The sequence below is a fragment of the Desulfallas thermosapovorans DSM 6562 genome (assembly GCF_008124625.1).
Lineage (GTDB): Bacteria > Bacillota > Desulfotomaculia > Desulfotomaculales > Desulfallaceae > Sporotomaculum > Sporotomaculum thermosapovorans.
In genome coordinates this window covers 57,672-115,342 of the sequence record NZ_VNHM01000003.1, presented here as the reverse complement: position 1 = coordinate 115,342, position 57,671 = coordinate 57,672, and the positions used below count along the sequence as shown (strand labels likewise).

Sequence of the window (57,671 nt, the reverse complement as noted above, 5' to 3'; positions counted from 1 at the left end):
TTAAAACAGGGCTGAAATTTATTCCCCGAGTCAAATATTATATACTAACACCTTTTTCGGTGGTAAAATTAAATTGCGGAAAAATTTAAACCACTGCGTCTTGATAACAACCGTCATGTAGTTTTCAAAAAAGCGCAGCCAGGCCAAAGTGGTCAATGTTTTTCGAGAAGGGAATGTGAAATTTTTGCGCCGGGCCAACAGGATTATCAATGACCCCAGGTATAAAGAATGTATCCAGCGTAACGCTGCGTGCGAGCAAACAAGACGTTTTTGCCGGCATGACCTGCAGCATATGCTGGATGTGGCCCGTATCACCTATATACTGGTGCTGGAGGAGTGTACATCCGGCTCCGGGACGGTGCCCGGTGGGCATAAGGACATATATTTATTGGAAAGGTTAACTGGTAATGAATTGGGAACTGCACAACCGGCTACCGGTGTGGCGGACCTGCTGGGACAAGCCAGGGAAATAATTTATGCTGCAGGCCTCTTGCATGATATGGCCCGCTGGGTGGAATACGAAACCGGCGAAGACCACGCCGTTGCCGGAGCCCGGATGGCCCTTGAAGTGCTGGGCCGTGCGGCATTTAATCCCGCTGAACGAAAAATAATAACCACTGCCATCCGGGAACACCGTTCCGGTGGTCCCGGAGCCAGCCCGCTGGGACAACTTATCTGCCGGGCCGATGACCTGGCTCGCCCCTGCAGCCGCTGTGCGGCCCGGGATGACTGCTACAAGATTGATCGTATGGAAACCGCCGGTATGCTTATTTATTAAAGACGGGCTACCTGTCATAATACCATTGGCTGCTTGCCGCGGGTTAAACCCTTCATACACAATTGCGTGGTGTAAAACCAAATGTTCATCCGGACATCTTGCATCCATCCAAAGGGGGGATATAAACTGTACTTTAATATGCATAACCTGGTGACCATGAGCCGGAAAGGGCTACTTGAAGAGTTCAACAAAATCGGTACCGACCCGGCCGGCGGCGCGGTGATGGCGCCCAAGGCACTGCACCGGCTGGTAAAAATATATGACTTGACACCCAGGCAGGCCAATATAATTAAACAGGAAATGCTGGGCAAGGGCGGTGATGCGGCCGTAGCCCGGGGAGTGGTGGACGCCTCGGTGGAAAAGACCGATGTGCTGCTGATGGGCACTGAAAAACAGTACCGGGCGCTGATTAAAAAATTGCGCATGCAGCCCTTTAAACTGGCCGACCTGGCCGGTGAGCTGGAAGAACTCTTGAAGAACCTGGGGAGGCGTCCTCCCCGGGAGCTTGACTGCCGGGGTAAAAAGCTGCCCCTGGGGGAACGGACGCTGGTGATGGGTATTTTAAATGTTACCCCTGATTCCTTCTCGGACGGTGGCAGGTATAATAACGTTGAGGCTGCTGTTGCCCGCGCCCACCGCATGGTGGAGGAAGGGGCGGATATCATAGACCTGGGGGGTGAATCCACCAGACCCGGCCATAAACCGGTAAGCGTGGAAGAAGAACTGGAGCGGGTGATACCCGTGCTGGAGATACTGGTGCGGGAAATCGACGTGCCCATCAGTATAGATACCACCAAGGCTCCGGTGGCCCAGCGTGCCCTGGAGGTGGGGGCCCACATGATCAACGACCAGTGGTCGCTGCGGGCCGACCCGGACATGGCCTCGGTGGTGGCCCGGTACCGGGTGCCCCTGGTGATGATGCACAACCAGCACCACACGGTGTACCGCGACTTGATTGGTGATATGGTGCAGTTTTTCCGGGAGAGCATCGCCATGGCGGAAGAGGCCGGTATCCCTCGGGAAAACATAATCATTGACCCGGGTATCGGGTTGGGTAAGGATTTTGAACAAAACCTGGAGCTAATGCGCCGCCTGCGGGAGCTGGGCTGTTTGGGGCTACCGGTGCTGCTGGGTACTTCCCGCAAATCCATGATCGGCAAAGTGCTGGACCTTCCCGCCGACCAGCGGGTGGAGGGCACTGCCGCCACCGTGGCCCTGGGCATTGCCCACGGGGCCGATATCGTCCGGGTGCACGACGTCAAGGAAATGGTTCGGGTGGCCCGCATGACCGATGCCATGGTCCGGCGGTAGGACACGGGGACGTTTCGCCTGTCTTAGGACTCGAGGATGTTTCCCTTGTCTTAACCTACGGTCCATTGCGCGCTTTGGGGACACTGGAACTGTTCCCGTGGCCGGCGCTAATCTTTACGGGTTTGTTCGGCAAGTAAGCTTTGGTGGTGCCAGGTGTCGGGTACAAGAAACAATGGAAGGCGATAGCATACATGGATAAAATAATAATGAGCAGTATGACCTTTTACGGGTACCACGGTGTATTGCCCCAGGAACGGGAACTGGGGCAACAGTTCGTGGTGGACCTGGAACTGCAATTGGATTTGCGCGGGCCGGGAAAGACCGATGACCCCGGTCAAACGGTGGATTATGCCGGCGTATACGAAACGGTGCGCCGGGTGGTAACCGGTACGCCCTGTAAACTTATAGAAGCGGTGGCCGAGCAAATTGCCGGCGCGGTGCTGCGGCAATTTGCCGTGCAGCAGGTGCTGGTACGGGTTAAAAAACCCGCCGCCCCGGTGCCGGGGCAGTTTGGTTATATGGCCGTGGAAATTGTTCGCTCTCAAGCTAAGGCGGTGGCCGGGCAGTGAGTGGACAGTATGGTAGGAAAACATTGCCGGGTAAACAGACAGTGCAGTGCTACATTGGCCTGGGCTCCAATATGGGGGACAGCCGGGCCACCATTGCCGAGGCGCTGGAGCGCTTAAGCGAATTGCCGGGTGTGGTGGTGGAAGCCGTAGCCCCCCTTTATCGTACCGCCCCGGTGGGCTATGCAGACCAGGACTACTTTTTAAATACGGTGGCCAGGGTCAATACCACTTTGACTCCCCGGCAGCTTCTGGCCGGCCTGCAGCAAATTGAGAACGACCTGGGCCGGGTGCGGGTGATTCGCTGGGGTCCCCGCACCATTGACCTGGATATTTTGCTTTATGGCCAGCAAACCATTAACGAACCCGATCTGCAGGTGCCCCATCCCCGGATGGGCCAGCGCGCCTTTGTTATGGTACCCCTGGCCGACTTAAACCCGGAAATTGCGGTTGACGGGGAAAGGGCGCGGGTACTGGCCAGGCGCCTGGCCGGGGAACAGGAGATTACCAGGCTGGATTAAACCGGTTTAAACATGACCCCGGACTTGGTCCGGCAATGGAAAAAGTATATCACTAAGATAAAAACCCCCGCCGGGGTCACCGGCGGGGGTTTTTATCCCCGGTGCAGCTACAGTGTATTCCCCGATTGAAGGACTGTTGCCCTATGACGGTTATTTGGATTGTGTTGCAGTGCCGGGCGTTTCACCGGTGTCATAGGGTGAGTAGCATGGTTTGTGCGGGTGGGTTTCACCCGGAGCGGCTTTGACGTAACCTTCGATCATGTGGTCATGGCCTAAGTTGAAACTGGTGCGGAATGAAGCAAAATGGGTGTGCTGGCCGCACGGCAGCATTACGGCCGGGCCGGAACAGGCATTATAAACATGATAATGGCCCCGGTCATAGGTTGTTTGACCAATAATCTGGTGATAATGGCTGGAACCATCCGGTATAGGTGGCCCGGTTACCCCCGGGTGGATGTGACAGTGACCCTCGTTGCAACTGGTCAGGCCGGTATGCTCATGGACATGCATCCGGGCCATATCGTCTGTAAACTGGTAGCCCTGGGTTTTATTTTCCGACATCGGTATACCCCCTGTTTAGTAGTTATCTTATAATATGACATTAATGGGAATATGTTACCGTTTTTGGATGTTATAACCATTGAGCGGGGTGTGGATTGCTTGAACCTCTGTTGTATAGCGCTGGCAAAATAGCAAAAAATATATAGCATAACAATTCAGGGGGGATAAAATATCATGCACCATAAGGTTAGGATTCATTACGACAATAAAAACGGGTTTTTGGAACCGGTGATGTGGGTATGGGTAAGTGACGGGGCTACCCTGGAAAGGGAAGTGGAACCCAGCGGCACGGATGATTTCGGTGTTTATTTCGACCTGTCCTATAACCGCAGCAGTTTTCACTTTATATTCAAAGATGGTAAAGGTGAGGACGTGCCCTGGGAAGAGGAAAAATTCAACCGGTCATTTCACGCCCATCTGGGGCGCGAAATCTGGTCCATGGCGAACAGGCACAATATCTATAATGTTCGCCCGGCGGAGCCCGTGGGTAATATCAAAGATTATTATCGACGGATCAGCCACCTGGTGCCCCGGGGAAATTTTTACCTCCCCGATACCGATGTTTCCGGTCTTGGTGTGACCTCCATGCTGGGAGCGAATTTATTAACCGACGGCACGGTAAATTTCGGCTTCTTCCACCCCTATGCCGCCCGGGTTTACCTGGTGGGAAATTTTAATGACTGGCAGTGCCCGGGACACCCCACGCCCCGGCCTGATAAATTCATTGCCATGGAGCTTTATAACGGTTATTACTACCAGCCCAACATCTGGCTGGCCAGGATAAACCCCGAAACAGACTCCCCCATCGAGTATAAATTCTATATCCAGGGCGGTACTGTCGAAAATGAACGATATGTAACCGACCCCTACACCAGGTTGTTCAGCGATGATTATAAATATCGCAATGCCGTGGTGGTGGACCCGACCAAATTCGAGTGGACCGATGGAGACTGGAAAACTCCGGATATCAAGGATTTGATCCTTTATGAATTAAATATTTACGGCTTTACCGATAACGACCCCGAAATACCCGAAGATATCCAGGGCACCTTCAAAGGGGTTACCAAGCGTATCAAGGACGGTTATTTTAATAAACTGGGCGTAACCGCCCTGGCGTTAATGCCCACGGCGGAAGTACCCGTGAAGCGGGGGCTGGGTTACGAGCCCTGCACCTTTATGGCCGTGGAAAAGGACTTCGGCACCCCGGATGACTTCCGGGAAATGGTCAATGAAGCCCACCGGCACGGCCTGGCTGTGATAATGGACCAGGTGTTCAACCATACCTCCAACGATTTCAACCCTCTATGGAACCTCATTGACGACGGCTCCGGCGACGGCGGTTTTTATTTTGCGGGCAAGACCATGTGGGGTAATAAAGTGGCCACGGGAAAAGACGAAGTGGATAACATGCTTATTGATTCCTGCAAATTGTTTATCAAGGAATACCATATTGACGGTTTCCGGTTTGACGCTACCCACAGTTACTTTTTAAACCATAAACTACTTCACCGGCTGGCCCATGAAATCAAAGACAAGGGTTTTAAACCCGATTGTATTATGATTGCCGAGAATTTGCCCAATGAAAAGGACCTGAATATTGAAGGCTACAACGGTTATGCCCAGTGGTCCAACCTTTTTCACGACAAAGTAAAGGCCCTGCTGCGGGAAGGGGTATTCGAAGGGGTGGGCAATGGTACGGATCACCTGGGCAGCATGATTTATTTCAGTAAAGACAGGTTTGCCGCCCATACCAACAATGTGATCAATTACTGCGAGAGCCATGACGAGAACAGCGTGCAATATGAAGTGGCCACAGGCGGGAAGCATTTACAGGAACCCAAAATTAAAGAAAGAAAGGCCCGCCTGGGGTTGATGACCACCATGGTGGCACTGGGGCAGCCCATGATCTATATGGGCCAGGAATACGGTGTGGAAAGGGAAAGAAACCGGATCAAGGTAAGCTGGAGTAAATATGCCGGTGACAACAATAGCTTTTACCGGTGGGCCCGGGCGCTGATCAACCTGCGCAAGAGATATGAAGCACTGAGGATCAGCGGGTATAACCCCATCGAAGAGGGTAAATTCAGCTGGCTGGTGGGTCCCTGGATGGATAGCAACAGGGGCGGCCATAAAAGGGTGGTGGGTTGGAAGGTAAAGAACGACAAGGACCCGGCGGAGCAAATACTGGTTATGCTTAATTTTGAAGGCCACGATGTTCCCTTGCATGTGCCCTTTGGCCCGGGCCGGTGGGTCAAACTGGGTGACATCGATCATATCAATGACCTGCCGCCTTACGGCAACAAGGACCCCCGGGACCCGGACAGTATCATAATTGACGACAACGGGCAGGCACAGCATTTTGTGCTGCCCCCTTATAGCGGGTTTATTTATAAATACCAGCCGGCCTGACCAAAGCGGCCCGCTTTGGGCCATGAAACGAGTAAACGATAGAAACAAGTTAAAAGTAAAATTAATACAATTGGATAAAAACCTGCAGAGGTGACCAAATGAAAAATGTATATGTAATACTGGCCTTTCATGCCCATGAACTGCTGTGGGATCTGCCGGAAACCCTGTTGACTTACCTGGACGAGAAAAACCCCATGAAGGAATCCTTTCTGGATGAAAACTACCTGAAAAAAAGGAAAAAAGAAGGGCGGGATATTTACTCCCTGTGCAGTAAACTGGGGGACACCCTCGATGCGCCAATGTGCGTGGAATATACCAACGAGCTTTTGGTACAGGTCAAAGACGTCATGCCCGGGTCATTTGCTAACTTAAAGGAGGATTACGGACGGGGCAGGCTGCACCCAATATACGGCCATGCCCATCATGCCCATAACGCACTGCTGCGCCCCGAAGAAATCACCCAGGAAATTGTCTGGAACCGGCAATACCTGCATAACTGTATGCAGGTGCCTTACCCCAAGTATAACGGGCTATTTCCGCCGGAGGATTCCCTGGTGTACGACAAGATGGAAGCCATAGCAAAGGCCAATATCGATTATGTTATATTCCCCCACCTGGATGAAAACAAGACCTGGTTTGAAATGGCAGGTGAAGGGGATTACATTTACCGGCCCTTTATAATCCGCACCGCCCGGAAGAATATTATTGCACTGCCCCGCAACTTCCCCATTTCCCAGGAGATTTGGCGGCCCATTACCAAAATGAAAAGGGATGAGGTAAAATCCCAGGGATACATGCTGGGGGATTTCCCGGTATTTGACAACGAGTACCTGCACGGGGAGCGGGAGGAATACCCCATCGACATGGACACCGGGGTGGGCATTTATAAAGAAGTGCTGCGCCGGGAACTGGAAAGGGCGCCCGAGGGTGGTTTGCTACTGTATGTCCAGGATTTGGAATTGATGGATTTTGGCGATATTGCCCTGGAGATAATGGAAAAGGCCTGGCGGCAAATAATAGCCGAGTCCGGCGACAAGTACAAAGTGCATTTTGTAACCCCCGACCGCTATATTGATGAGGTGCTGGCCCGGGAAGGATTGGACAAGCTTCCGGAAATCAAGTTTAACGAGATATCCTGGGCGCCGGAGATAAGGCTGGTGCTGCGGGCGGATGGTCATTACCCGCCCCTGGGGGCAAGCGGCGCCGGCGGTTATGACACTCGTAAAACCGGGAATTACGACCACCCGCTGGTTTTCTGGGAGAACGGTAAATACTACTGCGGTATATTTGATACTTTGCTGGACAACTTTGGCATATCTACAAATATCCCGGCTAACGTGGAGCAGTTGGGCGAAACCCGGTACGACCTGGCCCGGCAAAGCCTGGACAGCCAGGCGGTACTTTACTTGCGGTTGATGAAAAGAGCCTGTAACTGGGGTTGGCGGCCGACGGAGGGCAGGCAAAAGCGGCCCTGCCTGCTGGGGTATTTACTGGCGGGTATTTTACTGGATAAACTGCAGCAATCTCCATCTTATATAAATTTAAGCCGGCAATATAAAGAGATTGCTTCCCGCAACTTTGTGGGACTTTGTGAAACCCTGAAAGTGTTTATCGATAACCGCCTTAACTACCTGCGCTATGGTTTGGACCAATACGCCAGGGAAAAGGGGAAGGACTTGCAGGCAGTCTACGCCTTATTCGACCCGGTTGAACAATGGAAGGAGATGGCCCTGGACAGAGCCCGGCAGATGTTTGTTGTTAACCGGCGGGGGGCGGCGGGATTGGAGGATTTCCTAAAACTGCTGCGGGAGTATTCCCAGGGTGTATACATGGCCACGGATTATATCCAGGCCATCTGGTCCAAGAGCCCGGACACCGAATACCTGGTGGATAAAATGTACCATTACCTGTATAAAATTTACCCGCCCCTGTTTCCGGCCATGCTGGATAAAATCGATGCCATGGATGAACAGGATGTGGAAGATTACTTTTTGCGCCGTGAAAAGCCCCGCGGGGAAACAACGGGGGTGCCCTTTAAGCTGAACCGGCAAGGGGATCAACAGGAGCTTTATATGCAATAAATACAAAACGTTGCTAAAAAGCCGGGCTGGTCACCCGGCTTTTTTGTGCATTCTATCTTAAAAAATTTCTTGAAGGGTTCGTACAAAGTCCATTTTAAATTTAGCGCCGGTTTGGCTTTCTTTCAACACCCGTTACCAAAGTTAATTCACCGGACAAATTCTTTAATTTGATACTGTTCCCGGTATTGTTCCCGCGCTTTCCCAGATGACCACCTGTCCCGGGCGTAAAACACCTTCCTTTGTCTCGTTTTCCCCACCGTAGGAAGGGCACAGGGAATTAATAATCTCCCGGCCCGGCACATCCTGAATAACAACATCGCCGGTTCCCAGGTTAAACATGCCCGTTAGCTTTATATTCCGGTTCCACCGGGTTATTTTGACCACCCGGCTGTTATCGTCCACCTCCACCTGCAAGTTGTTTTTGTCCAGGTTTTTTAACACCGGATGGGAAGTGCGCAGGGCAATTAAATCCCTGTAAAAGTTAAAAAGCTTTTGCTGCTGCTTTTCCCAACGATTATTGGGGGTTAATTTTGATTTATAAAAGGACCGGGGATCCTGGGGATCGGGCACATTTTCCCAGGTAAAACCGGCAAATTCCTTTTTTCTACCCCGGGATACAGCCCTTTGCAAAACGGGATCCTGGTAATCGGTAAAAAACAAAAAGGGGTTTTTCTCCCCGTATTCTTCCCCCATAAAAATCATGGGCAGGTAAGCTGAAAAAAACAACAACCCGGCGGCTGCCTTTAAATAAGGAAATTCCACCAGGGTGGCAAGCCGGTCCCCCCGGGCCCTGTTGCCCACCTGGTCGTGGTTCTGTATGGCCACCAAAAACTGCCGGCCCGGGCGCGCCGAACCGTCCGTTCCCCGGGGCTTGCCCCAGAATTTTGAAAACTGGCCGGTATATAGATAGTTTTTGTACACCTTCTCCAAATCTTTAACCCGCCCGTAATCCATGTAATACCCTTCCCGCTCTCCGGTGAGTACCGTGTGGATACAATGGTGAAAATCATCCATCCACTGGGCATCCATGCCCAGGCCGCCTTGATCCAGGGGGGTAATGAGGCGGGCATTGTTTTCATCACTTTCGGCAATAATAAATTTTTCCCGGTTTTGTTTAGTGGCAATGTTTTTGGCCACCAGGCTTATTTCCTGCAAAATGTGGATGGGGCTTGAGTCTTTGATGGCATGTACCGCGTCCAGTCTCAACCCGTCAAAATGGTAAACCTCCAACCAGTACCGGACACTGTCCAAAACCATTTTTCGGGTATATTCGCTATAAAGGTCATCGAAATTAACTGCCTTCCCCCAGGGCGTTTCGTGCTTGCCCGTGAAATAAGGACCGTAAAGCGGCAGATAATTTCCCTCCGGGCCGAAATGGTTATAGACAACATCCAGAATAACCGCCAGGTTCTTTTGGTGGCAAAGATCAACCAGGCGTTTTAAATCACCAGGAGTGCCGTAATTGTGATTAACGCTGAAAAGGTTTACCCCGTCATACCCCCAATTCCACCTGCCGGGGGTCTGGGTCACGGGCATCAGCTCAATGGCGCCCACCCCCAATTCCACAAGATAGTCCAATTTTTCGGCAACACCGGTAAAGGTACCGGTGGCGGAAAAGGTACCCACGTGAATTTCCATGATCACCAGTTCATTAAGGTTTCTGCCCTGCCAAAGGCCGTCCCGCCACCGGTATTTTTCGTGGTCCACCAGCTGGGAAAAACCGTGCACGCCCAGGGGCTGGTAACAGGAATAGGGATCGGGGTACTCCTGCTCGTCGTCTAACTTAAACTTGTATAAAAGCTCCAGTCCCATACCTTCGATGGTGGTGCTGTATACATGGGGCGTTTCCTCAACCATGGGAATTTCGGTTTTTTTATCGCCCGCTTTTACCACAACGCTTACTTTGCGCCTGTTGTGGGCAAAAACTCTAAAAGAAACTGCACTTTTTTCCCGGTTAATAATATTTGCGCCCATTTTGAACATAGTATAGATAGCCCCTTGTGTATTTTTATGGTTAAGTATATCCGTTATAAATAAAAATGATTATAAAGAGGTTATGTCTGTGGAACTAGTAAAAACCGAAGCTAAAAAATATGAAGATTATCTGGCAATTATCGATACCGGCACCAAGGCACAATTAGATTATTTCGTAAATAAAATGCAAGGAAAGAGAATAGCCATGGTGAATGCCACCTCATACGGTGGCGGGGTGGCCGAGATACTTCACTCCATGGTGCCTCTGGGCAAGGATATGGGTTTGGACATGGATTGGTGGGTAATCAAGGGTGCCAACGAGTTTTATAATGTCACCAAGGCATTTCATAATCGCCTGCAGGGAGAGGAGGGGCACCTTAGTTCAGAGGATAAAAAGATTTATCTAAAATACAATGAATTAAACGCCACCACTGTGGAGGCGTGGGATTATGACTTTATCCTTATTCACGACCCCCAGCCCGCAGCGCTGGTGGAGTACCTGGCACCGAAAACCAGGCAAAATGCCAAATGGGTTTGGCGCTGCCATATCGATACCTCTACTCCCAATCCCGAATACTGGAACTTTTTATACAATTACATCAAAAAGTATGATGCTTGTATTTTTACCATGGAAGAATTTGTCCAGGAAAAGGAAAAATTGCGCAACCTTACTTTTATCACCCCGTCAATTGATCCTTTGAGCACAAAGAATTTGGAAATGGATCTCGATGAGGCCAAACAGGTTATTGCGCGGTTCGGGGTCGATATTCATAGACCGCTTATTACTCAGATTTCCCGGTTCGACCCGTGGAAGGACCCGCTGGGGGTAATTGATACTTACAAAATAGTGAAAAAGGAATACCCCAGTGTCCAGCTGGCCCTGGTGGGCTCCATGGCTTCGGATGACCCTGAGGGCTGGGATTACCTGTACCGGACTTTGAGGCGGGCAGGTGAGGATTACGACATTAAAGTGGTAACAAATTTCAACGGTGTGTCCAATCGTGAAGTGAACGCCTTCCAAACCGCTTCGGACGTTATTTTGCAGAAATCCCTGCGGGAAGGCTTCGGGTTGACTGTCTCCGAGGCCTTGTGGAAGGGGACGCCCGTGGTGGGGGGGAACGTAGGCGGTATAAAGTACCAGATAATTGACGGTGTTACCGGGTATCTGGTGGATACCGTGGAGGAATGTGCCGACAAGGTACTGCGCATATTGAGAAACCCCACCCTGGCCCGGGAAATGATGGAGGCGGGCAAGGAAAGGGTGCGCGAGCATTTTTTAATCACCACGCACCTTTTGAATTATGTAAAATTGCTGGACAGGCTGGAGGAGACCGGCAAAGCGGTATGAAATGCTAAGTCCGGGCATATCCAAATTGTGGTATAATGAAACAAAATTAACACATAGAAGCAGGGATTTGAATGGACAAATATCACCGGGTGGTTGAACTGTGGCAGTCTTACCAAATTGCCACCGTCGAGGATTTGGATAAATACCTGGACAGTTTCCGTATCCAACCTTTATATGAATTTTTCAAGTATGAAACCGAAAAAACATGGCGAAAAGCATTGAATCTAGCCAATGGCGTGAGGCGGGGCCGTAAAGGCTTATTGGATATTACATGATCGATACTACAGAAGGAGATTTAGGACATGAACAAGACAGTAATTTGGGGTGCAGGCCAGGGAGGCAAAATGTTGCGCCATCTCCTGGGTTCTGATGTGCAAGTTGTAGCATTCTGTGATAATAACAAGAAATTGCATGGAACTATGGTTGAGGGCATACCTGTTGTTAACGTAGAGAGGCTCAAGGAGATACAACCTGATTGTGTGTACATAGCGATTCTTAATAAAGAAGCCTGTCTCCAGGTAAGGGAGCAGTTAATAAATCTTGCAATCAACTGCCGGATCACCAGCATTACCGAATTTCGGGAACAGTTTGATATCAGGCTTGCAGTTTTAAGGCTTATAGCGAAAGAGATCAAAAATCGTAATATTGAAGGAGCCCTGGCGGAACTGGGAGTATTTCAGGGTAAGTTCGCGGCAGAAATGAACAGGATATTCCCTGACAGAAAAATATATTTGTTTGATACCTTTGAAGGCTTTGACGAGCGGGATATAAAAATTGAAAGTGAAAATGAATATTCCCGTGCTAAAACAGGAAAGTTCAGCGATACCAGCGTGGAAATGGTTTGCAGCATGCTGCCTTTTCCGGAACAGGCCATCATAAAGAAAGGGTACTTTCCAAATACTGCGGAAGGCCTGGTGGAAGAATTTGCACTGGTAAGCCTGGATGCAGATTTGTACCAGCCCACGTATGAGGGCTTGAAATACTTTCACCCCCGGGTGACCAAGGGCGGGTACATTATTATTCATGATTATAATAGTGCACAGTTTTCCGGTGCAGGTAAGGCGGTGGACCGTTATTGCAGGGAGAATAATATTTTTGTTGTTCCCCTTTGCGATTTGCATGGCAGCGCCGTAATTGTCAAAACTTAAAACGTAAAAGCCCGCGATAAAATATAAGGATAAGAACTATTCTGGTTCATTGGACTACTTTGTTTATTAAAATTTCCCTTTTGGATAATGGGCTTATGTGCTACAGTAAACTGTCAAATGGTATAATATATTGTAGTATAACTAAAAAAATTATTATTCTTTTTCATTTAATGAAAGGAGTGAATCCCATTGAACTTTGTCAGGAAAGTTGCGAATAGCAATATATTAGCAAGCATAATAGATATACCCGAAAGCCTAAGGAATAAAAAAGTTGAGATACTAATTTTACCCTATGAAAATGAGCATGGGGAAGCTGGCATAGACCAGACACCGAAAAGAGCCAGAGGCTTATTAGAGCAGTACAAAAACAAGGGACTGCAGGCTTTGGAAGATGGTGCATGGGCAAAAGCGGCAGTGGATAAACATGAAAATAGTTGATGCCAATATTGTTTTAAGGTATTTATTAAACGATTCGGATGATTTATCAGAGAAGGCCGCCGAAATACTTGAGAATGATATGGTCTTTCTTCCGAATGAAGTTATAGCAGAGATTGTTTATGTGTTGGAAAAGCTTTATAAAGTGGAAAGGAGGAAAATAACCAGCGTATTATTAGAGCTTTTTGAATATTGTAATTTAGAAGTTAGCGACTTTGGAATGATTGAGGAGGCGTTAAAGGTTTACGCCGAGAGGAAATTGGATTTTGTAGATACATTATTATATGCCTACCACAAGTTGGGAAAATATCAGGTATATACTTTTGATAAAAAGCTGAATAGATTGTTGGAATCTACGGAAAATCTTTATGAGTAATAAGCTTATATTTCCTAACCATATGGATAATGTTACCAATCATATCTACTAGAACTACAATGAAAAGTTAAAAAGCCCTTCCAAGCCCTTGTCTCACGCGGGTTTTCGGGGTTTTTACAGTTTTATGGTGCAGGCAGGGCGGTGGACCGTTATTGCAGGGAGAATAATATTTTTGTTGTTCTCCTTTGCGATTTGAATGGCAGCGCTGTAATTGTCAAAAGCTGAAACGTAAAAGCCTGCTAATATAGAAATCCAAAAAATTTCCCACCCCATGAAGGATTTTCCAAGAAAATATCGAAGACTGTAAATAACAACGTAGACATGACAGGAATCATGTTCTACGTTGTTTTTTTTCAATACCTGTACTAATCAAGGGGAGGGGAAATGTTTTGAGCGGTTCAAGGGTAAAAAGAATTATTTCGCTGGCGATGGGGCTGATTTTTCTGTTCACAGTGGCTATGCCGGGAGCAGGTTTTTCAGCTGACAATGACTATGCAAAGTTTAGCAGTAGCTACAGTTATATTAAATCTGGTGAAGCACAAAATGCAGGAACTACAACGGTGCAGGCCAAAGCATACGCGGATAATGTCGATGCAATTCAGATTAAGTTAACATTGCCCTCAGGTGTTGAATTCACCGACAAGCCAGACAGAGAAGACATCGGAGCCGATAAATTTGTGCAAGTGGCGGAATTCGAACCTATGACCGGAATGGATTCTATCTTTATTAAATCTGATTCCAGCAGTATAACTCTTAGAGGGAAAGCTGATAATTGGACTGCAGGGGTCGATAATTCAAAAGTAACACTGAAGGTTACGCCATAGAAAACGGATACAGTTTTTCTTTCACCACTAAAGACCGGTACGACTTTTCCATCATGTTGGGTAAAGGGTGGAACTTAATTTCAGTGCCTAAGCTCGTAAAAAATGTGTATTTGCAGGAGGAAGATATAGAGGCCTGGCTTTCGCACGCTGTAATTAATGGAGATGCTGGTTGGCTATATAAGGAAGAAGATATTAGATCTGAAATGCATAATCCGGCCAGTGCCGTTTTTATCAAAACATCAAAACCAACGCTAATTGGATTTGATTGGAAGGAAGATTATGACCCCCAAGACACTTTTGCATCCAAGGATATAATTAAAGGGTGGAACCTGATAGGAACTGGTACCGATGGTAACCTGAAAAACATTTTAAGTAACTTGAGATACCATAATGGAAGTGGTGTAACCAGCATTTTTGCGCCCAATGTATTTAACAGCAATAAACAAAGAGGCTATAGTTATAATTGGTACGAGTCACCATTGGATTTAACTGACTGGCAGAAAAATAATTTTATGTATCGCTTGGATGGATACTGGATATACCTTTGTGGAGAAGACCGTGAATACTCTACTGTGATAGATCCTGGGGAAATCGTACCAATTCCCGGCGGTGGGAGAGGGAGCGGTGGTTCTAGTCCCTCACCTACTTTGCACCAATAAATTTAAAAGAAAGGATCATTGCAGATGAGGAAATTATTGGGCGTTGTTGCCCTGGCTTTGCTATTAGTAACCGGCCTTGTTATTAATGCACAGGCTCAAGGTACCCCCCCTGTTTTGCCCGCATTGTGCTATGGAGAAGTATATATTAATGGAGAGCCCGCACCGGTTGGCACAGAAGTGATTGCCAAGGTGGATAATGATGTTGTGGCTACCATTTTAATAACTGAACGCGGGTGGTTCGGGGGGCCGGGGTTAAAAACAAAGCTGCCGGTAGTTGGCAATGACCTGAGCGGTAAAATTGTTGAATTCTATGTAAGCGGCACTGTTAGGGGGCAAAGATTTGATAATGTTAAGGCCGGCCAGGTGGAGTATTGGGGAAACGGTGAGGTTAAGCAGTTAAGCCTTTCCGCCGAAGTTGCAATTAAGCCCGCCCCATCGACTGGCGATGGAGGTAGCTCAGGTGGTGGGGGCAATGGAGGTGAAAGCAAGTTACCCCCGGCTTCGCAAACGCTGGTTCCATCAATGCTGTCTGATTATGTCAAGACAGAAGCAGATGCGCAAATAAATAATGTTTTCGCAAAAACAGGCTAAGCAGTGCTCATTTTGTCTAATACAGACGAAAAGGCGCAGATCAGTTCGGGAATTTTGGAGGTTTTAGCAAAGGAAAGCAAATCTTTGACGATTCAAAAAGAAGGAATATCGCTTGAGTTTTCGCCCCAGTCATTGATCAACCAAGAAATAAAAGATGAGCTAAAGGAAAATATAGTTGGGATTGAAATAGGAATTAAGGAAATACCAGCCGAGGAACGAGCCAAAATTCTAGCTCAAGCTGAAATAGGTCAAGGAAATAATTTTTTTGATGTTGGCGGAAGAATATTTGAATTATCAATGGAAGTTGTCTTAAATAATAGTCAAGCGTCTACGGGCGAAATAAGTAATCAATTTGGTGATCCTGTGGCAGTGACAATTGACCTTTCAGATGCGAAGATAGCAGAGGAGGACATTAGTAAGCTAACTGGTATTAGGTATGAAAAAAATGAAAACGATTTAATTGTAGCGATTAAGTTAGGCGGGGTCTATAATCCAGATACTAAAAAATTTACTTTTTACACCGATAAATTCAGCATGTACGGTGTTCTAAAGTCTCAAGAATTAAAGCAAGTTAACTTAAAAATCGGGGAAAAAATAATTAAAGTGAATGAAGTAGTAAAACATATTGATGTGGCCCCTGCAATTATTAATAATAGAACAATGGTCCCCTTGAGGGTTGTTGCGGAGGGGTTAGGCACGGAAGTAGAGTGGATAAGCAGTAATAAAACAGTAAATATAAAAATTAAAGATCAGTCTTTAAATATGGTAATTGGAAAAACCATTCCAGGAATCGACTCTCCACCAGTCTTAACCAATAATAGAGTTCTGGTTCCTATTCGCTATATATCTGAATCTCTGGGAGCTCATGTAATGTGGTTTTCCTCCACCCAGTCTGTTCATATAGTTTTATAAGGTATTTGATATTTTATTGGGAATTAGCGCAAAGACCCTTTGAAATTACGTAAGCGTCAATAAACCCCACCTTTCTCGATAGGTGGGGTTTATTGACGCTTACAAATGATTTTACAAATTTATGCATTGGAGTTTTCCACAGGCGTGGTTGTGATAGTTATGCAGGGGTTCGTTAATTTGCAGTCTCCCGCCGTGAAAAAGAAAGAAGACCTGATGCGGTGGGCGGAAGGGAGACTGGGGCATTGAGACAGGTTCACTTTGTCGATACCTCTATACTTTGCTGTTTACTAAGGTTACCCGATTTTTGCGACATATACATGGAAATAGAAGAAGAATTTCTAAGTATTATAGGCTGTGGGGAAACCTTAATTTTGCCTGTTGCCAGTATTATTGAAACTGGTAACCATAAGCCCGTGACAAGCTCATAGATTTTTCCGGTGAACATGTTGGCGAGATCGAATGAACCCGGCCACGGCAAAGGGGTCGGAGCTGATCACGCCGGTGGCAAACAACTCCATGGCGCCGAAATCCGCGGTGCGGTTGAACACATTACCCCGGTCCACCAGGCGGGCCATTACGGGGAAACCTTGCCAGCCGGCGGTTACCGCTTCCCCCGCCAGTGGTGGAAGGTAAACAGCCACGTTGAAACTTTGCAGGCCGGCCTGCTGTTGGAGCCGGTTCAACACCCGGCATACCGCCCGGCCAACCAGCCCCAGTTTATCCAATGTTGCCCGGCCCGGGGGCAGTAATATCCAAACTTCTTTCTCCTTTACGGGGGTAAGTATGGACATTAGCCCGGTTTCCCCTTCGGCCCAACCCAGTTCCAGTGCTTTATACAGGTTATATAAATCATGAAAGTAATTATTGCCATAGTGGCGGGCGTACTCGAGACTGCACTGCCGCAGCTGTTCCACCTTGGAATAATGACGTTGGGGGGTTACGGTCAACTGGAGATGCCCGTGGACCACGGAAGAACCGGCGGGCCACAGGCAGTTCCACATCAAAAAGGGGTAAAACGTCGTGTCATGACCGCCTTTCGACGCTGCACAGGCCTGCACCTCCCGGAACCACCGGGCCGCCACCCGGAAATAATCCTCCACCATGTCTTCATTGAACCTCAGCGGGTGGTGTTCCCGGGGGATGATTAAACTATGGTAACCGTCATATTTAGTCAGATTGGCTGCTGTGATACAATATTTCCCCCGTATGCGCCCGAAACTGTCCCCCGGGGTGCGCTCCTCCGGTATGCAAAAGGGGCAACCCCGCCGGTGTTCTTCAACCAACGCATCCAGTTCTTGTTCGGAAAAACGAGTCACGGGGCGTTTGCTCCGGAGGTTGTTGAACAACGCCCCTTCCCCGGTGACCAAATTGGTCACCCGGACAATTTTCTGGTTTTCCACTTCGGATGTGCTGCCGAACTTTTTCTCCACCCAGCTGCGCATCTCTGAAACCAGTTCGAGTTTGCCTTCCAGAACATCTACGGTATAAATCCTCTGCCACAACTTTTTTTCCCGGGCGGGGAGTTTTTCCGCCATCCGGGGTAACTCGAAGACCTGCATGTGACAACTCCTTAATCAAACCGCCTGTAGAGGCGAATTATTCATCAAAATTGGTAATGTAAAATAGTTTTTGTTAAACTTGATTAAATTATAGCACTGTAAAGCGGCACCAATGCTTTTGAAAAAACTCCGTTGTGATATAATTTAATCTAAATATTGGCCCGGTGGTAAGGCCCAAACGGGGTGAGGGTTTTGCCCGGCCAGTTAAGATTTAAGGTTTAAAATGCACAGTTTTATGGTGCAGGCAAGGCGGTGGACCGTTATTGCAGGGAGAATAATATTTTTGTTGTTCCCCTTTGCGATTTGCATGGCAGCGCCGTAATTGTCAAAACCTAAACGTAAAAGCCCGCGATAAAATATAGAGATAAGAATTATTCCGCGCCCATTGGGCAACTTTGTTTAGTGCTTGTACTGGTTTGCCGGTAAAGCAAAAATCCCTGCCAGTGTTCAAAACCTGGCAGGGATTTTGTGTTTAATTAAAAATACAATCGGCTGTCTTGGCATGCATATATTGAATAATGTCAGTATTTTGCAGGATTTTCTAATATTTATCCGAAGTAATAAGTGTACAAAGGGATACATAGTTTAACAAAAATCACCTTTATAATACATAAAACCGCGCAGGGAGGTTTAAGGCCGTTATGCGTTTGGAGGACTTGACCCGTGGTACACTGGTCAAGGGCATTTTACCCGGTACCGTCGTTACCATAATTGATGCCCGCTGGTACGGCACCGCGGCGGTGGAAATTACATATAAAGATCACCGCGGCCGGACCGGCCAGGAACTGCTGTACCGGGACAGGGAACCGGGGCTTGAACTGGTCTCTCCCGGGCAAACCTGGCAATTGAACGCGGACGGGGCCAGGTTCCGGCTGGCTTCCGAGGCCCACCGCATAAGACTGGCCCACCTTTTCGATTCCCTGCTGGCTATCCATACCTCCGAGGTGGAGCCGCTGCCGCACCAAATCACCGCTGTTTACGATACCATGTTATCCCGGCAGCCCCTGCGTTTTTTGCTGGCGGACGACCCCGGGGCGGGCAAAACCATCATGGCCGGCCTGTTAATCCGGGAACTGGTTATCCGGGGAGACTTGAAACGCTGCCTTATTTGCGCCCCCGGCGGGCTGGTGGAACAATGGCAGGATGAACTGGCCCGCCGGTTTCACCTGTCCTTTGCCATTATCTCCAGACAAACATTCCAGGAAAGCCCCGGCGGGAACCCCTTTCAAGAGAAAAACCTGGTTTTGTGCCGCCTGGATTACCTGAGCCGGAATGACGATGTGCAGGAAAAATTGCGACAAACCGGCTGGGACTTGATTATTGTGGACGAAGCGCATAAAATGAGCGCCTCCTTTTTCGGGGGCGAGGTTAAAGCCACCAAGCGCTACCGGTTGGGTAAGCTGCTGTCCACCTTGACCCGTCACTTTTTATTGCTGACGGCCACTCCCCACAACGGTAAAGAGGAAGATTTCCAGTTGTTTATGGCTCTTCTGGACGGGGACCGGTTTGAGGGCAAATTCCGCGACGGTGTCCATGTGGTGGATACATCCGATTTAATGACCCGCCCTATTACGACAACATCGGCTATGCCGACCTGGCGGATTTCTTTTATGTCTGGCTCAGGCCGGTATTAAAGGATATTTACCCCGGGTTGTTCCGCACCATGCTGACCCCGAAATATGAAGAACTGGTGGCCACGCCTTATCGTTTCGGGGGCAGCAGGGATAAGGCCAGGGAACACTTTGAGCAGGGTTTGCAGAAAACATTCCGGCAAATGCGCGAAAAGGCCAACCCGGCGTACCCGGTGACGGTATATTATGCCTTCAAACAGGCCGAAACAGAACGTGCCTCGACCGGGGGTGGCGGCAACCAAAGCGTGGTATCCACGGGTTGGGAGACCATGCTCAACGGTTTGGTGGAGGCGGGTTTTCAAATTACCGGCACCTGGCCCATGCGCACCGAACTCTCCAATCGCCCGGTGGCTTCGGGTACCAACGCCCTGGCCTCGTCCATCGTGCTGGTCTGCCGCCCGCGCCCGGCCGGGGCCCCGGTGGCCACCCGGCGGGAATTGCTTTCGGCCCTGCAGAGGCAATTACCCAGGGCCTTAAAAAGCTTGCAAAGGAGCAGCATTGCCCCGGTGGATTTGGCCCAGGCCGCCATCGGGCCGGGTATGGCAATATTTTCCTCCTACAGTAAAGTGCTGGAGGCCGACGGCTCCCCCATGGGGGTGCGCACCGCCCTGGCCCTGATTAACCAGGTGCTGGATGAATACCTGGCCGAGCAGGAGGGGGAGTATGATGCCGACACCCGCTGGGCGCTGGCCTGGTTTGAACAATACGGCATGCGGGAAGGTTCCTTCGGGGACGCAGAAACCCTTTCCAAGGCCAAAAATACCAGCGTGGAAGGTTTGGTGGCGGCCGGTATATTAAGTGCCCGGGGCGGCAAGGTAAGGCTTTTGGACCGCCGGGAGTACCCCGTCGACTGGGACCCCGCCCGGGACAATCGCCTGACGGTTTGGGAAGCGGTGCAGCACATGATCATCACGCTGGAGCGTTCCGGTGAAGAGGCGGCGGCCCGTTTACTCAAAGAACTGGGTGTTTTGGCGGAACCGGTGCGGGAACTGGCCTACCGGCTCTTTAACATTTGCGAGCGCAACGGCTGGTCCGGGGAAGCTTTGGCCTATAACGCCCTGGTGGTGGCCTGGCCCGGTTTGTTGGAACTGGCCGCGCAAATACCCGGCGCTCCCCGGCAGGGGCAATTATTTTAGTTTACTTTTATAAATAAAAGTGGTGATTTTCTATGTCTTACAGCAACCTTGAGCGGGTCGGCAAAGGTTTGGAAGTATTGAGAAGGGGCCTTGGTCCTTACATAGCCAGGGAGCTTAAAGCAAAATGGGGCCGGCGGTGGTGGCAGATTGTTTCCGAAACATCACTGACCGGTACGGTGGGGTTGGAAAGTAAAAGAGAAGGTCAGGATGCCGATGAAGCATACGCCAAACTGGATGTTCAGGCGCTGCTGGTGTTGATGTGGAACAACTGGAACGAGGTTTTCCAGGTTAAGCTGGGGCATACCGGGCGCAGTTATGTCAGTGAATTGAGAGAAGTGCGCAACCGCTGGGCGCACCAGCAGCCCTTTACCGTCGATGACGCATACCGGGCTCTGGACACTATTACCCGGCTGCTGGAAGCGGTATCCTCGGAATATGCTTTGTTGAGTAAAAAGCTCAGCCGTGATTTATTGAGGCAAAGGTTTGATGACGAGGCCAAAAAAGCGAAAAAAAAGAGTGCCCGGGAAGTTATCCAAACCGGCACCATACCCGGTTTGAAGCCCTGGCGTGAAGTAATCACCCCCCATCCCGATGTGGCCTCTGGCCGGTACCAGCAGGCTGAATTTGCCGCTGATTTGGCCCAGGTGTTACACAACGAAGCTGAAATGGAATACCAGGATCCGGCTGAATTCTTTAAGCGCACTTATTTGACCGAGGGTTTGTCCCATTTATTGAAAATGGCCATTGAGCGCCTGTCGGGAATGGGCGGGGATCCGGTGGTCCAGTTACAGACCTCCTTTGGCGGCGGTAAAACCCACTCCATGCTGGCCCTTTACCACCTGGTGGGGGGACAGATCGCCCCCGGGCAAATCCCCGGCCTGGAACCCATATTGACCAAACTTGGTTTAAGCCAGGTGCCCATATGCAACCGGGCGGTTATAGTGGGCACTGACTTTTCCGTGGCCCAGCCGCGGCAAAAACCCGACGGTACACTGGTTAATACATTGTGGGGGGAGATAGCTTATCAGCTTGGCGGGCCGAAAGCCTATGCCATCGTGGCCAGGGAGGACAGGCAGGGGGTTTCGCCCGGTTCCGGGGTTATTAAGCAGTTACTGGATACATATGGCCCTGCCCTGGTATTGATTGACGAATGGGTGGCCTTTGCCCGTAATATTTATGGTGTCAGTGGTTTATGCGCCGGTAGTTTTGATGCCAACATGACCTTTGCCCAGGCCCTTACCGAAGGGGCCAAGCGTTCCCGGCAGTCCATGGTGGTTACCAGCATACCGGCCTCAGACATAGAAATTGGCGGTGAAGGTGGCCAGGCGGCCCTGGAAAGATTGCAGAACACCTTTGGCCGCCTGGAATCGGTGTGGAAGCCCGCAGCAATGGAGGAAAGTTTTGAAATAGTACGGCGCCGGTTATTTACCTCTAACATTGATTATGCCGCCAGGGATGCGGTCATTAACACCTTCATAAAAATGTACCGGGAGCAGCAAAAGGAATTCCCCCGGGAATGCAGTGAAAGTGATTACCAGCGCCGGATGGTCATTGCCTATCCCGTGCACCCGGAGTTGTTCGACCGGTTATACCAGGACTGGTCCACTTTGGAGCGGTTCCAGCGTACCCGGGGAGTGCTGCGGTTGATGGCTGCCGCCATCCACCAGTTGTGGGAGCGGGAGGATAAATCCCTTTTGATCATGCCCGGCACAATACCCCTGGACAGCCCGCCGGTGCGGCATGAAATGACCAGGTATTTACCTGATGGATGGCCCGCTGTCATCGATGCCGATATTGATGGCCCCGTATCAAGACCCCTTGCCCTGGACAGGGAAAACCCCAACATGGGCCGTTACTCCGCCTGCCGCCGGGTAGCCCGCACGGTTTTTATCGGCAGTGCTCCATCCGTGGCCGCCCAGCGGGTCAGGGGGCTGGAGGAGGTGCGGTTAAAACTGGGCTGTGTACAGCCCGGTGAAGCAACAGCCACCTTTGGGGATGCGTTGCGCCGCCTGGTGGACCAGTTAACTTACCTGTACAGCGACAACACCCGGTTCTGGTTTGACACCCGGCCCAGTGTCAATCGCCTGGCGGCGGACCGGGCGGAACAGCTGGTTGATTACGCTGATGAGGAGATTAAAAAGCGGCTGTTGAAAATCAAGGACAAAGGTGATTTTGCCGGCGTGCACATGGCGCCGGGCAGTAGCGCCGATGTTGCGGATGAGCAATATACCCGGCTGGTGGTCCTGGACCATAAACATTATCATTCCTCCGGCAATGATAATTCACCGGCCCTGCGGGCGGCCAGGGAAATTTTGGAGAGCAGGGGCTCAGGCCCCCGCCAGTACCGCAATACCCTGGTGTTTGTGGCCACCGATAAAAACAGGGTGCCGGAACTGGAACGGGCAGCCAGGCAATACCTGGCCTGGAAGTCCATTGATAAAGAAAAGGAAGAATTAAACCTGGATGCCTTTCAAACCAGGCAGGTGGTATCCAACGTCAAGAGAACCAGTGAAACAGTGGATGCCATAATCCAGGAAGCCTACGCTTATTTACTGGTACCCGTCCAGGAGGGAACCGGTCCCATTGAATGGGAAACTTCACGCATAACCGGCGGCGGTGAAAACATGGTGCTGCGGGCCAACAAAAAGCTGCTCAGTACCCAGCACCTGATTACCAAATGGTCTCCGGCGCTGCTGAGAATGGAGCTGGACCGGTGGTTGTGGAAAGAAACCCCCCACATTAACATCAAGAATTTATGGGGTTATTTGACCACGTATTGTTATTTGCCCCGGCTGAAGGATGAAACTGTGTTGATGCAGGCCATCAACGAGGGTATCTGCGGCCTGGAATATTTTGCTTATGCCGCCAACATAACTGGTGATGGAAGATACCAGGGCTTGAAGATAGGCCAGGTGTTGCCCACCGGGCAGTTATACCTGGATAGTATCAGTTTGCTGGTAAAACCCGAAGTGGCTTTGAAACAAATTGAGGAGGAAAAAAGGCAGCGGGAGCAGGCCGCGGAAAAAGCCCGGGGTGGCCCCGGCTATACTATAAGACCGGATGATGGTAAAGATGGTGTAGAAGAATCGAAACGCCCGGGAATTGGTGGCGAGCCGGATGGCGAATTGAATGAAGGGAAGGATACCGGTCAGGAATCCCCTGCCAGGCCCAAGCGCTTTTACGGCAGCGTGACCCTGGATAGTACCAGGGTGGGACGGGACGCCGGCACCATTGCCCAGGAAGTAATCGCCCATTTAACCTCGCTCATGGGCGCCAGTGTGGAAATAACCCTGGATATTGCGGCCACCATTCCCGACGGGGCACCTGATGATGTGGTGAGAACCGTGACGGAAAATTGTCGCACGCTGAAGTTTAGGGTGCATGGATTTGAAGAAGAGTGAAGGGTGGGTGCAGTTTGAATGGTTTACAGATTGAGAGAATTATAGAGGAATGAAGTGAAATACCCATCAGAGGGCTCCCGCCTCTATAGGCGGGAGAGGCTTTACGCCTGTCAAATCATGCACTACATAATATCATATCGGGTGGAAAAAGCTGCCAACTTCCCAGATGAATATGCGGTGGATTTAGTACACCCTTTTAGGCTTGTCTTTAAACCGATTTTGCGGGATGGTGTTGACATTTATGACTTGGAAAGTATTGATATTATAAGGATTGAGGAGGTGACGGATTACCATGGTAAACAAAAAAGATAATGCTCAATTTATGCCAAGCGTTGCAATTCCTCCAGGGGAGACAATCAAAGAAAATATGATCTTTTTAGGAATGAGTCAAAGGGAATTAGCTGCCAGGTTAGATATAACACCAAAACATCTAAGCAACATTATTAATGGTAATGCTCCCATTACCTATGAAACAGCTTTGAAATTAGAAAGGGTTATAGGACCTAGTGCCCAATTTTGGATGAATTTGGAGACTAATTATCAATTAAATAAAGCTAGATTAGAAGAGCAAGAGGAAATAAAATTAGAGTTAGATTTGGAAATTTTAAAGAAGATACCATACAAAGAAATGAGTGAATTTAAATGGGTAAAGGCAACTAGGAATAGGATAGAGAGAGTTCTTAATTGCAGAAGTTTTTTTGGTGTTGCCGAGCTTTCTTCCATAAAAAACTCATATGACGTGGCTTTTAGAATACACAAACAGGTAAGGGAAACATCTGACTATGGGATATTGGCTTGGCTTAGAAAGGCAGAATTGGAAGGGCTAAAGGTGGAAGTGGATAAATACAATAAAAGAAAGCTAGAAAATCTTATTCCTACTTTTAGAAAATTGACATTGAAGAACCCGGCTGAATTTTATCCAGAAATGAAAAGACTATGTGCCGACTTTTAGAAAATTGACATTGAAGAACCCGGCTGAATTTTATCCAGAAATGAAAAGACTATGTGCCGAATGTGGTGTTGCCTTGGTTTTAGTTCCTTATCTCCCAAGAACTTATATATGCGGGGCAACAATATGGAGAAAGAACAAGGCGATACTTGCGTTAAGTGTGAAAGGAAAACGGGCAGATGTATTTTGGTTTACCTTCTTCCACGAACTGGCACATTTAATTAATCACTCGGACAATAGGATCCACATTAGTTATGAAAATGAGGCCGACGATTTAGCTAGTAATTATTTAATTTCGGAAGAGCAGTATAGAGTTTTTATTGATAAATACAATTATAGGGATAAAAGGCAGATAATAAATTATTCCCTTGGGATTGGTATAGCCCCATTTATACTTTTAGGAAGGTTACAACACAATGGATTAATAGGATATCAACATTATAACGACTTAATACCATCTTTTGAAATAGTTGTAAATTAATTAAACTCAAGCCCTAAAGCTAATTTGCTTTTCGGGGCTGTCGCAAAGCCTACCGTACATCTAGTTTTGCTATTCCTTGCTTAAAATCCTTCGGTACAAAACCAAATTTCTTCACCAAAAACTTTATTATAGTCTTCGTAAGGATTATTTTTTTCTCACCTACTTCTATTCCCCGCTCCATGCTTTCTTGCTTAAACAATTGTAAAAGACAAATAAACCCACCTATCGCGAAAGGTGGGGTTTATTTGACGCCTGCCGCCGGAATTAAATTATTTTTTTTCACATGTATGAAAATTATTGATTTTCAATTGGATATTTATTAAGATAATTATAACAAATTTTTATCAATATTTATAATATTTACTTATCAACGGGTGGTTATTTTAATAAAAATTATTTATGACAGCGGCAAGGAGGGCGCGAAACCATGAACCTGTGGGCAGAGATAATGGACCGGTTGCAGCTGACGCTACGGACTAAGCCCCGTGCCCTCAAGCGTCCCATCCGGAGCGCCTATTGCGGAGACCTGTTAAGTGACGTGCTAGCCCACGCCAACCCCGGCGATCTTTGGATCACCATCCATCGCCACCGTAACATTGTGGCGGTGGCCGCCCTGGTTAAGCTCAGCGGTATCATCATTACCGGTGGCCGCACACCGGACCCGGATACCTTGGAAACCGCGGAGCGGGAATGCATCCCTTTGTTTACCACACCCCTGGATAATTTTCAGGCGGCAGGAAAAATTTATGCAATATTATCTGATTATTTTTAATGCAAAAATAGTTAAACGATACCAATTGTCCCAGGAAGACACAACTTGACCAGTTGTTCAACTTATTAACAGATTACATATCCTCGCCGGCTTAAAAGCGGTATTAAAACTTTGCTGCTAAAGCAGTGTAAAACGTGCCCACCGGTTCCAAACACAAACCGGGCGGCTGGCTGGCCCTCGCCTTACGCTGGATTTAGTGGCAAGCAAAAATATTTATAGCATCCTAAAAATCTTAATTGCACAAGGAGGTTGTCATAATGTCAAACGGCTGCACATGCCATGCCCAAGCCCAGTTAACCCCGGAGCACATGGCCCAGGTGGATAAAATAATGGAACCCTACCGTGGCCAGCCGGGCAGCTTGATTCAGGTACTGCATAAAGCCCAAAACGAAGTGGGCTACCTGCCCCGGGAGGTACAGGTGCGGGTGGCCGAGGGGCTGAACGTGCCTTTAACCAAGGTTTACGGGGTGGTATCCTTTTACTCGCTGTTTACCACTAAACCCAAAGGAAAACACAAGATTCACGTTTGCGCGGGTACGGCGTGCTACGTGCGGGGGGCCAATGAGCTGCTGGATAAACTGGAGGAAGATTTGCAAGTCAAACCCGGTGACACCACTGCAGATGGCCGTTTTTCCGTGGATGTGGTCCGCTGCCTGGGTGCCTGTGGCCTGGGGCCGGTGGTTACAGTGGACGATGAAGTGTACGGCAGGGTGAATAACGAGAAGCTGGACGGTATTCTGGCCAAATATAAAAAGGAGTGACCGCCCATGGAAGAATTGTCACAGCACATTTTGGACATTGCCTTTAATTCCCTGGAAGCCGGGGCGACGGAACTGACCATCAGTGTGTGGGAAGACATCAAGCATAATTTGCTCCAATTTGAAGTGCTGGACAACGGTCGAGGCATCACCGCGGAGGATATAACCAAAATACTGGACCCTTTTTATACCACCAAGAGTTTTAAGCGCGTAGGTCTGGGCGTTCCCCTACTGCAGGAGGCGGTGGACCGGTGTGGCGGTAATTTGAAGATTAAAGCGCTGCCCCCGGGCGGCACGTCAGTTACGGCGACCTTTCCCCATGACCACCTGGACCGTGCTCCCCTGGGTGACATCACCGGAACTCTGATCACTCTCATTACAGGCCACCGGCAATTAAACCTGGTTTACCGGCACCGGTACAACAGGCAAACCTTTATTTTTGAAACCCGCCAGCTAAAAACCCTGTTGCGAGGCATTCCCCTGCACACGCCGGAAGTGCTGGTGTGGTTAAAAAATTACCTGAACTTAAAAATTATCGATTTGAGGAGGGAAACCAATGAAGAGTTTGGACGAGCTGGATAAATTACGGCAAAAGCTTCAGCAGGACATGCAAGTGCGGGATAATGACCACGAAGTGAGAGTTACTGTGAGCATGGGCACCTGCGGCATTGCCGCCGGCGCGCGGGAAATAGTGCAGGCCATGTTGGAGGAATTAAAGGAGCAAGGGCTGAACAACGTAGCTCTGACCCAGACCAGCTGTGTGGGCCTCTGCCAGCACGAACCGCTGCTGGAAGTAGCCCGGGGCGGGGAAAAAACTACCTACATCAATGTGGACCGGGAGAAAGCCCGGGAAATCGTGCGCAAACATCTGGTGCAGGGTCAGGTAATCAAGGACTGGACCAACCCGGAAAAATAAGGTAAACAAACACTAAAAATCTAATATAACAAGCCACGGACAATAGGAGGAAAAAGTGATGGAAATGTATCGGTCCCACGTGCTGGTTTGCGCCGGGGCGGGCTGCATATCTTCAGCCTGCAAATCAGTGCAAACCGCGCTAATGGAACATATAGATAAACACGGGCTGGGTAAGGAAGTCAAAGTGGTGGAAACAGGCTGCATGGGCCCCTGCGACCTGGGCCCGGTGGTGATGATTTTCCCGGACGGTGTATTTTACCGCAAGCTTAAACCCGAAGACGCCGCCGAAATTGTCAGCGAACACCTGCTTAAAGGTAAAGTGGTCCAGCGGCTGCTGCACCAGCCGGTGGGCCAAACCGAAAAGGTAACCAGCTTTGACCAGCTGGACTTTTTCAAGCGCCAGACTCGTATTGCTCTGCGCAACACCGGTGTGATCAACCCGGAATCCGTGGAAGAATATATTGCCAGGGATGGTTACCGCGCCCTTGGTCAAGCGCTGTCCCAAATGACTCCGCAGCAGGTGGTGGACACCATCAAAGAGTCGGGCTTGCGGGGCCGCGGCGGGGCTGGATTCCCCACCGGTCTAAAGTGGGAATTTACCGCCCGGGCCACCGGTAGTCCCAAATACGTGGTGTGTAACGCCGACGAGGGCGATCCCGGGGCCTTTATGGACCGCAGCATCCTGGAAGGCGATCCCCATTCCGTGCTGGAGGCCATGGCCATTTGCGGTTACGCCATCGGAGCGGCCAAAGGCTACATATACGTGCGGGCGGAATACCCGCTGGCGGTGGAAAGGTTGGAAACTGCCATTGCCAAAGCCCGTGAATATGGCCTTTTGGGAACCAATATTTTTGGTACCGGCTTTGATTTTGACGTTGAAATCCGGGTGGGCGCCGGCGCCTTCGTATGCGGCGAAGAAACCGCCCTGCTGGCCTCCATCGAGGGGCAGCGCGGCGAACCGCGGCCAAAACCCCCCTTCCCCGCCCAGGCTGGGCTATGGGGCAAGCCCACTGTGATCAATAACGTGGAAACCTGGGCCAACGTGCCCCCCATCATTTTAAAGGGCGCCCAGTGGTTTGCCTCCATCGGCACCGAAAAAAGCAAGGGTACCAAAGTGTTCGCCCTGGCGGGCAAAGTGAACAATACCGGCCTGGTGGAAGTGCCCATGGGCACTACCCTGCGAGAAATTATATTTGATATCGGGGGCGGCATTCCCGGGGGTAAAAAGTTCAAGGCTGTACAAACCGGCGGCCCGTCGGGGGGCTGTATCCCCGCCGAGTACCTGGACACACCGGTGGACTATGAATCCCTGTCCAAGCTGGGCACCATCATGGGGTCCGGCGGCATGATCATCGTGGACGAGGATACGTGTATGGTGGACCTGGCCAAGTTTTTCCTGGAGTTTGTGCAGGAGGAATCCTGCGGTAAGTGTGCCCCCTGTCGCATCGGCACCAAGCGCATGCTGGAAATTCTGGAACGTATTACAACAGGCCGGGGCCGGGAAGGCGACATCGAGCTGTTGGAAGAGCTCAGCCAGGTCATTAAAAGCTCCGCCCTGTGCGGGCTGGGCCAGACCGCGCCCAACCCGGTTTTAAGCACACTGCGTTATTTCCGCAGTGAGTACGAATCCCACATTCGGGATAAGAAGTGTCCCGCCGGGGCCTGCCGCAGTATGCTGGCTTACTATATCAACCCCGAAGCATGTAAAGGCTGTGGCCTGTGCAGCAAGCTATGCCCCACCGAAGCCATCACCGGGGAAAAGAAACAGCCCCATGTCATTGATCCCGACAAGTGTATTAAGTGCGGCACTTGCTTTGAAAAATGTAAATTCAATGCCATTACAACTGTTAATTAATAAATGGAGGAATAACTCATGGCAGCTGTAAATTTAACCATAGACGGAGTCCAGGTTCAGGCCCAGGCCGGCACTTCGGTGCTGGAGGCCGCCAAACAAGCGGGTATTAAAATACCCACCCTGTGCTACCTGGAAGAAATCAACGAAGTGGGTGCCTGCCGCATCTGCCTGGTGGAGGTGCAGGGCGCGCGTACGCTCCAGGCCTCCTGCGTCACCCCGGTTGCCGAGGGCATGGTGGTGCGCACCAATACCCCGGCAGTGCGTCACGCCCGCAAGCTCAACCTGGAGCTGATCATGTCCAATCACCCCCAGGAGTGCCTGTCCTGCCCCCGCAGCACCAACTGCGAATTGCAGCAACTGGCTGCGGAACTGGGCATCACCGAGCTGCGCTTTGCCGGGGAAGTATCCCCCTACGAGCCCGACCTGTCCAGTCCTTCCCTGGTGCGGGACCCGCGCAAGTGCATCCTCTGCCGGCGCTGTGTCAGCGTGTGCGAAAAAGTGCAGCAGGTCAACGCCATTGCACCCCAGGAGCGGGGTTTCAATACCATCGTTGCCCCGGCCTTCTTGGATCCCCTGGGCAGCGCGGCCTGTGTCAACTGTGGCCAGTGCGCCCTGGTCTGTCCCACTGCGGCCATCCATGAGAAGGACCAGACCGCCCAAGTGTGGGCCGCCCTGGCAGATCCCAATAAACACGTAGTGGTGCAAACTGCCCCCGCCGTGCGGGTGAGCATAGGCGAAATGTTCGGCCTGGAGCCCGGCAGCGTGGTCACCGGGCAACTGGTGGCGGCACTGCGCAGGCTGGGCTTTGATAAAGTATTCGACACCGATTTCACCGCAGATTTGACCATTATGGAGGAAGGCAGCGAATTAATTAAACGCCTGAACCAGGGTGGCACCCTGCCCTTAATCACCTCCTGCAGCCCGGGCTGGATTAAATTCATTGAACATTTTTACCCGGATATGCTGCCCCACCTGTCCACCTGCAAATCACCCCAGCAGATGTTCGGGGCTCTGGCCAAAACATATTATGCTGAAAAAGCGGGTATTGACCCGGCCAATATTTTCGTGGTCTCTATTATGCCCTGTACCGCCAAAAAATTTGAAGCAGGCCGGGAAGAAATGCAGGACAGCGGTTACCAGGATGTGGACGTGGCCCTCACTACCCGGGAACTGGGTAAAATGCTAAAAGAGGCCGGCATTGACTTTAGCGTACTGCCGGAGGAAAATTATGACGACCCGCTGGGCATTTCCACCGGCGCCGGGGTAATCTTCGGTTCCACCGGCGGCGTAATGGAAGCCGCTCTGCGCACCGCTTACGAGCTGGTTACCGGCGAGGCCCTGCCCTCCCTGGATTTACATGAAGTAAGGGGCCTTGAGGGAGTCAAGGAAGCCGCAGTGGACCTCAAAGGCACTACCCTGAAAGTAGCCGTGGCTCATGGCCTGGGCAACGCCAGGGAAATACTGGACAGGGTGGTTGCCGGCGAGCAATACCACTTTATCGAGATTATGTGTTGCCCCGGCGGCTGCATTGGCGGCGGCGGCCAGCCCATCCCCACCAACAAAGAAATCAGGGAGAAAAGATCGGCGGGCATATACCGGGCAGACCTGGCCATGCCCATGCGTAAATCCCACGACAACCCGGCGGTACAAGCTCTGTACAAGGAATTCTTGGGCGAACCCCTGGGCCATAAATCCCATGCACTGTTGCACACCAGCTACACCGCCCGCAGCAAATATTAAACATTCATATGTAGATACCATTACCAAAAAGGTCTCCATTCAAAAGAATGGGGACCTTTTGGGATGTAAGGGTTGATTTTATCTTTTAAATTTCTCAATACCTACCTTATTTATTACAGAAGCTAATCTTTCCTTGGGGTAGGCATTTTCTTTGTATACCGTAATAATATGTATACCTATATTGGTTATACCCTGCTGGCCCGCATATATAGCTATGAATGAAACCACCGCCCCATAGGTGGTGGCAACCAACAGTAACGACACAGAGGGCCTAATGGCCTTTGGTTCAATCAAAGACTTGACTATTTTAGGCGAATTGCTGGATAAGGATGTAGCTCCGGGTGAGTTAATCAATTATATCAATGAAAATGCAATTAAGGACTTTATTATCAGCGGTAATCAGTTATATCTAACCCAGGCGCACGATTATATATCTAATATCCAAAATGGAATTATTAAACTGGAAGATCTGTCCCGCACACACCCCCATTTAGCACCTGAGGTGAGTGAGGTGGTGCAGTTGGTTGGTAATGAAATTGAAAAAAATGAAGAAATTGCAGAAAAAGTAATAGCAGGAGATTATACCTCACAAAACGACTTGCTGCCGGGGGGACCGGGTCATATTGACCACAACAAGTTGCAGTTAGCTCTGGGTAACTTAGAAAATAAATTGCATGATTCCTCCCTGAACTCAATGCATCATTTAATGGATACTACCAACAATATCAGGTCATTCCTTTTAATAATACCTTTTCTGGCGGCATCCCTGTCTTTATATTTGAGTTATGCTTACTGGCAAAATTATATACGGCCCATAAATAAAATTATCGAAGCTATTAAAAATAACACCGGCGGTAATTACAATATCGTTAACGGTGACTTTAAAAAAAATGAAGTAGGGATTTTAGCTGCTGCATATAATGACATGGTTCAGACAATAAACTTTGAAAGAGAAAGTTTAAAAGAACAAAACCTGCAACTTACAGCACAGCAGGAGGAACTAACAGCCCAAAATGAGGAAATTAATGCCCAGCAAAGGGAAATCGCTGCAACGTTAGAGAAAGTTAAGGAAGGAGCCAAATGTTGATATAAAAAAATTAAATGTGACGTACGTCATAGGCAGAAGTAATTTTTTATTATATCCTATCTTTCGTAACTAATACTACATAATTAAGGAGGATATAATAAATGGAAGGCATTGTAAAACAAACAAATGGTGCAGTTGCCGTTATACCTGCCACACCTGCCGGGCTAGTTAATGGAGAACAATTACTTAAAATTGCACAATTGGTAAATGAAGGTGCCGGTCTGGCCAAATTCACAACTGGTGAGCATATCGTAATTTTAACGGCGGAAGATAAAGTGGAGCAAGTTAAGCAAGAACTGGCTTCTGTCGGTTTGGGTATAGCCCCTGTGGGACCAACTGTACGCAATGTAAAAACGTGTCCCGGCAATTTATGTGAGTTTGCATTGCAAAATGCATTAAATGACGGTCTAAATGTAGATAAAGAGTTTTCTGGCCGGGAGATGCCGAATGCAGTTAAGATAGCCATCAGTGGTTGTCCCCGAAATTGTATGGAGGCTAGATGTAATGATATAGGTTTTATAGGAACAAAGAACGGATATAAATTATATATTGGCGGTAAAGGCGGCAATCAAATTTTAGGCGAATTGTTGGATAAGGATGTAGCTCCGGATGAGCTAATCAATTATACCAAGCACATTATCGCGATATATAAGGATAATGCTAAACCCAAGGAAAGATTAGCTTCTGTAATAAATAGAATAGGTATTGAGAAATTTAAAAGGTAAAATTAACCTAAGCATTAATGAAGCATAAGAGGTATGTGTTTGCCAGGAAACAGACGCTGTTTTTGCTACGCCGCAAAAACTGTCTAAATAGACTACATAAGACATAGAATAACGGCTTAAGGAACACAGGGCCTCCATTCGGTAGAATGGAGGCCCTCAATTCAATATATCTCCAACTGGGACAGAAGGTTATCATACATTAGTGGTGTGAACAGATTGATTTTTATATTCATTTGCCATATAATTTTGTGATTGCAAGTTTTCATAATGAAAGGGGAATATTTATTTGCACGCCATTGAGGAACATTCAACCAACGCTTTATGGACAAGGGACTTTGTAATCATCTTTTTGGTTAACTTGTTTATCTTTGTATCCTTCCAGATGCTTTTACCCACTCTGCCCGTTTATGCTAAACATTTGGGCGGCCAGGAGACGGCAATGGGCATGATTATAGGAGTTTTTACAGTTTCAGCCTTACTGGTGCGCCCCTTTGTAGGCCAGGTATTAGATTCCAGCGGCCGGCGGGGTCCTTTACTGCTGGGCCTGGCCGTTTTCATGTTATCGGTTCTGGCGTATAACTGGGCCTTTAGCATAATCGCCTTACTGGCCTTCAGGTTTCTACATGGCTTTGGCTGGGGTATCATTAGCACCGCAGCGGGAACGGTGGCCACCGATTTAATCCCACGTAAAAGATTGGGTGAGGGCATGGGGTATTTTGGCCTCACCAGCACAATATCCATGGCCATAGCACCGGTGATCGGGCTTTATATCCTCAACCGCGCGGGTTTTCCCACCCTGTTTTATATATCTACCATTTTGTCTTTTATAGCCCTGGTACTGGCGGTGCTTATCCGGTATCCCCGGGTGGAAAATAAAGGCCAGAGCGGGCGGGGAGTCAAGGCTTTGATTGAACCAAAGGCCATTAGACCCTCTGTGTCGTTACTGTTGGTTGCCACCACCTATGGGGCGGTGGTTTCATTCATAGCTATATATGCGGGCCAGCAGGGTATTACCAATATCGGTATCTTTTTTACCGTTTACGCACTGGCCCTTACGGTTACCCGGCCACTTTCCGGTATTTTAGCCGACCGCAGGGGCTTTGATGTGGCGGTACTGCCCGGGATGGTACTGATTATTGCCGCGATGTTGGTTTTGTCCCAGGCCCAGCAATTATGGATGTTTCTGCTGGCGGGCGTTCTTTACGGGGTTGGATTTGGCGGCATGATGCCCAGCCTGCAGGCTTTGGCCGTGAAGGATGTAATTCCCGCACGGCGTGGCGCAGCCAATAGCACCTTCTTTTCCGCCTTCGATTTAGGCATCGGGCTGGGGGCGGTAATGTGGGGGGCAGTTGCCCAGGCCACCAGCTATGCTGTTATGTACCAGCTGTCAGCTATACCGGGGGTGCTGGCGCTGATATCCTATCTGGTACTTAAGGATAAAGCAAAAAAAGAGCGGGCGACCTGCTCCAATAACAGGGTGTAAAAGGTCGCGGCGCCCTTTGGGTGTGGATTTACCCGGTTGGGACAGGTACCCATGAAGGATTGAGATAATAATTGAAACAGATTAAGTTATATAATATAATTTCCCCCACGTATTTTTTACTATTCTTTTTTCCTCCGGTTGTGTTTATTGCTTTGATGGGTAATTTGTTAATAGATTAACGGGTTACATTAGCTTGTTTTCATGTATTTAAGTTTGGTTTATCGTGGGCTTTGAGTATTATTTATTCACCGGTTCCCGCATTACTCCTGGTCAAAAAGCTACCCGGAATATTGGCCTCCATCTCCAGAAACCGCTTGTATGGTACAGTGAAGGTGACCTGACCAGAGTCGATAAACGGGCGGGCGGATGGATCCATCATACCTACCACAGCCCGTGGGTTTTCTTTTCGTTGAATATTTCAGAGAATTTGCGATGAGTTTTTACCGGCAGCAAGGAACTATCCCCTTGCTGCCGCCCCATCTGTATCAATATCAAACCTCGCGATTTTATTTCCAGCCAGCAAAAGCACAAGCAGCAAAAGTACCGCTCCCAGGGAATACGGGACATTCATATGAATATCATATAATATCCCACCCACCATAGGCCCGAAAATACGTCCTAAACTACCAAAGGATTGCATTATTCCCAAAACGGCCCCTTTCCCGCCCGGTGCATTTTTTGATACCAGGCTGGACGAGCTGGGAGTCAACAAAGTATTGCCTATGCTAAATATGGTAGAAGTCAAGAACAATAAAAACACATTAGTAGACGTTACAATTAGCAGCATGCCTATCGCAGATATAAGCATGCCGGCTCTAATTAATTTTACATCACCAAATTTCTTAACCAGCCTACCAACCAGGCCTCCCTGTATAATAACCCCGACAAAGCCCAGAACAGCAAATAAAATCCCCATCTCCTTTGGGCCAAATCCCGCCCCGTCCGCAGCAAATAGGGCAAATGTGCCCTGGAACATAGACATGGTAAAATTTGTTATGAAACCAATGAAAAACAGTATAAAAAGGGGGTTTTTTATCACTGCCAGGGTAATTCGGGTCTTTTCATGGGACGTGTTTTCAACGGGTTCCTTAAGGGATTCCGGGAGGAAGAAGATGGCAAAGGGTAAATTTAGCACGGCTAACCCGCCGGCCACAAAAAAGGGGACGGAAAAGCTATTGTGACCCAGCCAGCCTCCCAGGGCAGGCCCGACAATCATTCCCAGCCCCATGGCCGCCCCCAATATGCCCATCCCCTTGGACCTTTCTTCCCCACTGGTGGTGTCGGCAATATACGCCATGGCTGTGGGTATAGTGGCCGAGGAAATGATACCGGACAATATTCTTATAGCAAACATCATCCACAGTTCGGACACAAAGCCAAATAAAATAAATGTAAGGCCATAACCGCCTAAACCTATCAACAATACCGGTCTTCTGCCAACCCGGTCGGACAACCGGCCCCAAAGGGGAGCAAAAATAAACTGCATTATAGAAAAGGAAGCCATAAAAAAGCCCAGAGCAGTTGGCCCTCCACCCAACTCAATAATTAAAAAAGGGAAAATTGGTATCACAATACCAAAACCTATCATCACCAAAAATAATGTGGTAAACAAAATCACTATGGGCTTAAAATTTTCCTTCATTAGCAGTTCCCCACTTTTAGAGTTGATTCAGATAAAAAGTTAATTAAACTTTTATCTTTAAGCACTCTGGGAATTTTAACCTGATTGGCCGAGGCCCCTCTTAACATTAACTCCCTTTGCAAACGATGAAAAGTCCCGGGTTGAACAAGTTGCAACAACAAACCTTCTATCCGCCTGGCTTCAACGGCAGCCCGGTAACGGGGATTGGCTTTCTCAAGGGCTTTTTGCAAAATTGCTTGCCACGCTGTGATGTCTGTTGCCTTTTCTGGATTTCGAACTTCAACAAAAATTACATACCTGCCAAAAGGTCCATTCACATCGACTGCAGTGGTATAGTCAACCAGGTCACGGTCCCAGTGTTTGGCAGCATTTTTTAAAGCAGCCAGAACAGCTTTCTCCTGGGTCTTTTCTCCGGTTAAGTTTAACAGTTGACCTTTTCTGTACAAAAATTCAACCACCGGGCTGTTATTATAATAACCCGCTACCTTGACTACATCTCCCAGTCTATAGCGATAAAGTCCAGCCTGATTTGTTATAACTACCTCATAACTTTTATCCTTTTCCAGCTCATCCATACCCAGCACAGTGGGATTTGAACTTTCTGTCTCATCCACCGGGATAAATTCATGGTAAGCTGTCCGGGGTGTAATAACATAAGTAACATCATTAATGCCGGTACATATGCCGAGCATGGCCTCGGTAGCACTGTAGACCGCGGAATAAACCGGTATTTGGCCGGTATACCGGCGAAGTTTATCCATATAGATACTAAAACTACCTCCGGCAACACAGCAGATATAGAGCAACTTGGGCCACAGCCGGCAGGCAATACCTGCCGCACCTTTTTTAATTTCTTTTTCCAATTGCTCGGCCCGCCCGGCATCAGGCCGCAGCCGCTTGACAAGCTGGTTCCTGATTTCCGGCTCCAGGTTCAAATGCCGGCTTATGCCGCCCTCCGCCAGGTCACGTTTTAAATGCGGCCATTGTTCCTCCAGAGTGTGAAATAATTGTAATATTGGTGCAGGGAAAGGCGCGTTAATATAAGCCAGGTCTTTTTCCTGCAGCGCAAAAAGCAAGTGCAGGTAAATAGCAGTTGGCTGGTCAGTCAATTGCATTACTTCCGGCGGTGATGTCCACAAATAAGGTATAATATGTCGCATGGAATTCATTCCACCCGACGTTCCCGCGCCGGTGGGAATGCCTCCGGCCGTGACCCCGGTTTTTACACCATTCATAATCATCATTCCCCGGCTGCCGTACCGGGCGCCTGGTACGGCCTGCCGCAGCATACCTTCAGTCAACAACATCATATGGCTGTTGATCACTTTTCTGCTTAAAGCAGTAACCGGTATTAACTTACTCTCGCCTGTGGTTCCGGAACTTAATCCAAAATATATAACAGGCAGCGAAGTAAGAATGTTTTCTTCACCATTGGCCATTCTTTCGAGATAAGGCCGGTAGTCTTCATAAGAAGTTAAAGGTACTTTTTCTTTATAATCTGAAGGTGATATTATAGAAGAAAACTGGTATTTGCGCCCGTACTCCGAGGTTTTGTTTAAATTCAGGATTTTCTTTAATACCAATTGATTAACTTCCACCGCCTGCAAGGTATCCTTTTCAAATTTTTTTCTATAATAACCGGATGCTGCCGCCATAATGTAGCCAAGGGTTTTTTGAATCACAGCCATAATACCACGCTTTCTTTTCAAAAATATTAACTACTTTCCAATTCTTTTAAATGCTTATTTAAAAGCTCTATTGTATTTTTCAGCCTGGGCTTTATTTCTTCACGCATATCCCTGAGTGAATCCCTTCCTAAACCAGTTATTTCATAGACCCGTGTGGATTTCCCCTTGGAATCTTCCATGTAGTGAGCTACAAACCCCAGTCTCACCATCTTTTGCAGAATGGGATAAATGGAACCGGGCGAGGGTTTCCAATTGCCCCCGGTCATAATTGTTATCTGATCAATTATTTGCTTGCCGTACATCTTCTCTCTTGCCAGCAAACTAAGCACATAAAAAGGCAGCAGCCCCCTTAAAAGTAACCCTCCACTTAACTTTGATGCGTCAATAAGCTCCTGATAAGGTTTTCTCATTTTATCACCATCTATTTTGTTGGTATCACTAACGATAATCGATATCGATATCATATAACATATAAATATTGTGTGTCAATAAATCACCGGGAACCTTTTTGTACCAGGCGAACACCGGAAAATAACCAGTCTATCATCGCCAGGCATAAAAATACTTGCTCAACACACTGATAGTTTATTATTCACTGTCCAAACCCACATCTCACCAATCTTGACGCGCAGGAAACATTTAAACCGAATGCGTCCCTCGACTAAGGTCGTGAGACGCATTTTTTGCTGCCTCTCAGGTACTTAGCGTGATCAAAATCACATTGGATACGTGTTCTATCACATATCACCCTCTCCGGCTTTACAGTATCATATAGAAAATGCTCCAAGCAGTTCACTGATTGTTTGGGAATATGAAGAGAAATTCCAATACGGGGAGGTTATTATAAATGTTTTGTAACCAGTGTGAACAAACCGCCAAAGGAAAAGGCTGCACTGCCATGGGTGTCTGCGGCAAGAAACCCGAAGTTTCGGCCCTGCAGGATCTCCTGCTTCATGCCGTTAAGGGATTATCCATTTATGCCTGCGAAGGGCGCAAGGCGGGCGTAATCGATGATGAGGTTAATAAATTTACTGTCGAGGCGTTGTTCTCCACCCTTACCAACGTGGATTTCGACCCGGGGCGCTTCCAATTGTTAATCAACCGTTGTGTCGAGCTCAGGGAAGAATTAAAGGAAAAAGTAGCTCAGGCCGGTGGAAACACCACCTTCTCCGATCCCAGTACCGTCTTTCAGCCTGCCGCCGGTATAAGTGGCCTGGTGAAGCAAGGCGAGACTGTGGGCATGGTGAACGACCATGACGCCGACGCGGATATCCAGTCTCTGCAGCAGATTACCGTATACGGCATCAAGGGTATCGCGGCCTATGCCGACCATGCTAAAATCCTGGGCCGGGAGGATGATAGGGTTTATGCCTTCATTCACGAAGGAATGGCGGCATTAACCAATAAAAACCTTTCCTTGAACGATTGGGTGGGTTTGGCCCTGAAATGCGGCGAGGTCAACCTCAGGACCATGGAACTCCTGGATGACGCCAACACCGGCACCTATGGCCACCCGGTACCCACCGAAGTGCCTCTGGGTCACAAGAAGGGTAAGTGCATCCTCATTTCCGGCCATGATCTTAAAGACCTGGAAGAGTTGCTCAAGCAAACCGAGGGCAAAGGGATTTATGTTTATACTCATGGCGAGATGCTCCCGGCACACGGTTATCCGGAATTGAAAAAATACGATCACTTTTACGGTCACTTCGGCACTGCCTGGCAGAACCAGAAAAAGGAGTTTGCCGAATTCCCGGGCGCCATCCTGATGACCACTAATTGCATCCAGGAACCCCAGAAGTCCTATGCCGGCAACATCTTTACCACCGGCTTGGTAGGGTGGCCCGGCGTTAAGCACGTCAAGAACGGTGACTTTGGCCCGGTGATTGAAAAAGCTTTGGAAATGCCCGGTTTCCCATCTGATGAAAACCTGGGCTCCGTGATGGTGGGCTTTGCCCGCAATGCCGTCATGGGCGTGGCAGATAAGGTAATTGAGGCGGTAAAAAGCGGCGCCATCAAACACTTTTTCCTGGTGGCCGGCTGTGACGGTGCTAAAGCGGGCCGCAACTATTATACCGAGTTTGTGGAAAAGACGCCAAAGGATACCGTTGTTCTTACCCTGGCTTGCGGGAAATTCCGCTTCTTTGACAAAAAACTGGGCGATATCGGCGGCATCCCGCGCTTGTTGGATGTAGGCCAGTGCAACGATGCCTATTCGGCCATCCAGATCGCTGTGGCACTATCCAAGGCCTTCAATTGCAGCGTGAACGATTTGCCACTCTCCCTGGTGCTTTCTTGGTACGAGCAAAAGGCGGTGGCCATCTTGCTCACACTTTTACACCTGGGCATTAAGAATATTCGTTTGGGCCCGAGCCTGCCGGCCTTCATAACGCCCAATGTGCTGGATGTATTGGTCAAGAACTTTGACATCAAGCCCATTACCACCCCCGATGAAGATTTGGCCGCCATCCTGGGCAATAATAAGGACAATAATAAAACTAAGCCTGCCCAATCCGGCTCCGGCTTGATAAATTTTGTGAAAAGGCTTTTCTGTTAAACTGTGATACTAAATAGTTAGTTATAACTCATAAACTTGGCTTTCCATTTAGACGCGCAACAACATAATGCCGGCACGCACCAAAATGCGCTTCTCTGGTATGTACCGGAGAAGCGCATTTTTGTAAACGTATTAGCCTAATTTGTCATGCTCTGTCAATAAATCACCTGAAAATGAACTGTCAAGATGGATTTACCGTTACTTTAGCGTGGTAGAGTATGCTATCCTAATAACCGGCGCCGTTTGACGGTGCCAGGTATTGCAAGATTTGTCCAAAAAGTGATTATTGTCTAGTTTGTCTAAAACTTTTTTGCAAAAAATTATTGAAAATTCGATTTAATACTTGTATACTGGTCATACCAGCAGAACTTCAACTTATCGGTAAAAAGATAAGGAGGATATGTAATGGATTTAGATACTTTGCGTGCCGAGGCCAAAAAAAACTTAAAAGGATATTGCAGGGTTTGCCCTGTTTGTGACGGGCGCGCCTGTTCGGGAGAAGTGCCGGGTATGGGTGGTGTTGGTACGGGCCGGGGGTTTCAGGCCAACCTGGAATCACTAAACCGTTATAAATTGAATATGCGTACTTTGCATAATGTTAAAGACCCGGATACCAGTTGTAAAATATTTGGTTTAACCCTGGATACTCCTGTGCTGGCTGCTCCCATGACCGGCACCCCTTATAATATGGGGGGCAAGCTGTCAGAACGGGAATTTATCGGATCTATTATATCTGGTTGCAAGATTGCGGGTGGTCTTGGGTTCTCCGGTGACGGGGCCGACCCGGAAATGTATAACTCAGGTGTCCAAGCCATAGCTGCCGAAGGGGGTTGGGGTATTCCCGTAATTAAGCCCCGCGGGCAAAAAGAAGTGATTGAAAGAATTCGCAGGGCTGAAGAAGCTCATGCTGTAGCTGTTGGTATGGATATTGACGGAGCGGGGTTAGTGACGATGGCTCTCAAGGGGCAGCCTGTTGGGCCCAAAACTCCCGCTGAACTGCGCGAAATCATTTCATCAACAAACCTGCCGTTTATAGTTAAAGGAATTATGACTGTTGACGAGGCTAAAATTGCTGTCGATGCGGGAGCAAAGGCCATCGTGGTTTCCAATCATGGTGGGAGAATTCTGGATCATACCCCGGGGGCTGCCGAAGTCCTACCGGCAATTGCGGCCGAGGTTAAGGGTAAAGTTACTATTTTTGCGGACGGGGGAGTGCGCTTTGGTACCGATGTGTTAAAGCTTCTGGCTTTGGGTGCCGACGCGGTGCTGTTGGGCAGACCGCTGGTGGTAGGAGCATTTGGCGGAGGAAGTGAAGGCGTACGTATGATTATCAATAAAATAACCGGTGAATTAAAGCAAGCCATGATTCTTACCGGTTGTGCTTCTGTCAATGATGTTCCGGGTGATGTTATCTATTGTTAAGATGTGTTTTATGGGCCCCGTTATAAGGCCCATAAAATAAACACCAACCGGTCATACCAGCAATTATTCAGGATATAAGATATTATTACATATCAGGAGGTGAGTTTTAATTCACTGCAGAGTTGACCTTATTTTAAAGAAATTTTATTAAAGAAGGGGGTTAGTTTATTAAATGGAAACCTGGACTCAGGTAATTAATCCGTTTAACAATCTCGGTATATCAGCCCTGGTTTCTTCTATACCGATACTTTTTTTATTCTTTGCTTTGGCTATTGTTAAAATGAAAGGTCACGTTGCAGGCCTTGCCACGCTGGTTATTGCAAACCTGGTAGCTATTATAGCTTTCCAGATGCCTTCGGGGTTGGCAGTATATTCTTCGATTTACGGTGCTATGACAGGTCTTTTCCCAATTGGGTGGATCGTTATAACAGCGGTGTTTTTGTATCAGTTGACTGTTAAAACCGGGCAATTTGAAATTATTAAAGATTCTATTGCATCTGTTACGGAAGACCGCAGGTTACAGGCTTTATTGATAGCATTTTCCTTCGGCGCGTTTATTGAAGGGGCGGCCGGTTTTGGTACCCCGGTGGCTATCACCGCAGCCATGCTGGTGGGTCTTGGCTTTAATCCCCTGTATGCCGCCGGTATTTGCTTAATAGCCAATACCGCTCCGGTTGCCTTTGGTGGGATTGGGATACCCATTGTTACCGCAGGTGCGGTTTCCGGCATAGATGCCCACGTAATCGGGCAAATGGTGGGTCGTCAATTACCTTTTCTATCTTTCTTTGTGCCTTTCTGGCTGGTATTTATTATGTCAGGCTGGAAGGGAGTTAAAGAAGTAATGCCGGCCATATTAGTATCCGGCGGTTCGTTTGCGATTGCACAGTGGTTTTCAGCCAGCTATATGGGACCGCTGCTTCCCGATATTATCTCGGCACTTGTCTCCATAATTTGCCTGGTTCTCTTTCTTCGTGTTTGGAAGCCCAAGAACATCTGGCGTTTTCCCGAGGAACCTCCCCGGACCATGCAAATTAAAAAACATACTGCCGGTGAAGTTCTTAAAGCCTGGTCGCCTTTTATCATACTTACCATTATGATTGCCGACTGGGGTGTAAATTCTGTTAAAGCCATTCTGGATAAGGTTACGATATTAATTCCCATGACTGGCCTTGACCAGGCCATTATTGTCGGCGGTGAGCCAATGGCAGTGATTTATAAGTTCAACTGGCTTTCTGCCGCGGGAACAGCTATATTATTATCCGCAATAATAACAGCATTTATCTTAAAAATTAAACCTGCCCAATTTTTGGCTATTTTTTTCGAAAATCTAAAGAATTTGCGTTATGCATTATTAACCATTGCTTCCGTTTTAGGATTTGCTTTTATAGCTAATTATTCCGGTATGACCCCTACACTTGGCAAGGCCTTTACAGTAACAGGCATTCTGTTCCCCTTCATGTCGGCCTTTCTGGGTTGGGTAGGCGTATTCATAACCGGCAGCGATACCTCATCGAATGCCCTTTTTGGCAAAATGCAGCTAATAACAGCGGAATCCATGGATATTAACCCCGTGCTGACAGTTGCTACCAACAGCAGTGGTGGGGTTGCGGCCAAAATGATTTCTCCTCAGAGTATTGCTGTGGCTACTGCTTCCTGCGGTCTGGTGGGGCGTGAAGCCGAATTATTTAGATTTACCTTTAAACACAGTATTTTCTTTACTGTTATAATTGGTATTATTGCTTTTCTGCAGGCGTACGTCTTGGAGTGGATGGTGCCGGCCGTTAAAATGATCACGCAAGAGGGAGGTCAGGCAGCGGCCAATGCTGCCGGCGGTGGTGTAACAATACTTGCTCTGACATTATTGTTTATATTACTGCTTGGTCTCTATGCCAACAAGCAAGGCCGGAGTTTGGACAAGTTTAATGTTTCCCGTGGTTAATTGCGATAACGGATGTGTCAGATAACTTTATTTATGCGAGCGGGCGGGGGGGAATTACTGTGTCAGATAAAAAAGGAATGAATATATTGTACCGGCGGTTTATGGAACAAGCGGAAGCAATCTCCGCCCGGGTATACCGGGTTTCCGACCCTGCAGGGGCAGGAGTTCAGCTGGCAGCAATTATTAAACAAGTGGGGGCCGGTAAAATGGTTGCCGCCAGGTCTGAATTGGTTGACAAATGCCTTGATGTAATTGATGCCGGCGGCATAGAAATTTGTACCGGTGATTTAAGGATGCATTGTGAAGACGCTGGTCTGGGCCTGTCGGAAGTAGACCTGGCCATAGCCGAAACCGGTACCCTGGTGCAGGACAGTACCAGCATAAACCAGCGGCTGGTTTCAACTTTACCCCCTGTGCATGTTGCACTGGTGCGTACAGAACGGCTTGTGGAATATTTTGGTGATGCCATGGATGTTTTAAATTCGCGGCGCACCAACCTGCCCGGATATATTTCATTTATATCCGGGCCAAGCCGCACGGCCGATATTGAACGCGTTTTAACCATTGGAGTGCACGGTCCGGAACAATTACACATCATTTTTGTTGATGAAGCGGGAGATGAATCCGGTGACTAATCGACAGGACATGAAGAACAATATCAAAGAAGCTTTGGCCAACCCAAATCTACGGGGGGCCCTGGGGCGTTTCGGTAATGATTACCTGGTGTCAAGGGAAAAAGCTTATACGGGTAAAAATTTTGAAGAACTGCGGGAGAAGATATCTTCCATTAAACGGTCAGCCGCCGGTCGTATGGAAGAGCTGGCTGACCGGTTTACGCAAAACATGCTTTCTCGCGGCGCGAAGGTATACAGGGCAAAGAATGCTCAGGAAGCCAGGGACTATATATTAAATCTGGCCATGGCCAGGGGTGTAAAAAAAATTGTTAAATCCAAGTCCATGGCCAGCGAAGAAATTCACCTGAACGAGTATTTGAACGAAAAGGGCTTGGAATCTGTAGAGACAGACCTGGGCGAGTGGATATTACAGTTATCCGGACAAAAACCGTCGCATATGGTTATGCCGGCCATCCATATGACCAGGGGAGAGGTCGCAGATGTATTTTCCGGAGAAATTAACCTGCAGCTTTCTTCAGATATACCTGTCCTGGTCAAGGTGGCCAGGGAACAACTGCGCCGGAAATTTTTAGAAGCCGGCATGGGCATATCCGGTGCCAATATTGCCGTGGCTGAAACGGGAACACTGGTTATAACCACCAATGAAGGTAATGGTAGGCTTACCACGACTTTGCCTCCGATACATGTAGCCATTGTGGGGCTGGAAAAACTCGTGGAAAAGTTCGCAGATGTTGAACCCATTCTGGAAGCACTTCCACGCAGCGCTACGGGCCAAAAAATTACCAGTTATGTAACGATGATTACAGGACCAACCCCCGTGATTGACGCTGGCGGCAATGTTAAGCCAAAAGAGCTGCATATAGTGTTGCTGGACAATGGCCGCAGCCAAATGCAAGCTGACCCCGTTTTTAAACAAGCCCTGCAGTGTATACGCTGCGCTTCCTGCCTCAACGTTTGTCCCGTATTTCAAATTGTAGGCGGGCATGTTTACGGACATGTGTATACCGGTGGCATAGGCACTATTCTTACTGCATTCTTTAATGGTTTTGAAAATGCCAGCGACATACAAAACCTGTGTATTGGTTGTGAACGATGCAAGAGGTTTTGCCCGGGGAAAATTGATATACCGGGCTTGATAAGGGAATTGCGCAGCCGCGTTGTCGATAAAAAGGGCTTACCCGGTATACCGAAATTTGTTATGCAAAGAGTGCTTCCCAACCGCAAGCTGTTTCACCGCTTGCTAAAAGTTGCCCATGCGGCTCAAAAACCCTTTCAAACCGGCGGGCTGGTTCGTCACCTGCCCTTATTCCTGGCAGGCTTAACGGAGGGGCGCAGCCTTCCGGCTATTGCTGACAAACCTTTCAGGGATCTTGTGGTTGCACTCGATGATAAAAAGGTGGCCCAAGAAGAGCAATGGCAACCAAGGGTAGGGTTTTTTGCCGGCTGCCTAACAGATTTTATCTACCCGCGCCTGGGGGTGGCTGTATACAAACTGCTTCACCACATGGGCATGCAAATGGTATTTCCCCTGGAGCAAACTTGTTGTGGCATGCCTGCAGTATACATGGGATCAAGAGAAACAGCTGCGGAACTGGCACGTCAAAACATTGCTGCTTTTGAAAAGGCCGGTGTGGATTATATTACCACGGCATGCCCTACATGTGCCCATGCTTTAAAGCATCACTTTGTGGAAGCTCTTGCCGGTGATCCCAAGTGGGGTGAACGTGCCAGGAATTTTAGCAGTAAAGTATATACCTTTGCTGCTTTGCTGGCCGAAAAGTCAAATGGTGGACAAAACCTGAAGCTGGCGCAAACCACCGGAAAAGTAACTTATCATGATTCCTGTCATATGAAAGGAGTTTTCGGCATTACGGTTGAACCCAGAGAGCTTCTCAAGTCTGCCGGGTTGGAATTGGTGGAAATGGAGGGCCCGGACAGGTGTTGTGGTTTTGGGGGGTCTTATTCAATTAAGTACCCCGAGATTTCTCAGCATATATTGGAAAAGAAACTGGCATCTATAATTAATTCCGGTGCGGAGCTGCTTGCTCTGGACTGTCCCGGATGCCTTTTACAATTGCACGGGGGACTGGACAGCCGCGACAAAAATATTACTGTGAAGCATACTGCCGAAATACTTGCCGAACAGCTTCTACCCTGAAATGGCGTGTCTTAATGAACAACTCTGTTTCCAAGGTGTGAGGGTTTGTATAGATAGTCCTAACGTTATATAATGTAATATTATACACATTTAAATAACAAGCTTGTTGAAAGGTTAAACGGGAGGACTATTGTGTACTTTAAACCAATTAAAACAAGAAAAATATACGAAGAAATTATTGAACAAGTTAAAGAAATGATTAACAAAGGTGTCCTGAATCCCGGTGACAGGTTAATGACGGAAAGGGAAATGGCCGAAAAAATGCAGGTAGGCCGTTCTGCCGTGCGGGAAGCTTTACGTGCTTTGGAGGCGATGGGTATTATTAAAGTTAAGCCCGGTGAGGGCACTTTTATTAATGATACCACACCTGATGCTCTACTTCGATCTTTTTCCACCCTGGCAATGGATGATGAAACTGCCCGCGAGTTAATGGAGCTGAGGAAAATACTCGAAGTTGAGGCTGCTGTACTGGCAGCGAAACGAAGTAATGAAAAACAGCTCAAGGCAATGTCCTATGCTTTGCAGCAAATGGAACAGGATCTTAAAGAGGGTAATCTGGGCGAGATGGCCGATATGAATTTTCATTTTGCCATAGCACAGGCCGCCGGCAATTCGTTGCTATATAAACTCATGAACACTATTGCCGATACCATGACCACATTACTGGCTGTTGCCCGGCAACGGCTATATCTGGACCCGGTTAATCCCCCTCGTCTATTGCGTGAACACAAGGTTATTTACAGGGCAATAAGTAATTCCGATGCCGCCGCTGCACGCAAAGCCATGCTGCAGCATCTAACCGGTGTTGAGGAATACATGTTTGGTAAATAAAAATAAGAACATGTGTATATAGAATGGGATTGGATTTTAGGTCTGACCACCATGCCATAATTAGTTCCTACCTCCAAATAAGTTTACTGTACAAGGAGGATTAACGATGAATTATAACAAAGTGACCGAAGATATGATAGCAAATTTGCAAAGTATTGTTGGTTCACGTAATGTAATTGTAGAGCAAGAAAAATTAGAAACATATGCCGGTGATGAAGTTCCCGAAGCCGAGTGGAAGCACTTACCTGAAGTAGTTGTTAAACCTGATAATGCACAGCAAGTATCGGAAGTGCTTAAACTTGCCAACCGTGAACTTGTTCCCGTAACACCCCGGGGAGCAGGTACGGGCCTTGCAGCAGGGGCGGTTCCCATGATTGGTGGTATTGTACTGTCCCTCGAAAATATGAACCGCATATTGGAGATAGATAACGAAAACCTGTTTATGGTTGTTGAACCCGGAGTTACCACGGGGGACGTGCAAAGGAAAGCCCAGGAGGAAGGCTATCTGTATGCGGGTGATCCCTGCAGCGCCGACAGTTCCTTTATCGGGGGAAACGTGGCCACCAATGCCGGGGGCAATAAGGCAGTAAAATATGGAACAACGAGCAAGCATATATATGGTCTTGAAGTTGTTCTGGCTACAGGGGAAATAATTACTCTGGGCGGTAAGTGTGTCAAAGACGTAACCGGCTATGATTTAGTACATTTAATGGTAGGCTCTGAAGGTACACTGGGCGTGGTCACTAAAATTTATCTTAAACTCTTGCCTAAACCCAAGTATAATTCGGTTTTGCTGGTTCCTTTCGCGGACATGCAAACTGCCATTAATGTTGTGCCCAAGATAATGACCACTGTAGGAGTAATCCCCACTTCCATTGAATTTATGGACAATCTGTGTATCAAGTCAGCTGAATCATTCCTTGATCGAAAGCTTCCATACAACGACGCAGGTGCTTATATTATTATAGAAGTTGAAGCTTACAGCGATGCCCAACTCGAGTCTGATTGCGAAAATATCGCTGGTATTTGCTATGAAAACGGCGGCCTTGAAGTATTTATAGGTAATGATAAGGCCAACCAGGATAAAATCTGGAAACCAAGGAGAGTTCTGGCGGAAGCACTGCGCGTTACAAGCCCGGTATATTGTATGGAGGATATCGTTGTCCCGATAAGCAATATCCCCAAATTACTGGAGGCAATAGAGCAAATTTCTAAAAAGTATACCATTAAAATTCCCTGTTTCGGTCACGCGGGCGACGGTAATGTGCACGCAACCTTACTGAAAGAAAACCTGGATGATGCAACCTGGTATGAAGTTAAGGAAAAAGTGCTTGAAGAAATTTATTTCGTCACTTATGCCTGCGAGGGTAAATTATCCGGTGAGCACGGCATTGGTGCCAAGAGGAAAAAGGCCATGGCCAAGTTTATGAATCCGGTTGAGCTGAGAATGATAGCTTCAATAAAAAAAGCATTGGATCCTAATTTAATACTTAACCCTGACAAACTTGTGGAATTGTGTTAAGTTTACAGTTTGGAAAAATATTAAAATCCCCGGTGATTGTTGAATTGCCGGGGATTTTTTGGGTAATTAGGGTTTAAATCATAAAATAACAAAAAAGGGTATTGTCTATTGGAATCAAAAAGGTCTTTGTGTAGTGGGCCGGCCAGCTTAAATACCCCATGTGCACATTTGGTGTTACGATATTGCACAAGTGTTATAATATCGCTGAGGTGAAAAAGCATGTGTACTATGCTAATGGCATATAAATTTCATCCCAAATATGATTTTATTTTTCTAGGTAATAGAGATGAATTCAAGGACAGGCCGTCCAGGGCGGCTCATTTTTGGCCGGCATACCCGAACATTTTGGCTGGAGTCGATTTAGCCAAAGGCGGAACCTGGACCGGTATAACCAAAGAAGGGCGCATGGCTTTCCTCACCAACTATCGTGATTTATCCATACCTAGAAAAGCTGCTATTTCGCGAGGCACCTTAACCCGGGATTTTTTAATAAACCCCATTGCACCAGTAAAATATCTGCAGGGTATCCAGAGCCGGCGAAAAGCATATGATCCTTTTAATTTAGTAGTGGGTACACAGGCGGGGCTTTATTATTATTCCAACATAGAAAACCAAATCCGCTCTATCCAGCCGGGAGTGTATGGATTAAGCAACGCTTTGCTGGACACCCCCTGGTTTAAAGTTAAAAAAGCCAAGGAGCGATTAATCAGCATTTTAGCTGCTGATTTTTCAGTCCAGCAGCTATTTAATATCCTGGATGATACCGAAGTGCCTCCCGATGAAGAATTACCCCGCACCGGTCTTACCCTTGAATTGGAGAGAGCGATGTCCTCTATATTCGTGGATACCGGCAATTATGGCACCCAATTTCAAACAGTTATTCTGGTTAGCACCAGTGGAGAAGTGCAATTTTATGAGAAGGCTTTAGCTGGCGAAGCTGGCTGGCAGTTTTCCACCTTTGTCTTTAATTTGTTGAAAGAATAGCTAACAGGAGGGGCGCTAGGCTTTTTGCTTATCATACCCCGGCAGCGAAGCTACATTCGAATTTGCGGAGCGGCTCGCAGGATACAAGACCAGTAAAGGAACGATTCAACTACCGCTTGGCAAGCCAATAGATTATGAGCTCATCGCCGACATCGTGCGGTGGAGAGTAAAGCGGAAAGTGAGAGGGAGTGACAACACTTTATGATAAACGAGCGCGTGTACAAGAAATATTTTGTCCTGAGGTTGTTCAAAATTATTAATAATTGATGAAATTAGTAACAGAGGTTAAAATTCCAGTTTGTCTGTAAGATTATGAGCATAACGAGGCTGGAAAATTTGGATTCAATCATAATAAAGCAAGGCACTCTACTTTACAATTCCGCAGAGTGCCTTGCTTGTTTTATCGTTATGCTTCCACATCTACCGTCATGCCGTAAATTCCACTGTAAATTCATCTTCATAGACTAAAGCCGGGAAGTTATAATCCTAAATATCGTTAAACTATTATTCCATTTTTAAAGTTCTGCAATTTAACATCAACAAAATAAGGATCAGTTATTTTGCCTTGCGTGGTTGCTATTATCTCCACCGGGGTGGAACTTAATTTGCTACCTACCGGGATGGACACCTGGGCACTGGCAAGACCGCTGGGCAAGGTATTCCAACCCAGTATATCCAGGGTCATGTTTTTGTTCATGGTAAAGGTAGTTTCATTTTCAGCAAACAGCCCTATTATGTTGAAAGGTTCATCGGGTTTGATTACCAAAGGCGTAACCCTTGATATTTTAGGTTTATTTATATTGACAACCTTATCACCCAGGTAAGCGCCATGTCCGATAAACATTAAGTATAAAAGGGAATTATCAATATCCGGTAAAGCCGATTATGCTGACATCGCCATGAAACTGGGCAAAGAAATGGGCAAAATAGACTACTACTGCTGCTATGGTCCAAATTAGCATTTGGAACTTCATCAAGTCAACCTTATTATCATCGTCGGTTGTGTAAAAATCCGCAAATGAAGTTTTTGTGGATACTGTTTTTATCCCACCTTTATTGGCTGAATAACCGGTTATACCTTTAGCCAAAACAAGGGTGGTATAATTCAATCCCATAAGTATAAGCAAGTTGGGTGGTATTTGGGTTTCCATGGGCACTAAACAATAAGCGTTGATAAGCTTTAAGGTTATGTAGGAAATTATGGCGACTATTGTCCATAGGACTCCCTGGAGTTTGGATATGCTCAGCCTATTATCCTTACCCACAATTAGCCCTGGAAGAAAAACATTACCCGGAGAAAATCTTTTATTAATGTAGTGAAAAATTAAAATAATAATAACAACCGATATTACGCTTAAAGCAAAAAAACCAAGTGGTATATTAAGGTTAATAATATTATATATAATCTCTTCTAATTTATTAAGCATACCGGGATTCTTAATTTGAAGCCCCATCGTATCCCTCCTTTAATTACCCTCAAACATTATATTAAAATTCAAATAGTAGTGTTACGCTCCCGGCCTTCAGTGTTAGGTGGTATATCATCTCAGGTGTTCATTATCCTTCCAAACAAAATCCTCTCATAATTAATTGGCAAGTGCGCATAAGTTTTTTAGAAACTGCTTAACCTTCCCACAATTATATGAGATATTGGTCAGTACTTGGCTCCGGAAAATCAGGCATAAGCTATAAAGAAACGCCCGGTGTCACCGGGCTGAATTAAAGCTTAATCTATGCCATAGGATAACTTTCTCGCTAATTTGCCTAAATAATTCATCAGGCCAAAGCCGGCAATTTTGGATACGATTTGACCGAATTTGCGATAAAATATCGCGGGTAGACATGCCTTTAGCATACATGGCTATGATTTGATCTTCCAACTGGTTTGAAGTTGTTTCATATTTCTTGATAATTTGGGGTTCAAACTCTGCAATACGATCTCTGGGTATCTTGAGTTCCGTTTTACCAAGCCTGGTTTGTATGGTTTTCTGACTGTAGCCGTTGCGGCTTTTACCGGAGTTGTTTCCCGGTGTGCCTTATATCCCTACGGCTAAAGCCGGGGGCTTTACGGCGCTTCTTGGTAAAGCATCGTTAATTATAATCATCAATCTCGATGGGCTCCGCGTTTATAATTTTCCATTTTCCCAGGTGATCAACAAAATAGATTGCCTGCCTTGCAAAACACTGGTCCGGAGTGCGGACCTGATCACCCGGTTTAAAGTATAGTAAATTCATGGAAAAAACATTTTCAAACCCCAGGTAATTACCAATATAGTACTCAACACCCGGGTGTGCTTCGCTAAAGTATGGGTGGTCAAAGTTTTCCCAGGGGAATGTTTCTTTGCACTTGAAATGTATATAGCTTGCGGCCAGTTCCCTTTGGTTGTCCTTTAATAAATTGATGAATCTATTAATTGTAATTGCAGGTTCGAAGGGATAATAAAAAGGTCTTGCATCAAAAAAACTATAAGCCTGATACCTCCACTGCGGCCTTAAGGGTAACTCCTTAATTATCTCGTCTTGTTCATTTTTAATAACCGCCTTGTAAGTGTGATTATTCTTAAGCAATACATCGTTTCCCATTGACTCAAATAATAAAACATTGCTGCCATCTCTGTGTCTTGAACCCATGCCGCTGGTCAGGGAGACATCGTAATCTCCGTAAAGTCTGATATCCAGTGGCTGGTTTATACCAAGGAAATCGTCCGGGTCTTTTGAGCCTTTTAATGCTATAATTCCCTGCAGCTTTATAGTACTTTTATCTTTGTGAAAGATATAAGGCCTGCTGTAAAAATAGCAAACTTTAACAAATGCATTACGGAGCTCGTTGTTACTTATTTTTTTGGCTATCTCCCAGTACCACGGAATCTCATCAAAATCATAATATTTTTGCTCATGGTTATAAACAACAACGTTTTTTAACAGTATGAAGGCGTCATCCGTCTCCGCTTTACCCCAAATGGGAAAGCTTTTATAAGCGAGGTAGTGCTGGCCGTAAAAATATACGGAGATAATGAGCCACAGAAATAAAAGGATAAGAATGATTGAAAATAACCTTTGCTTTAAAGACATATCCTTAAACCTCCCACCTTTCCCGGCTCTTGTATTTATTCTGGTTCATATATGGCAAGTCCTTTTGTTGTGTAAAAATTTAGAAATTAATTTCCCCGTGTAGCAAAGAGATTAGTTTTCCATGTAGCCTGCCCCTACTGTACTTTGGGCCGGTGGACGAACTTTCAAATTATACATTTCCTTTGGTAAGCGCAATTATAAATAAACCTCCGCAAGGAAACAATAAATCCTGAGTTAATCGTTTTTTTTTGTGCAGAATGGAGTTTTAACCGGTGTTCGGCAAAAGCATCTTATTTTTTTATAAAGCTATTCTTTTCGGCATTGCCGCCTATGCAATTATTCCCAGGCATATGTTTAAAAAGTATTTGCTTTATGGATTTATTTTTGGCGCCATTGTAGATCTTATAGTGGTATTTGCACTGCATTTTTTGGATTTAGCCAGGTACTATAACATGGGACCATTCGGCATTTACGGTGTAATAACAATCTGGTCACCCATAGCCTGGATGTTCGCATTCATGTTATTTTTTTATTTTCTTCCTGCCAGAACAGCATTCTTAATTCCTTATGTTGCTGGTTTCTCGATATTTGCTTACATGGTGGGGCTGGTTTTAACCGGGCTGGGGTTATTTGAGTATATCGGCAGCTACAAGTATTACGCCCCCATAGTCTTTTCCGCCTGGTTTTCACTGGCTACCTATGTTTATATTAAGATTGGAAATATTAAATTGAGACCCCTGAAATAATATTCCGCTGAAAAATACCGGCAATGATTACTACAAAAAAACGAATTATCGTCACATGTTTATGAAGCCAAATTTACCTTATGGAGAACCTGGTTTGCCATTGTCCGGTTGTTCAACATGGTTGCCGGGTAACAATGGGTGACAAAAACAAGTTAACCCCACCTTGCGCGAGGAGTGGGGTTAACTTGACGCTTAACGATGTATATCCGACCGGTCACAACCACCGAAAAGCGCCAGAGGATATTAGATGAAAGGTATAGTGCTAAATTAAAAATTGCTGTACATGAGCTTATTTCTTTTTAGTAATCATCCTCATAGCTCGGGTACTGTTCGGGAGATGCACCCTTTTTACCGGTAACCAGCGGCCTTTCGGGCGGCAAGTCCGAGTCAAGTATCTCCTCAACCCGCACGTCAAACTTCCACTCGTCGCCAAAATCGAACAAGTACAAGAAATTTTGCCCGCGTGTTAAACCAAGCTGCCCTATTACCGCCTTGTCAGCATAAGGAGGCTGTTCCCCCTCTCTGCTCCAGTAGGCATTTTTCGACCAGAGTTGTCCATCCATAAAAAAGGCGTAAAGATGGTCATCGTAGAAATCAAAGGCATCCTGTATGGCCTCGTGCAGGTGATGCAGGGTGTTTGCCGCTGAAATCCTGATGCGCCGCCAGGCCCGTCTATTTAGTGACACCTTGAGTATATATACATTCCCATCACCGGTATCCATTCGCCTGTCCGTAACTTTATACATTGCATTAATAGCGGTAGAATCAATGGCGGCGGCGGGGAATATGGCTTCAAACGCTTTTTCAAAGGGTTCTTTCGGTGTATTTGCCGAAGCTCTTTCAATGCCGGGTTTATCAAGTAAAGGTTTAAGGTGTTCATCATACCAGCAGCGTTCAATTAGTTTTACGTCGGGTCTCTCGTTATACAATTCATACGGTCTGTTCAGACAGGCCCGGATCATGGCCGGACCGAAATCAGTAAGTGTAACAGCCTTCACACCCGGATCATTTTTCCCGAAAAGCAGTTTATCTTTTATTTGTGCTTCCTCGTATTCCCAGAAGCCAAAGTCCCTCAGATGGTGAATAACCGGACCGGCGGTAACAAAAAAGCGGTGTATCGGGTTAGACCAGTCATAAGCATTTCGAAAATCCTCTATGTCGGCAAAAACCCTTTCACCAGGTTTGGTGTCTTTCAGAGCTTCCAGCCCGATACGCATATAGATGAAATGTCCACTCATGGCCAGGGTATTCCAGTATAATTCCCTGTAGTCAAGCTTCGTCCAGTATGTTCTAAACAGGAACATATACTTTGAACAGGAATTAAGAGCTCTAAACTTCTCAAGTTTAGGGGAAGGTACAAGATAACCCTCTCCATTCTTTTTTGTTTCACGTACAAAGAGCCCTGTGGCCTTAATAATGTGGAAAAATAAATTTATGGTCAAGTAAACGGGCTGAAGATATTTGGGTCCATCCAGTTCTCTTGGTCTGGATAGCAGAGCGTTTATGGCATAGCAGTCTTTCTTGCCCAGTTCATTCCGTACCTTGGTTAGCTTTGGTCTATTCTCTTCCAGGTATGTACAGAAGGTTTCAAAGTCATTGATTGTGTTTAGCATAATATCCCTCTCGTTTTTTACCGTTCCATGAAGTGTTGCTACTCTCAGTATATTGAGAACGGGATCGGGTTTCAATTCTTATTTGTAAAAATACCAAAGCCGGCATAGAGTTTCATTAAAGTCGCGGTATTCTGTAGAATGTTCGAACCTTAGGTTCGGGTCTCCTTAGGGGAGATTTCAGAAGGGCAATTTGCCCTTCTGAAATTTGCTCGAGCAGGAACCGCTACCGGTCATATTTGGATGAACTAAAGCGTATGCACGGGTGGCACGTACGGTCCACTTCGGATTTCATAAGCTTAGCTTAAATCACAATTTTGGTCCCGTCAAATTTGGTAAAGGAGAAACCGCTAAAATTTTCATTATATGTTTTCCGGTAATCCTGCAGTATACCGATGGCTACAGCTTCGCCCACTTTTAGGCCCTCGCCGTCTGAGCGATAGTGTACACCTGCGGTATTGCGACCCAGGCCTATATTGCTGGCAAGTTTGTTCAGTTCCCCACCCACCGTCAAAGCCGGTCCCGAATAAGGGAGTAGTGAGAGACCGTCGGTACTGGCTACAACCGGGTTGGGAATAACAAACGACTCCTTGAAGAACGCCTTTAGCATGGTCGCTCCCGCCCCGGCAACGCAGGCGTGACCGGCGGGATAGGACGGGTGTGTTGGGCATCCTTCCGCGTAAGCCTGAGGTAAAAGGTAGGTGCCAAACTTACTATATACATCAGCAATCGCCTGGGAATCGAGTAGTTCCTGGTTGATGGGGTAATTAGCGGTGCCCGTTAATTGGTTATGGACCCGTCCCCCGAACTCTTCCGGCCGGAGTCGCCGGTGGACCAGCCATTTTTGGTACCAGGCAGCCATGTCCGCTGCCCGGGTCGCCCGGGCCACAAAATCCAGAATATGTGGGGCACCGAAAGTGGATCTACCGTTCTGGGTGGCCGAACGCAGATAAGGGTTACTGGGGGACAGCGCTGCCGGCCCATAACTGAGCAGAATTAAACATGCACCAAGAAAGCCCTGGAAGGTGAAATCACGGTGGCACCATTCGCCTAAATCGCGGCCATTACGGATATAGCGGGGCGTGGGGTCGAATTGATTAGGTGTGCTGGAAGGGAATCCATTCTGGGTATTCAACCAATCCTCATAAGAGGTCATGTGGTCAACGCCGGCTGCTGTGGTGCGATAGCGCTGAACGATGGTTGTGGCACCGTAAGGAATGTCCTTCCACAGGAACTGGGAAATATATGGTCCCGTTAAGTCTCCGGGCGTATCGCCGCGGAACAAGGTATCCGTGGTGACCACTCCATTGACCTTTGGTCCCCGAAAATCAGAAAAACCAGACAGCTCACCCGCAGCCGCGAGGGTAAGCGGATCGGTGTTGTACTTCGCAAAGGGCACATCACGGGTTAACGCCAGCCAGTAAAGTTCAGTCATTTCACCGGCACTCCAGGCACTGCTGAAGGCTGGTGCCGGAATCATGCTTATATGATGAGTATCCGGTCCTACCATCTCGAACGCATAAGCGGTCTGGGGGCTGGCCAGCTTGGTAACTCCCCCCAAAGGTATGAATTCAAAATCGTCGGGGCTGCCGGTGGATAAAGCCCTGATCATGTCATTATAGGCATTGAGGTCTACCTCGCCGAGATGGTTATGGGGCAGTCCCTTGGAAAAGTTACCGATTTTATTGACAAATAGATTTTCATCACCGTTACATGGATGGCCTGGTAGAGTAAGGTTCTTTTGAAAAAGCGCTGCATTTCGGCGTATTTGAAATGCATCCTCACGACGCTGCCTTGTACTTGTTGGCCCAATCTCGCAGGATTCAACCTGGTTAAATGTGTTCCCCCCTTGAGCAACCTTTCCTTCGTTTAATAAAACCT

51 protein-coding genes and 1 pseudogene (1 of these 52 only partly in view) are annotated in these 57,671 nt (G+C 47.6%); 39 read left to right on the top strand and 13 right to left on the bottom strand.

Annotated elements, in window-relative coordinates:
- The first annotated feature begins 175 nt into the window (after positions 1-175).
- The 4 genes from LX24_RS03720 to folK all read left to right on the top strand — a co-directional run bounded on the left by LX24_RS03720 (position 176) and on the right by folK (position 3,176).
- Positions 176-778 carry an HD domain-containing protein gene (locus LX24_RS03720; RefSeq protein ID WP_243131608.1) on the top strand — a complete coding sequence of 201 codons (603 nt, stop codon included), beginning with the start codon at positions 176-178 and terminating at the stop codon, positions 776-778.
- 156 nt (positions 779-934) lie between these two features.
- Positions 935-2,089, top strand: coding sequence for a dihydropteroate synthase (gene folP, locus LX24_RS03715; RefSeq protein WP_423244319.1), 1,155 nt, complete (start codon positions 935-937; stop codon positions 2,087-2,089).
- 191 nt (positions 2,090-2,280) lie between these two features.
- Positions 2,281-2,658: a dihydroneopterin aldolase gene (gene folB, locus LX24_RS03710; RefSeq protein WP_166510798.1), complete on the top strand. Its 378-nt coding sequence runs from the start codon at positions 2,281-2,283 to the stop codon at positions 2,656-2,658.
- Positions 2,655-3,176: a 2-amino-4-hydroxy-6-hydroxymethyldihydropteridine diphosphokinase gene (gene folK / locus LX24_RS03705; protein ID WP_166510797.1), complete on the top strand. Its 522-nt coding sequence runs from the start codon at positions 2,655-2,657 to the stop codon at positions 3,174-3,176. The genes folB and folK overlap by 4 nt, the downstream gene beginning before the upstream one ends.
- Positions 3,177-3,326: 150 nt before the next feature.
- Here folK and LX24_RS03700 read toward each other — a convergent pair whose 3' ends face one another.
- On the bottom strand, positions 3,327-3,737 hold the full coding sequence (locus tag LX24_RS03700) for a YmaF family protein (protein WP_166510796.1): 411 nt from the start codon (positions 3,735-3,737) through the stop codon (positions 3,327-3,329).
- Between the two features lie 174 nt (positions 3,738-3,911).
- On the opposite strand from LX24_RS03700, the gene LX24_RS03695 reads away from it, so the two are divergent.
- Entirely contained in the window at positions 3,912-6,146 is a 2,235-nt protein-coding gene (locus LX24_RS03695; protein ID WP_166510795.1) for an alpha-amylase family glycosyl hydrolase, read from the top strand.
- A gap of 98 nt (positions 6,147-6,244) precedes the next feature.
- Complete coding sequence (locus LX24_RS03690; RefSeq protein ID WP_166510794.1) at positions 6,245-8,227, top strand: polysaccharide deacetylase family protein; 1,983 nt, start codon at positions 6,245-6,247, stop codon at positions 8,225-8,227.
- Positions 8,228-8,389: 162 nt separating this feature from the next.
- Here the strand turns inward: LX24_RS03690 and treZ are convergent, their stop codons facing one another.
- Positions 8,390-10,210 (bottom strand): malto-oligosyltrehalose trehalohydrolase, encoded by a 1,821-nt coding sequence (gene treZ, locus LX24_RS03685; protein ID WP_166510793.1) that lies wholly within the window; start codon positions 10,208-10,210, stop codon positions 8,390-8,392.
- 79 nt (positions 10,211-10,289) lie between these two features.
- Here treZ and LX24_RS03680 point away from each other — a divergent pair, with 79 nt between their 5' ends.
- The 9 genes from LX24_RS03680 (at position 10,290) to LX24_RS03640 (ending at position 16,494) form a co-directional block, all read left to right on the top strand.
- Positions 10,290-11,549, top strand: coding sequence for a glycosyltransferase (locus LX24_RS03680; protein ID WP_166510792.1), 1,260 nt, complete (start codon positions 10,290-10,292; stop codon positions 11,547-11,549).
- Between the two features lie 71 nt (positions 11,550-11,620).
- On the top strand, positions 11,621-11,824 hold the full coding sequence (locus tag LX24_RS14795; protein ID WP_207706522.1) for a hypothetical protein: 204 nt from the start codon (positions 11,621-11,623) through the stop codon (positions 11,822-11,824).
- Between the two features lie 27 nt (positions 11,825-11,851).
- Positions 11,852-12,697, top strand: coding sequence for a TylF/MycF/NovP-related O-methyltransferase (locus tag LX24_RS03670; protein WP_166510791.1), 846 nt, complete (start codon positions 11,852-11,854; stop codon positions 12,695-12,697).
- Positions 12,698-12,886: 189 nt separating this feature from the next.
- Entirely contained in the window at positions 12,887-13,135 is a 249-nt protein-coding gene (locus tag LX24_RS03665) for a hypothetical protein (protein ID WP_166510790.1), read from the top strand.
- Positions 13,122-13,508 carry a PIN domain-containing protein gene (locus LX24_RS03660; protein ID WP_166510789.1) on the top strand — a complete coding sequence of 129 codons (387 nt, stop codon included), beginning with the start codon at positions 13,122-13,124 and terminating at the stop codon, positions 13,506-13,508. The genes LX24_RS03665 and LX24_RS03660 overlap by 14 nt, the downstream gene beginning before the upstream one ends.
- A 389-nt stretch (positions 13,509-13,897) precedes the next feature.
- A complete protein-coding gene (locus LX24_RS03655) occupies positions 13,898-14,332 on the top strand; it encodes a hypothetical protein (protein ID WP_166510788.1) in 435 nt (144 codons plus the stop codon).
- A gap of 83 nt (positions 14,333-14,415) precedes the next feature.
- Complete coding sequence (locus tag LX24_RS03650; protein ID WP_166510787.1) at positions 14,416-14,991, top strand: hypothetical protein; 576 nt, start codon at positions 14,416-14,418, stop codon at positions 14,989-14,991.
- A gap of 24 nt (positions 14,992-15,015) precedes the next feature.
- Positions 15,016-15,582, top strand: coding sequence for a hypothetical protein (locus LX24_RS03645; protein WP_166510786.1), 567 nt, complete (start codon positions 15,016-15,018; stop codon positions 15,580-15,582).
- Between the two features lie 12 nt (positions 15,583-15,594).
- Positions 15,595-16,494, top strand: a complete 900-nt coding sequence (locus tag LX24_RS03640) for a copper amine oxidase N-terminal domain-containing protein (protein WP_166510785.1) — start codon at positions 15,595-15,597, stop codon at positions 16,492-16,494.
- A 422-nt stretch (positions 16,495-16,916) separates the two neighbouring features.
- Here the strand turns inward: LX24_RS03640 and LX24_RS03635 are convergent, their stop codons facing one another.
- Positions 16,917-18,053: a hypothetical protein gene (locus LX24_RS03635; RefSeq protein ID WP_166510784.1), complete on the bottom strand. Its 1,137-nt coding sequence runs from the start codon at positions 18,051-18,053 to the stop codon at positions 16,917-16,919.
- Between the two features lie 641 nt (positions 18,054-18,694).
- On the opposite strand from LX24_RS03635, the gene LX24_RS03630 reads away from it, so the two are divergent.
- The 15 genes from LX24_RS03630 (at position 18,695) to LX24_RS03565 (ending at position 34,987) form a co-directional block, all read left to right on the top strand.
- Entirely contained in the window at positions 18,695-19,687 is a 993-nt protein-coding gene (locus LX24_RS03630) for a DEAD/DEAH box helicase (RefSeq protein ID WP_166510783.1), read from the top strand.
- 29 nt (positions 19,688-19,716) lie between these two features.
- Positions 19,717-20,820 carry a DUF1156 domain-containing protein gene (locus tag LX24_RS03625; protein ID WP_166510782.1) on the top strand — a complete coding sequence of 368 codons (1,104 nt, stop codon included), beginning with the start codon at positions 19,717-19,719 and terminating at the stop codon, positions 20,818-20,820.
- 32 nt (positions 20,821-20,852) lie between these two features.
- Positions 20,853-24,221: a Swt1 family HEPN domain-containing protein gene (locus LX24_RS03620; protein WP_166510781.1), complete on the top strand. Its 3,369-nt coding sequence runs from the start codon at positions 20,853-20,855 to the stop codon at positions 24,219-24,221.
- 54 nt (positions 24,222-24,275) lie between these two features.
- On the top strand, positions 24,276-24,533 hold the full coding sequence (locus tag LX24_RS14790; RefSeq protein WP_207706521.1) for a hypothetical protein: 258 nt from the start codon (positions 24,276-24,278) through the stop codon (positions 24,531-24,533).
- Positions 24,514-25,173: a HigA family addiction module antitoxin gene (locus tag LX24_RS03615; RefSeq protein WP_166510780.1), complete on the top strand. Its 660-nt coding sequence runs from the start codon at positions 24,514-24,516 to the stop codon at positions 25,171-25,173. The genes LX24_RS14790 and LX24_RS03615 overlap by 20 nt, the downstream gene beginning before the upstream one ends.
- A 4-nt stretch (positions 25,174-25,177) precedes the next feature.
- Positions 25,178-25,651 carry an ImmA/IrrE family metallo-endopeptidase gene (locus LX24_RS03610; protein WP_207706520.1) on the top strand — a complete coding sequence of 158 codons (474 nt, stop codon included), beginning with the start codon at positions 25,178-25,180 and terminating at the stop codon, positions 25,649-25,651.
- Positions 25,652-26,078: 427 nt separating this feature from the next.
- A complete protein-coding gene (locus LX24_RS03605; RefSeq protein WP_166510778.1) occupies positions 26,079-26,423 on the top strand; it encodes a DRTGG domain-containing protein in 345 nt (114 codons plus the stop codon).
- Positions 26,424-26,680: 257 nt separating this feature from the next.
- The gene (gene nuoE / locus LX24_RS03600; RefSeq protein WP_166510777.1) at positions 26,681-27,184 is read left to right on the top strand and encodes an NADH-quinone oxidoreductase subunit NuoE; all 504 of its coding nucleotides are present in this window, start codon (positions 26,681-26,683) and stop codon (positions 27,182-27,184) included.
- 6 nt (positions 27,185-27,190) lie between these two features.
- A complete protein-coding gene (locus LX24_RS03595; RefSeq protein ID WP_166510776.1) occupies positions 27,191-27,763 on the top strand; it encodes an ATP-binding protein in 573 nt (190 codons plus the stop codon).
- The gene (locus LX24_RS03590) at positions 27,738-28,097 is read left to right on the top strand and encodes a (2Fe-2S) ferredoxin domain-containing protein (RefSeq protein WP_166510775.1); all 360 of its coding nucleotides are present in this window, start codon (positions 27,738-27,740) and stop codon (positions 28,095-28,097) included. The genes LX24_RS03595 and LX24_RS03590 overlap by 26 nt, the downstream gene beginning before the upstream one ends.
- 58 nt (positions 28,098-28,155) lie before the next feature.
- Positions 28,156-29,952 (top strand): NADH-quinone oxidoreductase subunit NuoF, encoded by a 1,797-nt coding sequence (gene nuoF / locus LX24_RS03585; RefSeq protein WP_166510774.1) that lies wholly within the window; start codon positions 28,156-28,158, stop codon positions 29,950-29,952.
- A gap of 18 nt (positions 29,953-29,970) precedes the next feature.
- Positions 29,971-31,692 (top strand): NADH-dependent [FeFe] hydrogenase, group A6, encoded by a 1,722-nt coding sequence (locus tag LX24_RS03580; protein WP_166510773.1) that lies wholly within the window; start codon positions 29,971-29,973, stop codon positions 31,690-31,692.
- Between the two features lie 274 nt (positions 31,693-31,966).
- The gene (locus tag LX24_RS03575; RefSeq protein WP_166510772.1) at positions 31,967-32,779 is read left to right on the top strand and encodes a sensor histidine kinase; all 813 of its coding nucleotides are present in this window, start codon (positions 31,967-31,969) and stop codon (positions 32,777-32,779) included.
- Between the two features lie 101 nt (positions 32,780-32,880).
- Positions 32,881-33,504, top strand: coding sequence for an NAD(P)/FAD-dependent oxidoreductase (locus LX24_RS03570; protein ID WP_166510771.1), 624 nt, complete (start codon positions 32,881-32,883; stop codon positions 33,502-33,504).
- Positions 33,505-33,790: 286 nt separating this feature from the next.
- Positions 33,791-34,987: an MFS transporter gene (locus tag LX24_RS03565; protein WP_243131607.1), complete on the top strand. Its 1,197-nt coding sequence runs from the start codon at positions 33,791-33,793 to the stop codon at positions 34,985-34,987.
- Between the two features lie 241 nt (positions 34,988-35,228).
- On the opposite strand, the gene LX24_RS03560 is transcribed toward LX24_RS03565, so the two are convergent.
- The 4 genes from LX24_RS03560 to LX24_RS03545 form a co-directional block, all read right to left on the bottom strand.
- Positions 35,229-35,366, bottom strand: a complete 138-nt coding sequence (locus tag LX24_RS03560; RefSeq protein WP_166510770.1) for a DUF169 domain-containing protein — start codon at positions 35,364-35,366, stop codon at positions 35,229-35,231.
- Positions 35,367-35,444: 78 nt separating this feature from the next.
- The gene (locus tag LX24_RS03555; RefSeq protein WP_166510769.1) at positions 35,445-36,629 is read right to left on the bottom strand and encodes an MFS transporter; all 1,185 of its coding nucleotides are present in this window, start codon (positions 36,627-36,629) and stop codon (positions 35,445-35,447) included.
- Positions 36,629-38,338 carry a GH3 auxin-responsive promoter family protein gene (locus LX24_RS03550; protein WP_243131606.1) on the bottom strand — a complete coding sequence of 570 codons (1,710 nt, stop codon included), beginning with the start codon at positions 38,336-38,338 and terminating at the stop codon, positions 36,629-36,631. Before LX24_RS03550 ends, LX24_RS03555 begins: the two co-directional genes overlap by 1 nt.
- Positions 38,339-38,343: 5 nt before the next feature.
- Complete coding sequence (locus tag LX24_RS03545) at positions 38,344-38,727, bottom strand: PadR family transcriptional regulator (protein ID WP_166510768.1); 384 nt, start codon at positions 38,725-38,727, stop codon at positions 38,344-38,346.
- Between the two features lie 437 nt (positions 38,728-39,164).
- On the opposite strand from LX24_RS03545, the gene hcp reads away from it, so the two are divergent.
- The 8 genes from hcp to LX24_RS03505 all read left to right on the top strand — a co-directional run bounded on the left by hcp (position 39,165) and on the right by LX24_RS03505 (position 50,362).
- A complete protein-coding gene (gene hcp / locus LX24_RS03540; protein ID WP_166510767.1) occupies positions 39,165-40,871 on the top strand; it encodes a hydroxylamine reductase in 1,707 nt (568 codons plus the stop codon).
- Between the two features lie 405 nt (positions 40,872-41,276).
- A complete protein-coding gene (locus tag LX24_RS03535) occupies positions 41,277-42,293 on the top strand; it encodes an alpha-hydroxy-acid oxidizing protein (protein ID WP_166510766.1) in 1,017 nt (338 codons plus the stop codon).
- A gap of 172 nt (positions 42,294-42,465) precedes the next feature.
- Positions 42,466-44,232, top strand: coding sequence for an L-lactate permease (locus LX24_RS03530; protein ID WP_166510765.1), 1,767 nt, complete (start codon positions 42,466-42,468; stop codon positions 44,230-44,232).
- 59 nt (positions 44,233-44,291) lie between these two features.
- On the top strand, positions 44,292-44,867 hold the full coding sequence (locus tag LX24_RS03525; protein ID WP_243131605.1) for a LutC/YkgG family protein: 576 nt from the start codon (positions 44,292-44,294) through the stop codon (positions 44,865-44,867).
- Positions 44,868-44,877: 10 nt separating this feature from the next.
- Positions 44,878-47,025 carry an L-lactate dehydrogenase (quinone) large subunit LdhH gene (ldhH, locus tag LX24_RS03520; RefSeq protein WP_166510914.1) on the top strand — a complete coding sequence of 716 codons (2,148 nt, stop codon included), beginning with the start codon at positions 44,878-44,880 and terminating at the stop codon, positions 47,023-47,025.
- Between the two features lie 132 nt (positions 47,026-47,157).
- Positions 47,158-47,856: a FadR/GntR family transcriptional regulator gene (locus LX24_RS03515; protein WP_166510764.1), complete on the top strand. Its 699-nt coding sequence runs from the start codon at positions 47,158-47,160 to the stop codon at positions 47,854-47,856.
- Between the two features lie 106 nt (positions 47,857-47,962).
- The gene (locus LX24_RS03510; protein ID WP_166510763.1) at positions 47,963-49,378 is read left to right on the top strand and encodes an FAD-binding oxidoreductase; all 1,416 of its coding nucleotides are present in this window, start codon (positions 47,963-47,965) and stop codon (positions 49,376-49,378) included.
- 219 nt (positions 49,379-49,597) lie between these two features.
- A complete protein-coding gene (locus LX24_RS03505; RefSeq protein WP_166510762.1) occupies positions 49,598-50,362 on the top strand; it encodes an NRDE family protein in 765 nt (254 codons plus the stop codon).
- 496 nt (positions 50,363-50,858) lie between these two features.
- Here LX24_RS03505 and LX24_RS03500 read toward each other — a convergent pair whose 3' ends face one another.
- The 4 genes and pseudogenes from LX24_RS03500 to LX24_RS03485 all read right to left on the bottom strand — a co-directional run bounded on the left by LX24_RS03500 (position 50,859) and on the right by LX24_RS03485 (position 53,434).
- Positions 50,859-51,128 (bottom strand): hypothetical protein, encoded by a 270-nt coding sequence (locus LX24_RS03500; RefSeq protein WP_166510761.1) that lies wholly within the window; start codon positions 51,126-51,128, stop codon positions 50,859-50,861.
- Positions 51,129-51,225: 97 nt separating this feature from the next.
- A complete protein-coding gene (locus LX24_RS03495; RefSeq protein ID WP_166510760.1) occupies positions 51,226-51,816 on the bottom strand; it encodes a hypothetical protein in 591 nt (196 codons plus the stop codon).
- Positions 51,817-52,173: 357 nt separating this feature from the next.
- Positions 52,174-52,389, bottom strand: a pseudogene (locus tag LX24_RS03490) (transposase); the annotation flags it as partial.
- A 64-nt stretch (positions 52,390-52,453) separates the two neighbouring features.
- Positions 52,454-53,434, bottom strand: coding sequence for a hypothetical protein (locus LX24_RS03485; RefSeq protein WP_166510759.1), 981 nt, complete (start codon positions 53,432-53,434; stop codon positions 52,454-52,456).
- A gap of 272 nt (positions 53,435-53,706) precedes the next feature.
- Between LX24_RS03485 and LX24_RS03480 the strand changes: the two genes are divergently transcribed.
- Entirely contained in the window at positions 53,707-54,180 is a 474-nt protein-coding gene (locus LX24_RS03480; RefSeq protein ID WP_166510758.1) for a hypothetical protein, read from the top strand.
- A 299-nt stretch (positions 54,181-54,479) separates the two neighbouring features.
- Here LX24_RS03480 and LX24_RS03475 read toward each other — a convergent pair whose 3' ends face one another.
- Together LX24_RS03475 and LX24_RS03470 are read right to left on the bottom strand one after the other, a co-directional pair.
- Entirely contained in the window at positions 54,480-55,793 is a 1,314-nt protein-coding gene (locus LX24_RS03475; RefSeq protein ID WP_166510757.1) for a plasmid pRiA4b ORF-3 family protein, read from the bottom strand.
- Positions 55,794-56,094: 301 nt separating this feature from the next.
- On the bottom strand, positions 56,095-57,671 hold the 3' portion of the coding sequence (locus LX24_RS03470) for a vanadium-dependent haloperoxidase (RefSeq protein WP_166510756.1). The gene runs 10 nt beyond the window's last position; 1,577 of the gene's 1,587 nt are visible here — the last part of the coding sequence; its start codon lies beyond the right edge, outside the window; it ends in the stop codon at positions 56,095-56,097.

What these genes read in the sequence shown, in the direction of transcription:
- folP (WP_423244319.1), top strand. Translation starts at nt 935, where the DNA reads ATGAGCCGGAAAGGGCTACTTGAAGAGTTCAACAAAATCGGTACCGAC.
- folB (WP_166510798.1), top strand. Translation starts at nt 2,281, where the DNA reads ATGGATAAAATAATAATGAGCAGTATGACCTTTTACGGGTACCACGGT.
- LX24_RS03700 (WP_166510796.1), bottom strand. Translation starts at nt 3,737, where the DNA reads ATGTCGGAAAATAAAACCCAGGGCTACCAGTTTACAGACGATATGGCC.
- LX24_RS03695 (WP_166510795.1), top strand. Translation starts at nt 3,912, where the DNA reads ATGCACCATAAGGTTAGGATTCATTACGACAATAAAAACGGGTTTTTG.
- LX24_RS03690 (WP_166510794.1), top strand. Translation starts at nt 6,245, where the DNA reads ATGAAAAATGTATATGTAATACTGGCCTTTCATGCCCATGAACTGCTG.
- treZ (WP_166510793.1), bottom strand. Translation starts at nt 10,210, where the DNA reads ATGTTCAAAATGGGCGCAAATATTATTAACCGGGAAAAAAGTGCAGTT.
- LX24_RS14795 (WP_207706522.1), top strand. Translation starts at nt 11,621, where the DNA reads ATGGACAAATATCACCGGGTGGTTGAACTGTGGCAGTCTTACCAAATT.
- LX24_RS03670 (WP_166510791.1), top strand. Translation starts at nt 11,852, where the DNA reads ATGAACAAGACAGTAATTTGGGGTGCAGGCCAGGGAGGCAAAATGTTG.
- LX24_RS03660 (WP_166510789.1), top strand. Translation starts at nt 13,122, where the DNA reads ATGAAAATAGTTGATGCCAATATTGTTTTAAGGTATTTATTAAACGAT.
- LX24_RS03645 (WP_166510786.1), top strand. Translation starts at nt 15,016, where the DNA reads ATGAGGAAATTATTGGGCGTTGTTGCCCTGGCTTTGCTATTAGTAACC.
- LX24_RS03635 (WP_166510784.1), bottom strand. Translation starts at nt 18,053, where the DNA reads ATGCAGGTCTTCGAGTTACCCCGGATGGCGGAAAAACTCCCCGCCCGG.
- LX24_RS03630 (WP_166510783.1), top strand. Translation starts at nt 18,695, where the DNA reads ATGCGTTTGGAGGACTTGACCCGTGGTACACTGGTCAAGGGCATTTTA.
- LX24_RS03625 (WP_166510782.1), top strand. Translation starts at nt 19,717, where the DNA reads ATGCTGACCCCGAAATATGAAGAACTGGTGGCCACGCCTTATCGTTTC.
- LX24_RS03620 (WP_166510781.1), top strand. Translation starts at nt 20,853, where the DNA reads ATGTCTTACAGCAACCTTGAGCGGGTCGGCAAAGGTTTGGAAGTATTG.
- LX24_RS03615 (WP_166510780.1), top strand. Translation starts at nt 24,514, where the DNA reads ATGGTAAACAAAAAAGATAATGCTCAATTTATGCCAAGCGTTGCAATT.
- LX24_RS03605 (WP_166510778.1), top strand. Translation starts at nt 26,079, where the DNA reads ATGAACCTGTGGGCAGAGATAATGGACCGGTTGCAGCTGACGCTACGG.
- nuoE (WP_166510777.1), top strand. Translation starts at nt 26,681, where the DNA reads ATGTCAAACGGCTGCACATGCCATGCCCAAGCCCAGTTAACCCCGGAG.
- LX24_RS03595 (WP_166510776.1), top strand. Translation starts at nt 27,191, where the DNA reads ATGGAAGAATTGTCACAGCACATTTTGGACATTGCCTTTAATTCCCTG.
- LX24_RS03590 (WP_166510775.1), top strand. Translation starts at nt 27,738, where the DNA reads ATGAAGAGTTTGGACGAGCTGGATAAATTACGGCAAAAGCTTCAGCAG.
- nuoF (WP_166510774.1), top strand. Translation starts at nt 28,156, where the DNA reads ATGGAAATGTATCGGTCCCACGTGCTGGTTTGCGCCGGGGCGGGCTGC.
- LX24_RS03580 (WP_166510773.1), top strand. Translation starts at nt 29,971, where the DNA reads ATGGCAGCTGTAAATTTAACCATAGACGGAGTCCAGGTTCAGGCCCAG.
- LX24_RS03575 (WP_166510772.1), top strand. Translation starts at nt 31,967, where the DNA reads ATGGCCTTTGGTTCAATCAAAGACTTGACTATTTTAGGCGAATTGCTG.
- LX24_RS03570 (WP_166510771.1), top strand. Translation starts at nt 32,881, where the DNA reads ATGGAAGGCATTGTAAAACAAACAAATGGTGCAGTTGCCGTTATACCT.
- LX24_RS03560 (WP_166510770.1), bottom strand. Translation starts at nt 35,366, where the DNA reads ATGATGGATCCATCCGCCCGCCCGTTTATCGACTCTGGTCAGGTCACC.
- LX24_RS03555 (WP_166510769.1), bottom strand. Translation starts at nt 36,629, where the DNA reads ATGAAGGAAAATTTTAAGCCCATAGTGATTTTGTTTACCACATTATTT.
- LX24_RS03545 (WP_166510768.1), bottom strand. Translation starts at nt 38,727, where the DNA reads ATGAGAAAACCTTATCAGGAGCTTATTGACGCATCAAAGTTAAGTGGA.
- hcp (WP_166510767.1), top strand. Translation starts at nt 39,165, where the DNA reads ATGTTTTGTAACCAGTGTGAACAAACCGCCAAAGGAAAAGGCTGCACT.
- LX24_RS03535 (WP_166510766.1), top strand. Translation starts at nt 41,277, where the DNA reads ATGGATTTAGATACTTTGCGTGCCGAGGCCAAAAAAAACTTAAAAGGA.
- LX24_RS03530 (WP_166510765.1), top strand. Translation starts at nt 42,466, where the DNA reads ATGGAAACCTGGACTCAGGTAATTAATCCGTTTAACAATCTCGGTATA.
- ldhH (WP_166510914.1), top strand. Translation starts at nt 44,878, where the DNA reads ATGAAGAACAATATCAAAGAAGCTTTGGCCAACCCAAATCTACGGGGG.
- LX24_RS03510 (WP_166510763.1), top strand. Translation starts at nt 47,963, where the DNA reads ATGAATTATAACAAAGTGACCGAAGATATGATAGCAAATTTGCAAAGT.
- LX24_RS03505 (WP_166510762.1), top strand. Translation starts at nt 49,598, where the DNA reads ATGTGTACTATGCTAATGGCATATAAATTTCATCCCAAATATGATTTT.
- LX24_RS03495 (WP_166510760.1), bottom strand. Translation starts at nt 51,816, where the DNA reads ATGGGGCTTCAAATTAAGAATCCCGGTATGCTTAATAAATTAGAAGAG.
- LX24_RS03485 (WP_166510759.1), bottom strand. Translation starts at nt 53,434, where the DNA reads ATGTCTTTAAAGCAAAGGTTATTTTCAATCATTCTTATCCTTTTATTT.
- LX24_RS03475 (WP_166510757.1), bottom strand. Translation starts at nt 55,793, where the DNA reads ATGCTAAACACAATCAATGACTTTGAAACCTTCTGTACATACCTGGAA.